At 41.3% G+C, this 49246-nt stretch carries 54 protein-coding genes and 2 riboswitches; of the genes, 35 read left to right on the forward strand and 19 right to left on the reverse strand.

Translation table 11 applies throughout. From position 1 onward, the window contains the following. Positions 1-61 precede the first annotated feature (61 nt). Positions 62-982 carry a DMT family transporter gene (locus P4V41_RS19970; protein ID WP_328086895.1) on the reverse strand — a complete coding sequence of 307 codons (921 nt, stop codon included), beginning with the start codon at positions 980-982 and terminating at the stop codon, positions 62-64. Between the two features lie 373 nt (positions 983-1355). Between P4V41_RS19970 and P4V41_RS19975 the strand changes: the two genes are divergently transcribed. The 3 genes from P4V41_RS19975 (at position 1356) to P4V41_RS19985 (ending at position 4257) form a co-directional block, all read left to right on the forward strand. Beyond that, on the forward strand, positions 1356-2288 hold the full coding sequence (locus tag P4V41_RS19975; protein WP_328086896.1) for a DMT family transporter: 933 nt from the start codon (positions 1356-1358) through the stop codon (positions 2286-2288). 87 nt (positions 2289-2375) lie between these two features. Next, positions 2376-3326: an ABC transporter ATP-binding protein gene (locus tag P4V41_RS19980; protein WP_328086897.1), complete on the forward strand. Its 951-nt coding sequence runs from the start codon at positions 2376-2378 to the stop codon at positions 3324-3326. Then, entirely contained in the window at positions 3298-4257 is a 960-nt protein-coding gene (locus P4V41_RS19985; RefSeq protein WP_328086898.1) for an ABC transporter permease, read from the forward strand. The genes P4V41_RS19980 and P4V41_RS19985 overlap by 29 nt, the downstream gene beginning before the upstream one ends. A gap of 42 nt (positions 4258-4299) precedes the next feature. On the opposite strand, the gene P4V41_RS19990 is transcribed toward P4V41_RS19985, so the two are convergent. Next, a complete protein-coding gene (locus P4V41_RS19990; RefSeq protein ID WP_328086900.1) occupies positions 4300-4770 on the reverse strand; it encodes a GNAT family N-acetyltransferase in 471 nt (156 codons plus the stop codon). Between the two features lie 112 nt (positions 4771-4882). Here P4V41_RS19990 and P4V41_RS19995 point away from each other — a divergent pair, with 112 nt between their 5' ends. Continuing rightward, on the forward strand, positions 4883-5329 hold the full coding sequence (locus P4V41_RS19995; protein ID WP_328086901.1) for a DUF2569 family protein: 447 nt from the start codon (positions 4883-4885) through the stop codon (positions 5327-5329). A 70-nt stretch (positions 5330-5399) separates the two neighbouring features. Here the strand turns inward: P4V41_RS19995 and aceA are convergent, their stop codons facing one another. The 3 genes from aceA to yhfH form a co-directional block, all read right to left on the reverse strand. Then, positions 5400-6686 carry an isocitrate lyase gene (gene aceA, locus P4V41_RS20000; RefSeq protein ID WP_328086903.1) on the reverse strand — a complete coding sequence of 429 codons (1287 nt, stop codon included), beginning with the start codon at positions 6684-6686 and terminating at the stop codon, positions 5400-5402. Between the two features lie 305 nt (positions 6687-6991). Continuing rightward, a complete protein-coding gene (aceB, locus tag P4V41_RS20005) occupies positions 6992-8581 on the reverse strand; it encodes a malate synthase A (protein WP_328086905.1) in 1590 nt (529 codons plus the stop codon). An 83-nt stretch (positions 8582-8664) separates the two neighbouring features. Continuing rightward, on the reverse strand, positions 8665-8796 hold the full coding sequence (yhfH, locus tag P4V41_RS20010; RefSeq protein ID WP_137791063.1) for a protein YhfH: 132 nt from the start codon (positions 8794-8796) through the stop codon (positions 8665-8667). Between the two features lie 278 nt (positions 8797-9074). Between yhfH and P4V41_RS20015 the strand changes: the two genes are divergently transcribed. The 13 genes from P4V41_RS20015 to P4V41_RS20075 all read left to right on the forward strand — a co-directional run bounded on the left by P4V41_RS20015 (position 9075) and on the right by P4V41_RS20075 (position 21912). Next, entirely contained in the window at positions 9075-9524 is a 450-nt protein-coding gene (locus P4V41_RS20015) for an Lrp/AsnC family transcriptional regulator (protein WP_191754264.1), read from the forward strand. Between the two features lie 537 nt (positions 9525-10061). Further along, entirely contained in the window at positions 10062-11003 is a 942-nt protein-coding gene (gene nikB, locus P4V41_RS20020) for a nickel ABC transporter permease (protein WP_328086907.1), read from the forward strand. A 63-nt stretch (positions 11004-11066) separates the two neighbouring features. Continuing rightward, the gene (locus P4V41_RS20025; RefSeq protein WP_328086953.1) at positions 11067-11918 is read left to right on the forward strand and encodes an ABC transporter permease; all 852 of its coding nucleotides are present in this window, start codon (positions 11067-11069) and stop codon (positions 11916-11918) included. 16 nt (positions 11919-11934) lie between these two features. Then, the gene (locus tag P4V41_RS20030; RefSeq protein ID WP_328086908.1) at positions 11935-13467 is read left to right on the forward strand and encodes a glutathione ABC transporter substrate-binding protein; all 1533 of its coding nucleotides are present in this window, start codon (positions 11935-11937) and stop codon (positions 13465-13467) included. Between the two features lie 9 nt (positions 13468-13476). Further along, positions 13477-14484, forward strand: coding sequence for an ABC transporter ATP-binding protein (locus tag P4V41_RS20035; RefSeq protein ID WP_328086955.1), 1008 nt, complete (start codon positions 13477-13479; stop codon positions 14482-14484). Continuing rightward, positions 14456-15430: a dipeptide ABC transporter ATP-binding protein gene (locus P4V41_RS20040; protein WP_328086909.1), complete on the forward strand. Its 975-nt coding sequence runs from the start codon at positions 14456-14458 to the stop codon at positions 15428-15430. The genes P4V41_RS20035 and P4V41_RS20040 overlap by 29 nt, the downstream gene beginning before the upstream one ends. 5 nt (positions 15431-15435) lie before the next feature. Further along, positions 15436-17079 carry a gamma-glutamyltransferase family protein gene (locus tag P4V41_RS20045; protein ID WP_328086911.1) on the forward strand — a complete coding sequence of 548 codons (1644 nt, stop codon included), beginning with the start codon at positions 15436-15438 and terminating at the stop codon, positions 17077-17079. Positions 17080-17115: 36 nt separating this feature from the next. Further along, positions 17116-17697 (forward strand): chromate transporter, encoded by a 582-nt coding sequence (locus P4V41_RS20050; protein ID WP_328086912.1) that lies wholly within the window; start codon positions 17116-17118, stop codon positions 17695-17697. Then, complete coding sequence (locus tag P4V41_RS20055) at positions 17694-18224, forward strand: chromate transporter (protein ID WP_328086913.1); 531 nt, start codon at positions 17694-17696, stop codon at positions 18222-18224. The genes P4V41_RS20050 and P4V41_RS20055 overlap by 4 nt, the downstream gene beginning before the upstream one ends. Before the next feature lie 294 nt (positions 18225-18518). Further along, positions 18519-19481: a multidrug resistance efflux transporter family protein gene (locus P4V41_RS20060; RefSeq protein WP_328086914.1), complete on the forward strand. Its 963-nt coding sequence runs from the start codon at positions 18519-18521 to the stop codon at positions 19479-19481. 204 nt (positions 19482-19685) lie between these two features. After that, positions 19686-20555, forward strand: coding sequence for an AraC family transcriptional regulator (locus tag P4V41_RS20065; protein WP_328086915.1), 870 nt, complete (start codon positions 19686-19688; stop codon positions 20553-20555). A gap of 144 nt (positions 20556-20699) precedes the next feature. Then, on the forward strand, positions 20700-21035 hold the full coding sequence (locus P4V41_RS20070) for a PadR family transcriptional regulator (RefSeq protein WP_328086916.1): 336 nt from the start codon (positions 20700-20702) through the stop codon (positions 21033-21035). Position 21036: 1 nt separating this feature from the next. Next, positions 21037-21912, forward strand: coding sequence for a permease prefix domain 1-containing protein (locus P4V41_RS20075; RefSeq protein ID WP_328086917.1), 876 nt, complete (start codon positions 21037-21039; stop codon positions 21910-21912). A gap of 46 nt (positions 21913-21958) precedes the next feature. On the opposite strand, the gene P4V41_RS20080 is transcribed toward P4V41_RS20075, so the two are convergent. Genes P4V41_RS20080 through P4V41_RS20100 form a run of 5 tightly spaced genes read right to left on the reverse strand, consistent with a single transcriptional unit; the run spans position 21959 to position 26543 of the window. Beyond that, positions 21959-23089 carry a hypothetical protein gene (locus tag P4V41_RS20080; RefSeq protein WP_328086918.1) on the reverse strand — a complete coding sequence of 377 codons (1131 nt, stop codon included), beginning with the start codon at positions 23087-23089 and terminating at the stop codon, positions 21959-21961. Between the two features lie 15 nt (positions 23090-23104). Then, positions 23105-24373, reverse strand: coding sequence for a hypothetical protein (locus tag P4V41_RS20085; RefSeq protein ID WP_328086919.1), 1269 nt, complete (start codon positions 24371-24373; stop codon positions 23105-23107). After that, the gene (locus P4V41_RS20090; protein WP_328086920.1) at positions 24357-25241 is read right to left on the reverse strand and encodes an ABC transporter ATP-binding protein; all 885 of its coding nucleotides are present in this window, start codon (positions 25239-25241) and stop codon (positions 24357-24359) included. Before P4V41_RS20090 ends, P4V41_RS20085 begins: the two co-directional genes overlap by 17 nt. Further along, positions 25242-25997: a hypothetical protein gene (locus P4V41_RS20095; protein ID WP_328086922.1), complete on the reverse strand. Its 756-nt coding sequence runs from the start codon at positions 25995-25997 to the stop codon at positions 25242-25244. Then, complete coding sequence (locus P4V41_RS20100; RefSeq protein ID WP_328086923.1) at positions 25998-26543, reverse strand: sigma-70 family RNA polymerase sigma factor; 546 nt, start codon at positions 26541-26543, stop codon at positions 25998-26000. 230 nt (positions 26544-26773) lie between these two features. Between P4V41_RS20100 and P4V41_RS20105 the strand changes: the two genes are divergently transcribed. Beyond that, positions 26774-27259, forward strand: coding sequence for a hypothetical protein (locus P4V41_RS20105; RefSeq protein ID WP_328086925.1), 486 nt, complete (start codon positions 26774-26776; stop codon positions 27257-27259). Between the two features lie 45 nt (positions 27260-27304). Here the strand turns inward: P4V41_RS20105 and P4V41_RS20110 are convergent, their stop codons facing one another. The 3 genes from P4V41_RS20110 to P4V41_RS20120 form a co-directional block, all read right to left on the reverse strand. Further along, complete coding sequence (locus P4V41_RS20110; RefSeq protein WP_328086927.1) at positions 27305-28000, reverse strand: OmpA family protein; 696 nt, start codon at positions 27998-28000, stop codon at positions 27305-27307. 5 nt (positions 28001-28005) lie between these two features. Continuing rightward, positions 28006-29628: a hypothetical protein gene (locus P4V41_RS20115; RefSeq protein ID WP_328086928.1), complete on the reverse strand. Its 1623-nt coding sequence runs from the start codon at positions 29626-29628 to the stop codon at positions 28006-28008. 201 nt (positions 29629-29829) lie between these two features. Further along, positions 29830-30492, reverse strand: coding sequence for a DUF975 family protein (locus P4V41_RS20120; RefSeq protein ID WP_328086929.1), 663 nt, complete (start codon positions 30490-30492; stop codon positions 29830-29832). Positions 30493-30612: 120 nt separating this feature from the next. On the opposite strand from P4V41_RS20120, the gene P4V41_RS20125 reads away from it, so the two are divergent. Then, positions 30613-31023, forward strand: a complete 411-nt coding sequence (locus tag P4V41_RS20125) for a thiol-disulfide oxidoreductase DCC family protein (RefSeq protein WP_328086930.1) — start codon at positions 30613-30615, stop codon at positions 31021-31023. A gap of 77 nt (positions 31024-31100) precedes the next feature. Then, complete coding sequence (locus tag P4V41_RS20130) at positions 31101-32048, forward strand: nucleoside hydrolase (protein WP_328086932.1); 948 nt, start codon at positions 31101-31103, stop codon at positions 32046-32048. A gap of 143 nt (positions 32049-32191) precedes the next feature. On the opposite strand, the gene P4V41_RS20135 is transcribed toward P4V41_RS20130, so the two are convergent. Continuing rightward, complete coding sequence (locus P4V41_RS20135) at positions 32192-32362, reverse strand: aspartyl-phosphate phosphatase Spo0E family protein (protein ID WP_082861519.1); 171 nt, start codon at positions 32360-32362, stop codon at positions 32192-32194. A gap of 256 nt (positions 32363-32618) precedes the next feature. Between P4V41_RS20135 and P4V41_RS20140 the strand changes: the two genes are divergently transcribed. Next, the gene (locus P4V41_RS20140; protein ID WP_328086933.1) at positions 32619-34592 is read left to right on the forward strand and encodes a methyl-accepting chemotaxis protein; all 1974 of its coding nucleotides are present in this window, start codon (positions 32619-32621) and stop codon (positions 34590-34592) included. 129 nt (positions 34593-34721) lie between these two features. Here the strand turns inward: P4V41_RS20140 and P4V41_RS20145 are convergent, their stop codons facing one another. Next, positions 34722-35282 (reverse strand): transposase, encoded by a 561-nt coding sequence (locus P4V41_RS20145; protein WP_328086934.1) that lies wholly within the window; start codon positions 35280-35282, stop codon positions 34722-34724. 338 nt (positions 35283-35620) lie between these two features. On the opposite strand from P4V41_RS20145, the gene P4V41_RS20150 reads away from it, so the two are divergent. The 11 genes from P4V41_RS20150 to P4V41_RS20200 all read left to right on the forward strand — a co-directional run bounded on the left by P4V41_RS20150 (position 35621) and on the right by P4V41_RS20200 (position 44967). Then, positions 35621-36259, forward strand: coding sequence for a spore coat protein (locus tag P4V41_RS20150; RefSeq protein WP_328086956.1), 639 nt, complete (start codon positions 35621-35623; stop codon positions 36257-36259). Between the two features lie 185 nt (positions 36260-36444). Then, entirely contained in the window at positions 36445-36738 is a 294-nt protein-coding gene (locus P4V41_RS20155) for a YhdT family protein (RefSeq protein WP_328086935.1), read from the forward strand. Continuing rightward, the gene (panF, locus tag P4V41_RS20160) at positions 36735-38111 is read left to right on the forward strand and encodes a sodium/pantothenate symporter (protein ID WP_328086936.1); all 1377 of its coding nucleotides are present in this window, start codon (positions 36735-36737) and stop codon (positions 38109-38111) included. The genes P4V41_RS20155 and panF overlap by 4 nt, the downstream gene beginning before the upstream one ends. A 168-nt stretch (positions 38112-38279) precedes the next feature. Next, positions 38280-38362: riboswitch (cyclic di-GMP riboswitch) on the forward strand. A gap of 34 nt (positions 38363-38396) precedes the next feature. Continuing rightward, a complete protein-coding gene (locus P4V41_RS20165) occupies positions 38397-38885 on the forward strand; it encodes a hypothetical protein (RefSeq protein WP_328086937.1) in 489 nt (162 codons plus the stop codon). A 95-nt stretch (positions 38886-38980) separates the two neighbouring features. After that, positions 38981-39715: a YdcF family protein gene (locus P4V41_RS20170; protein ID WP_328086938.1), complete on the forward strand. Its 735-nt coding sequence runs from the start codon at positions 38981-38983 to the stop codon at positions 39713-39715. 15 nt (positions 39716-39730) lie between these two features. Next, positions 39731-39907, forward strand: coding sequence for a hypothetical protein (locus P4V41_RS20175; RefSeq protein ID WP_328086939.1), 177 nt, complete (start codon positions 39731-39733; stop codon positions 39905-39907). A 136-nt stretch (positions 39908-40043) separates the two neighbouring features. Then, complete coding sequence (locus tag P4V41_RS20180; RefSeq protein ID WP_328086940.1) at positions 40044-40376, forward strand: PadR family transcriptional regulator; 333 nt, start codon at positions 40044-40046, stop codon at positions 40374-40376. Continuing rightward, positions 40373-41137, forward strand: coding sequence for an HAAS domain-containing protein (locus P4V41_RS20185; protein WP_328086941.1), 765 nt, complete (start codon positions 40373-40375; stop codon positions 41135-41137). Before P4V41_RS20180 ends, P4V41_RS20185 begins: the two co-directional genes overlap by 4 nt. Positions 41138-41167: 30 nt before the next feature. After that, positions 41168-41839: a permease gene (locus P4V41_RS20190; RefSeq protein WP_328086942.1), complete on the forward strand. Its 672-nt coding sequence runs from the start codon at positions 41168-41170 to the stop codon at positions 41837-41839. A gap of 246 nt (positions 41840-42085) precedes the next feature. Continuing rightward, a complete protein-coding gene (locus tag P4V41_RS20195) occupies positions 42086-42970 on the forward strand; it encodes a MoxR family ATPase (RefSeq protein WP_328086957.1) in 885 nt (294 codons plus the stop codon). A gap of 65 nt (positions 42971-43035) precedes the next feature. Beyond that, a complete protein-coding gene (locus tag P4V41_RS20200) occupies positions 43036-44967 on the forward strand; it encodes a hypothetical protein (protein WP_328086943.1) in 1932 nt (643 codons plus the stop codon). Between the two features lie 52 nt (positions 44968-45019). Here the strand turns inward: P4V41_RS20200 and P4V41_RS20205 are convergent, their stop codons facing one another. Further along, on the reverse strand, positions 45020-45211 hold the full coding sequence (locus tag P4V41_RS20205; protein ID WP_328086944.1) for a hypothetical protein: 192 nt from the start codon (positions 45209-45211) through the stop codon (positions 45020-45022). 176 nt (positions 45212-45387) lie between these two features. On the opposite strand from P4V41_RS20205, the gene P4V41_RS20210 reads away from it, so the two are divergent. Further along, positions 45388-45678 (forward strand): hypothetical protein, encoded by a 291-nt coding sequence (locus tag P4V41_RS20210; RefSeq protein ID WP_328086945.1) that lies wholly within the window; start codon positions 45388-45390, stop codon positions 45676-45678. Positions 45679-45710: 32 nt separating this feature from the next. Here P4V41_RS20210 and P4V41_RS20215 read toward each other — a convergent pair whose 3' ends face one another. The 3 genes from P4V41_RS20215 to P4V41_RS20225 all read right to left on the reverse strand — a co-directional run bounded on the left by P4V41_RS20215 (position 45711) and on the right by P4V41_RS20225 (position 48435). Further along, complete coding sequence (locus P4V41_RS20215; protein WP_328086947.1) at positions 45711-46379, reverse strand: sulfite oxidase-like oxidoreductase; 669 nt, start codon at positions 46377-46379, stop codon at positions 45711-45713. 160 nt (positions 46380-46539) lie between these two features. Further along, positions 46540-46645, reverse strand: a riboswitch (SAM riboswitch). A gap of 64 nt (positions 46646-46709) precedes the next feature. Continuing rightward, positions 46710-46919, reverse strand: coding sequence for a hypothetical protein (locus P4V41_RS20220; RefSeq protein WP_328086949.1), 210 nt, complete (start codon positions 46917-46919; stop codon positions 46710-46712). Between the two features lie 337 nt (positions 46920-47256). Further along, a complete protein-coding gene (locus tag P4V41_RS20225; protein WP_328086950.1) occupies positions 47257-48435 on the reverse strand; it encodes a S8 family peptidase in 1179 nt (392 codons plus the stop codon). Positions 48436-48757: 322 nt separating this feature from the next. Here P4V41_RS20225 and P4V41_RS20230 point away from each other — a divergent pair, with 322 nt between their 5' ends. Both P4V41_RS20230 and P4V41_RS20235 read left to right on the forward strand, forming a co-directional pair. Next, a complete protein-coding gene (locus tag P4V41_RS20230; protein WP_328086951.1) occupies positions 48758-48937 on the forward strand; it encodes a hypothetical protein in 180 nt (59 codons plus the stop codon). Between the two features lie 6 nt (positions 48938-48943). Beyond that, positions 48944-49204, forward strand: a complete 261-nt coding sequence (locus P4V41_RS20235; protein ID WP_328086952.1) for a hypothetical protein — start codon at positions 48944-48946, stop codon at positions 49202-49204. Positions 49205-49246 lie beyond the last annotated feature (42 nt).

Raw genomic sequence — 49246 nt, forward strand, 5'->3', positions numbered from 1 at the left:
CTTTTTGGGTTCAGATCATTAAAGATCTGGTCGTTTTTTATGTTCATGTTCATTGATTATTTTAAGCTGCATGTTTTTTGCGCAATCTTCTGTTCCGTATCTCCTCAACAGCACCAGATCCTAAGAGGACACCTGTGATAATGAGCAGGAATCCGAAGATGTGCTGAAACAAAATCTGTTCACCTAAAAAGATATACGCACCAACAAGAGCGAAAAATGGATTCAAATTTATAAAGATTGAAGCTTCTGATGCTCCGATTTTACCGATCGCCTCATTATAGAGCATATGGCCGACTGCTGTAGCAATACAAGCTGAAGCGAAATAGATCAGCCATAGAGAAACGGTCGAATTCTCAACAACACCAGCAAATCCTTGTGGCTCTTCAATCAATCCGATCACGATCAGGAACAGTGAACCAATCACCATCATATAGCCGGTCATGAGTCGCGGATCTAACGTGTGCGCTACACGCTTGATGAGGATAAAGCTTACAGCTTGCGTAAGGACGGATAAAAGAATGTATCCATCACCGAATGAGATCCCTGCTACTTGACTGTTTCCTTCCAAAACGATGAACGCAACGCCTGAGAACCCAAGAAGAAGTCCGACTGATTTTAAGAGCGTAAGAGGTGTTCCTAAAAACGAAATGGCAAGAATGGTCGTTAGAAGCGGCGACATTCCCATGATCAACCCGCCGTTTGTGGCTGTTGTTTCGGTTAAGCCGATAGAAAGAAAGTAGTGGTGCGCAACAACGTTAAAGATCGATGCGAGAAATACATACCAAAACTCTTTTTTCGTAAGCCACCGAACTTTTTTTATTATAGAGAGAAGCAGAAATACGGTTAAGCCCGCCGTTAGAACACGAATTCCAGTGATGGTAACTGGCAAAAAGTTCGTAACCAAAATTTTTGTCGCGGTTACGTTTAACCCCCACACCACCATTACCAGGAATAAAATCACATACGTCCGATACGCTTTCATTATGTCATCTTCTTTCTTCTGCTTTTTACTTCATAAAGTAAAGTATTTCAATGATTTTAATTTCCATTGTACAACATTCGAAGTGGATTTACAGGAAAAAAGCTTACAAATTTTAGATTGAGGCAAAATGACCATATCTACTTTAAAAGGTAGTCTGCTATAGTGGGAGAAAATGATTTTGAAGCTGTCGATTAGGGGGTCTGGCAGGCGACGTTTTATGGGCAGGTTTGTCGAATCGCCTTTATTTTTTATTTTAGACTTAATTGGTAGCTGTTTAGACTTAATGCTTGGCTGATTAGACTTAATCTACTCTAAAAACGACCTTATTGAAGCGCAAATCGACTTAATATCATAAAAAGAGGTGAACCTCACCATGCAAAAAGTTAACCCGTATGTACTTTTAGTGATCGCGAACTTAATTTGGGGCGGGAATTTTGTGATTGGACGTGCCATTACGAGCAGTTTACCGCCAGTAACACTCTCTTTTTTACGATGGTGCACGGCATTTCTCATTTTTCTTCCGTTTGCCGTACCATTTTTACGAAAAGAGTGGCAGATGCTAAAAAAGCACTGGCAAGTCGTCCTTATCTTATCGATCACTGGAATCACGGGCTTTAATACGCTTTTGTACATCGCTTTGCACTATACGACGTCTATTAATGCATCCATCGTTAACACATCAACGCCGATTCTGCTTTTCTTATTGTCGTTTGTTTTTCTCAAAGAGAAGCTTAACACGATACAGATTGCAGGAGCCCTGCTTTCACTCACTGGACTTCTATTTATTATCTCAAAAGGGTCAATCACAGTGTTACTCCATTTGTCGTTTAATAAAGGTGACTTAATCGTCATAGGAGCTGTGATCTGCTGGAGCATCTATTCGCTACTGATTCGAAGATATGCCGGAATTCTCCTGACATACAGCACGTTCATTGTAACGGCATTTCTTGGCATCATCATCTTGCTGCCGTTTTCATTAGTAGAGATGCAAACTAAAGAAATTGTATGGTCATTTGCTACTGTTGCAACCATCCTTTATACCGGAATCTTTGCATCAATCGTTGCTTTCATGTCCTGGAATATAGCGGTTGAGCGGGTCGGGCCGAGTAAAGCAGGAGTCTTTTTGAACTTGATTCCTGTGTTTGCTGCGATCTTTGCCGTTCTTTTTATCCATGAAACGCTCGCATGGTACCAAGGAGCTGGAGGAGTACTTGTAATACTCGGTGTTTTTATCTCAACACGCGTTAATAAAAGTGAAAAGCAAGAACAAAAAGCAAATAGAAGCGTCAAAGCCATAAGTAAATAATTTACAAAATTTACGAAACTTTTCTTTATTCTCACTCGTATTACAGTGTGAAAAGAGAGAGTTATGATAGGAGGAATTGGGGAGCGCATGACAACACATACGTTAGAACTTAAAAACTTAACGAAAAAGATCAAAGGCAAGACCATTGTGGATGATCTCTCGTTTTCGGTAAGAGAAGGTGAGATTTTCGGTCTTCTTGGTCCGAACGGGGCGGGTAAGACGACAACGATTCGAATGATTGTTGGGCTGATCTCTATCACGGACGGAGACGTTTTGATCAACGGTGACAACGTTCGCGGTAACTTTGAAAAAGCGATGGAACGCGTTGGTGCGATCGTTGAAAATCCGCAGCTGTACGATTATATGACAGGCTACAAAAACCTCATGCAATATGCGAGGATCATGCCGGATGTGACGAAGGAAAGAATTGACGAAGTGATCGAACTCGTTGATCTGAAGTACGCGATTCACGATAAAGTGAAAACATACTCGCTTGGTATGAGACAGCGACTGGGTGTAGCTCAGGCACTTTTACATAAGCCGAACGTGTTAATTTTGGATGAGCCGACAAACGGACTTGATCCACAAGGGATTTATGATCTGCGTAACTATTTACGCTTACTTGCGAACAACGGAACTTCTGTTGTCGTTTCTTCACACATGCTTGCTGAGATGCAGATGATGTGCGACCGTGTAGCCATCATTCAAAACGGAAAACTGGTGCGTATCGATGAGATTCTAAACCAGGATGACGAAGCAGATGTGAAGGTTCACTTCCAAATTGAAGGAGACGTTTCGCAGGCAAAACAAGTTCTTCTTAATTTAAACGAAGAGCTGGATGTAACAGAGGCAGGACAGGAACTTATTGTCCAAACTGCAGACGTACGATTTATTGCTGAAATGAACAAACAACTTGTTCTCGCGGGCGTTCTAGTCGTAGGCATTCAACGCAAAACGAAGACGCTTGAAGAGCGATTCTTAGAAATGACAAAGAAAGGGGGAGATCTAAATGAAGTGGCTGTCCCTGTTAACGAATGAATGGATTAAAATCTTTAGCCGTACACGCACATGGATCTTCCTTGCCATTCCAATTGTTATTATTATCGGTATAGCTGTTTATGACAAAGTAACAACAGATGTTGAAGTTAACGAAAATTGGAAGCAAGAATTGACGCAAACGGTTAAGGATGACCAAAAAGCGCTGGATGAAGCAAAAAAGAATGATGACAACGCCATATATATTGATTCGCTTGAGTCAGCTATTAAACAAAATGAGTATGCCATTGCTAACGACATTTCACCATATGAAACAACAGCATGGCAGTTTATGAAAGATATGGCATTTATCTCGTCACTCATTGGGCTCTTTGTTATCGTTGTGGCTAGTGACATCGTATCTAATGAATTTGCAAAAGGAACGATCAAGATGCTCTTAATTCGTCCTTACAGCAGGTGGAAGATTCTCTTATCTAAATTCGTTGCAACATTGGCTTTTGCGTTTGTTATGTGGCTTGTTGTTATTGTAGCAACGTGGCTTGTCGGTGGCCTTGCCTATGGATTCGGGGGCATGGATCAATCCTACTTAATAACAGCAGATGATGGGCAAGTAAAAGAAAGGCTGATCGTTGAGTATGTATTTGCCAACATCGGTGTAGAATTTATTGAACTAACAGCGCTCGTAGCTATGTCATTCATGATTTCAACGCTGTTCATGAGTAACTCTGTGGCGATTGGTGTTGCAATGTTTACGTTGTTTGCAGGTAACACGATCGTTATGTTACTCGCAACAAAAGACTGGGTGATCTATACGTTGTTCGCTAACATGGATCTCAGTGTACTGATTGATGGACAGAACCAGCTAGTAAAGGACTTAACGCTGCCGTTCTCCATTAGTGTGCTCGCGGTATATACGGTGATCATGCTCGCGATTACGTTTACAGTTTTCCAAAAGCGCGATGTGAAAGCTTAATAGAAGAAGAAAGAGGCTGAATTTTTTATCAGCCTCTTTTCTTTATTTTTTTAACAAAGCAGTTTGCTTCTCCATAAAAACAAAGATAGTTTCTTCAAAATCTAATTTTTGTGTTTTAAACGCTTTGTATCCTAGCTTTTCATAAAAAGAGATATTCTTAAAGCTCTTGCTGCCGGTGTATAATTCGTAACGATATCCAGCGAACAATTGCTCAATTTCCTTTACTAACTTTCTTCCAATGCCTCTGTTCTGAAAATCAGGATGGACCATGAGCTTACCTATATAACACGTTCCTCCGGCTTCATGGGCTTTGACAGAGCCAATAATGTTACCGTTGTATACATATTTTAAAACGTGGTTGAGTCGTATGCTTTCTTCCACATCAGCAACTGATTGTTTAAGAGGTTCGATATTAAAGTTATCGTATAATTCAGCCTCACTCACATACGCCATTTTTTGTAACGCAAGTATTTCAGCAGCATCAAAAACAGTAGCTTTTTTAATCATTTCCATAACATGACTCCTGACATGATTAATTTTAGATATAATATTCCGTATAGAGTCACTTTATCCTTCATGGAAAATATGAGTGCATAAAAGACATACATCAAAAGGGAGACGGACATTGGAAACACAACCAAAACAAAAAGAAGATTTGAAAGGTTTAGGAGGATGGCTGCTATTAGTAGGAGCGGGACTACTTTTAGCTTTGCCGTTTAAACTAAATGCTGTACAAGTGGGATTTGATGCGATCGAAGGTTATAAATTTAATTCGTTATTGTTAAAGTACGTTGTATATGGAGAATTAATCTTTAATATGGGATTGATCGGATTGAATATATATCTTCTCTATTTATTTTTTACGAAGAAGAAAGCTTTCGTAAAGACATGGGTGTTTTTGCTTCAGATCACCTTAATCTTTGCGGTTCTAACGGATATTCTGCTTCTGTTTGTAGATGAAGTAAGTACAGGAACGCCGTTTGTAAACTCAGCTTCTGCGTTATTGGCGTTTTTCATCTGGTCAACGTATGCAAAGAAATCGTGGCGCGTTCACAATACATTTGTAAATTAAATGCTAAAAAAGGACAAGGGCATCGGCTCCTGTCCTTTCTCTATATATCTCCTATCCAATAACTCTATCTCTACGCTTTCTGTGATTGAAATTGGTCTTCTTCAGTAGATCCTTTTAGAGCCGTTGTTGAAGCTGTGCCACCCGAAACAAGCTGTGTTACTTCATCAAAATACCCTGTTCCTACTTCACGCTGGTGGCGAGTTGCTGTATAGCCATCGATCTCACTATCAAACTCTCTTTGCTGAAGCTCAGAATAAGCACCCATGCCTCTCGCTTTATAGCCTTTTGCTAGTTCGAACATGCTATGGTTCAGTGCGTGGAAACCAGCCAATGTTACGAACTGGAACTTATAGCCCATAGCTGCAAGCTGCTGCTGGAACGTTTCAATCGTTGCATCGTCCAGCTTCTTTTTCCAGTTAAAAGAAGGAGAACAGTTGTAAGCTAATAGTTTACCAGGGAACTGCTCGTGAATCGCATTGGCAAAACGCTGCGCTTGCTCTAGGTTCGGCTCACTCGTTTCACACCAGATCAGATCCGCATAAGGAGCATACGCAAGACCGCGTGCGATCGCTTGGTCGAGACCGGCATTCGTACGGTAAAAGCCTTCAGCTGTTCGCTCACCTGTAATAAAAGCGCGGTCGACTGGATCGATGTCACTCGTGATCAAATCTGCAGCATCAGCATCTGTACGTGCGATTAGAATCGTTGGCGTGCCCATCACATCTGCCGCCAGACGAGCAGAGATTAAGTTACGTACAGCCGTCATGGTAGGCAATAGTACTTTTCCACCTAGATGTCCGCACTTTTTCTCAGAAGATAACTGATCTTCAAAGTGAACAGCCGACGCTCCAGACTCAATCATGCCCTTCATCAGTTCGAAAACGTTCAGTTGTCCGCCAAAACCAGCTTCTGCATCAGCAACGATCGGAAGGAAGTAATCGACTTCGTTTCCGCCTTCCATGTGCTGAATCTGATCAGCGCGCTGAAGAGCAGAGTTGATGCGTTTTACCACGTGTGGCACAGAGTTTGCTGGATATAAACTTTGGTCAGGATACATGTTTCCAGAAAGGTTGGCATCTGCTGCGACCTGCCAACCGCTTAAGTATACAGCTTTCAGACCTGCCTTTGCTTGCTGAACAGCCTGATTGCCCGTTAGTGCTCCTAAAGCGTTTACATATGTTTCGTTCTGAAGCAGATCCCAAAATTTTTCGGAACCCTTTTTTGCAAGTGTATGCTCGATATCGATGGATCCGCGTAAGCGAATAACCTCTTCTGCTGTATAAGGACGCTGAACTCCTGACCAGCGCTCTTCGTTTTGCCACATATCCTGTAATTTTTCCACACGTGATTGATTCATTAATCTCTCTCCTTAAGTTTTATAATTTAGGTTTTTAAAATTGTTGTTAAAAAGTGGGTTAGGTAAAGTTAATTCACGTTGCTCTTGTGGGTGGTTAATCTCCGTTTCAGGTGCTCGCTTTCCGGGGGGCGTGCGGTGAACCACCTCAACGCTATGCGTCCTTAGGTGTTTCACCTGTCCCGCTGATCCCCCAGGAGTCTCCCACCTTACACTCCGATTAACTATTCAGTGATGCCTATTAAGCTTTATTCTTTTAGAAAAAATGATTGATTAGAGCTGAAATTAACTACTTTCAAAGACAATAACTACAAAACCTCATAACCTCGATTGGTCAAGAAATCTTGAAACTCATCATCGCGAATCAGCTCATCAAACAACGCAACAGCTTCCATAAAACGACCAGAATTGAATGATGCCTCATTCATTCCTTGTCTCAACTTTTGAACTTCCTGTAATTTTAGTTCCTCTACCAGCTCGAACGTCACTTTGCGGCCGTCACGTAAAATGCCTTTCGGGTGTCGGATCCATTGCCACACTTGGGCTCGTGAGATTTCTGCAGTAGCAGCATCTTCCATGAGATGATTGATCGGTGCAGCTCCTTTTCCTCTCAGCCAAGAAGCGATGTATTGGATGCCGACACTAATGTTGACGCGCAAACCTTCCTCTGTGATTTCGCCTTCTGGTACAGCCACTAAATCATCAGCCGTTACGACTACATCTTCACGTTTTCGATCGATCTGATTAGGTGTTGGCATGATTCGGTCAAATACTTCCATAGCAACAGGCACGAGTCCCGGATGGGCAACCCATGTCCCGTCATGACCGTCAGAAGCCTCGCGCTCTTTGTCAGCACGCACTTTTTCAAAAGCAGCAGCATTCGCGGCTTCATTGTTTTTAATTGGAATCTGTGCAGCCATTCCACCAATTGCAGGAGCGTTTCGTTTATGACACGTTTTTATTGCCAAAAGAGAGTAAGATCTCATGAACGGAACAGTCATTGTAACGAGCGAGCGATCAGGAAGAATGACGTGTGGCTGATTACGAAACTTCTTAATATAGCTGAAAATATAATCCCATCTGCCACAGTTTACGCCCGCGGAATGTTCACGAAGTTCGTATAAAATTTCGTCCATTTCAAAAGCGGCAACGATCGTCTCGATTAGTACAGTTGCTTTAATCGTACCTCTTGGAATCCCAAGTTGTTCTTGGGCGTAAATAAACACATCGTTCCAAAGGCGAGCTTCTTTATGACTTTCCATTTTAGGAAGATAGAAATACGGTCCAGATTTTTTTTCAATCAGTGTCTTTGCATTGTGATAAAAATAAAGGCCAAAATCTACTAAGCTACCAGACATCGGTTCGTTGTCGACAACGATATGTTTTTCTTCAAGATGCCAGCCGCGAGGACGTACGATGAGCGTGGCAATCTTTTCATTCAATGTATACGTTCTTCCGTTTCCATTATCAAAAGAAATGGAACGGTTAACGGCATCCTTTAAGTTGATCTGACCATCAATCGTGTTCGCCCAAGTAGGAGAGTTAGAATCTTCAAGATCTGCCATGAACAGCTTAGCTCCTGAGTTAAGCGCGTTGATCACCATCTTGCGGTCAACAGGACCTGTAATTTCTACTCGTCGATCTTGAAGATCTTGGGGAAGCGGTGAGATGGTCCAATCACTGTTACGGATATGTTCGGTTTCCGGTAAAAAGGTGGGCATGATCCTTGCATCAATTTCACTTTGCCTAGCTTTACGTTGTTTCAGAAGTTCTTTGCGGGTGTTGTTAAAGTGAAGGTGCAATGATTTTAAGAAAAGAATAGCACCTGGTGTTAATATTTTTTCGTACGCCGGGGTAACGCCGCCTAATACTTGAAGATTAGTAGTTTCAATCGTCACTTATTACACAGTCCTTTCTGAACATGTTATTAAACAGATGTAGTCAAAATATTATTGTTATATAACAGAAGAGGTAAAAAAATTTACCTCTCGTGTTTTCCCATGCAGCGCTCGCACTCATAAAGATAAGATTCATGTTGTTCCTCGATTACACAACCACACTCCGAACACGTCTTCTTAGGGATATTACGGTGAAGCTCCAAGTAATTTTTCATTTTAAATTCCTCCTGTTTTGTTTTTGATTTGATTATAATGCATTGTATTATAACAGTTTATTTTTTGCAACACCTGTTTTATAACATTTTCTTATTTTTAGTAAAATTGAGTCATCTGTCCAACTATTTATCCTTGATATGACTGGGTTTTTGGGAGTGTGTAAAATATTTTAAAACTGTTGTAATACAGTATGGATCCATTGTTTTTTAGCCCTTATTTGAATTTTGAGAAAATAACGCTTACAATGAATTCGTTCAAAGTAAGTGTGGTGATTGATTTGAAAATAGATGATACAGATCGAAAAATATTAGAGCTGCTAACACAAGACGGCAGAATGTCTTATGCAGAGATTGGTAAGGAATTAAGCCTTTCACGTGTATCTGTTCGCGAACGTGTTAATCAGATGAGAAAAGCGGGAGTTATAGAAAAATTCAGTGTGGTGATTGACTCAGAGGCAGCAGGAAAGACCGTTTCAGCTTTCTTTGAAGTGGACTGTGAACCAGCCTATTTAGTAAAAGTAGCAGAGAAACTCGTGAATAACCCAAGTGTCGCAAGCTGCTACCAGATGACAGGGCCAAGTACATTACATATGCACGTATTGGTAGAAGATTTTCCTTCGTTAGAGAAGTTTATCAATAATGAACTGTATGGCATCAAAGGAATTTCCAGAGTAGAATCCCATATTCTACTCAGAAGATTCAAGAGCCGTTCAGGGCTAAAACTATAAAGCTGTTTTGGCAAACTTTGTTGCTTTTGAAAGTGTTGATTTCCGTTCCAGGCTGCTCGCTTTCCACGGGGCAGACGCTGAGCCACATTCGTACGTTTCACTCTTAAGTGTCTCAGCTGACCGCCTGTCCCGTAGAGTCTCTCACCTTCCACTCCAATCAGTTTTCAAAGGTGACAATTAGTTTAAAGCATCAATCTTTTTAGAACAGAACGAACTATAAAGAATACAAAGAGGATTCGAATGGACAGCTATCCATACTGAATCCTCTTTTTTTGTTCCGGTGAAACAATTATATCAACTAGGCTCATCCTCCTATCCCAAAAACGTTTAGTAGTGCATTAGTTTATGTCTACTTACATAGGTACGGGAATAAAGAACCAAATTATGATTTTATATAGAAAATATTCTGAATATATTTTATAATCAGAAACAACATAAAACGTTTGTTAGTTAATATTTTAATTTTGGTTAACAAACGGAGGTCATTTCTACTTAATTGTACCGAAAAAGTGAAAAAAGGGGAGAGGTGAAGAGAAAATGGCAGGTTTGATTGTAAGGCGTGTTTTTCAGTTAGTGCTCTTGTTAATTGGTATTTCATTCATTGTTTTTATGAGTATGCATATTGCGCCTGGTGATCCGGCAAGTATTATCGGCGGCCCAACAGCGACTAAAGAAGACGTTGAAGCGATCAGAGAAAATCTTGGGCTAAATGAGCCGTTGCTCGCTCAATATTTCGATTACTTAAAAGGCATTTTTGCAGGTGACTTAGGGTTCTCTTATCAAACAAAACAAGCGGTATCAGAAGCGATTATCGATCGTTTTCCAAACACACTGAACCTGGCGATCGCAAGTATTATTGTTGCGATTGTAATCGGTGTAACTGCAGGAATCATATCAGCATTAAAGCATAACACCTGGTTTGACGGACTGAGCACCATTATTGCTCTTGGGGGAATCTCCATTCCTAACTTTTGGTTAGGTGCCATATTAATCCTTATTTTCGCTGTTAACCTGCAATGGTTTCCCGTTGGAGGATTAACCGAACCATTCTGGACCATCGAAGGAATGAAACAACTCGCACTTCCTGCTATTACTCTTGGGACAGGCTCAGCCGCCATGATCGCTAGAATGAGTCGATCGGCCATGTTAGAAGTGATCCGAGCAGATTATGTAAGAACGGCAAGAGCGAAAGGTGTCCGTGAAAAAACAGTCATCATGATGCATTGTCTTCGAAACGCAATGATCCCAGTCATTACAGTGATCGGCTTAAATTTCGGGTTCTTACTTGGAGGTACCATCATTACAGAATCTGTTTTTGCCATCAATGGGGTTGGCAGGCTAATGATTGAGTCTATTGCAGCTCGTGATTTCCCGATGGTTCAAGGATCTGTTCTTCTTGTAGCCACACTGTTCGTCTTAGTGAACTTGATTGTCGATATCGTATATGCCTTTATTGATCCAAGAATCAGTTACGAATAAACGCGAAGGGGGGATAACATGTCAACGGAAGTAGTAACACAGCAGTTACCGTCACATAAGAAAATGAAAGAGTTTGCGCTTTTCAAAACGTGGAAGCGGCTCATTAAAAATAAGATGGCTATCGTCGGTCTTGTCATCATTGCTCTTCAGCTGTTTATGGCTCTTGCAGCTCCAGTCATTGTAGGAGTGGATCCGAACAAACAGAACTTGGAACTGAGTGAACTGCCAATTGGAACAGAAGGACATTGGCTAGGAACAGATAATTATGGACGAGATATATGGAGCAGAATCGTATATGGTGCAAGAATCTCGTTGTTAGTAGGGATCGGTGCTGTAAGTCTTGGTTTAGTGGGCGGAGTCGTACTAGGTTTGCTATCTGGTTACTATAGAAGACTCGACGGCATCATTATGAGGTTCGTAGACTTAATGTTTGCTTTTCCTGGAATTCTGCTAGCTATGCTGATCATCGCAATCTTAGGGACAAGCCTTGTGAACGTCGTAATTGCCATCAGTATCTGGTCGATTCCAACATGTGCGCGTATCGTCCGCGGAAGTGTTCTCTCCATTAAGAAGCAAGAGTACATTATCGCGATGCGATCACTTGGAGCAAGTGATCTACGTATCATGGTCAGGCATGTTCTGCCAAATTGTATGGCACCTATTATCGTCTTTGCGACTATGAGGATGGCAACTGCAATCCTATCAACAGCATCATTAAGCTTCCTAGGCTTAGGGGCACAGCCACCAACGCCTGAATGGGGTGCAATGATTGCTGCAGGACAGGAGTATATGTGGACATCGCCTCATATGATCGTGATTCCAGGTATCGCCATCATGCTAGTTGTGTTTGCGTTTAATGTTGTCGGTGATGCGCTTCGTGACGCGTTAGATCAAGGAATGAGTTTAGACAAATAAGAGGGGGATATGACAAATGGGAAAAAAGTGGTTTGCTAGTTTGCTAACGGTTCTTTTTGTATTGTCATTGGCTTTAGTAGGTTGCAGCAGCAATTCTTCATCAGGCGGAAGTACAGGGAAAGCTGAACAAGAGCTAACCTATGCCACGACTTCCAAAGTGGTTGGTCTATCACCAATCCTAACAAATGATTCTGTTTCATCTACAGTGATCGAACAGATCTATGAAACGTTATTTGTTCGAGATAATAAAGGCGCAATCGTTCCACACCTTGCAGAATCTTACGAGAACCCAGACGAAAATACGTGGGTGATCAAGTTAAAGAAGGATATAAAATTTCACGATGGGACTCCATTCAACGCAGAATCTGTTAAATACACATTTGATAAATTAAAAGATCCGAAGACGGCAGCACCACGTGCATCCCTTTTAGCACCTGTATCATCCATCGAAGTTCAGGACGAACATACGGTTGTTTTAAAAACAGAGAAACCATATGGACCGATGCTTGCGGCTTTAACGCACTCAAATGCGGCCATCGTATCTCCAACAGCTGATCAAAAGCAGGATCTAATGAAAGATCCAGTGGGGACAGGGCCATTTACGTTCTCTGAAAAAGTAAACGGCGATGACATCGTACTCGTGAAGAACAAGGACTATTGGCAGAAGCCGGCCAAACTCGAAAAGCTAACGTTTACAGTCGTTCCTGAAGTATCAACCGCGATCTCTATGCTGCAGACCGGAAAAGTTCAGTTGATCGATGGACTGGCACCTGAACTGATGCCGCGTCTAGAGAAAATTAAGAACGTTGATATCCAGAAGAAAGATGGAACACCTGTTTACTACTTGGCTTTTAACATGGAAAAAGCACCGATGAACGACTTGAAGTTCAGACAAGCTGTTTCTCAAGCGATTAATCGTGAAGGATACTTGAAAAAGTTAAATGGTCTCGGAGTTTACTCGAACAGCTTTATCGGACCAGAAGTTTTTGGGCATAACGAAAGCAGTGATAAGGGACCAAAATTTGATCAGGCAGAAGCGAAGAAACTTGTGAAAGATAACGGGTTTGATAAAAAAGAGATTAAAATTCTAGCTGCTAATACGAGTCAGTACATGAACATGGCTGAAGTCATTCAGTCACAGTTAAAAGAAGCTGGGATAAACGCAAACATCGAGACGATCGAGTGGGGTACTTACCTGGATGTTTCGAAAAAAGGCGACTTTGATATTACGATTGCCGGCTGGTCGAACGTTACAGGAGATGGAAGTGAATTATTGTTTCCACGACTTCATTCTGCAAACATTGATGCGACAAACTTAAGCCGTTATAAAGATGCTGAGCTCGATAAGCTGATCGATCAATCTCGTTCTGTTGTAGATCAAGAACAGCGTAAGGAAATCTTAACAAAAGCAGATGAATATGTGATGACACAGCTGCCGGTTCTGCCGATCTACCATGGCATCGCGTCAGCCGCTTACGATAAATCTGTTAAAGGCTTTGAGATGGAACCTACAGGACAGTGGTCATTATACGGCGTTTATAGAGAGTAGGGATGGATGATGAAAGAGACTGTTTTAGAGGTAAAAGATCTAGTGACAACGTTTAAATCAGCGGACGGTCCATTGCCGGCTGTCCGTGGCGCTTCTTTTTCGGTGAAAAAAGGAGAAACACTCTGTATCGTTGGAGAATCGGGCTGTGGTAAAAGTATCACAGCTCTTTCCATCATGGGACTTCTGCCATCAAATGGAATGATAGCAGACGGTTCGATCTTCTTTAATCAAAGAAATCTTGCCGAGATGTCACCAAAACAGATGCAGAAGGTGCGCGGAAACGAAGTATCTATGATTTTTCAGGAACCGATGACAGCTTTAAATCCAGTATTTACGGTAGGTTTTCAGATTCGTGAACCATTGATGATCCATTTGAAGCTATCAAAAAAACAAGCACATATGAGAGGAATTGAGCTCTTAAAGATGGTTGGGATTCCTTCGCCTGTCGAACGGATGAATCAATTTCCGCATGAGTTGAGCGGAGGGATGAGACAGCGCGTCATGATCGCGATCGCACTATCATGCAACCCGTCTCTGTTGATCGCTGACGAACCGACAACAGCACTTGATGTGACCATTCAGGCTCAAATCATCGACCTTCTGAACGATTTAAAAGAACAACTCGACATGAGCATGATTATGATCACGCATGATATGGGAGTTGTCGCTGAGATTGCTGATCGAGTGATCGTGATGTATGCAGGAGAAATAATTGAAGAAGGCCGTGTGGAAGAAATATTTGAAAATCCTCAGCATCCTTATACAAAAGGCTTGTTAGCTTCTGTACCAAATGTTGATGATCCTGAATTTGATCTGAAGCCGATCGCGGGATCGATGCCGATGCTAAATGAGCAGATCTCGGGATGCCGTTTTCATCCACGCTGTCCGTATGCTTTTGATAGATGTATGGAACAATCTCCAAAAACGTTTCACGTTACAGATAAACAGAGTGTAAGATGCTGGCTGCAAGAAGAGGGGGTCGAACAGAATGGCGGTAGACGAGCAAGTTCTTTATAGCGTAAAAAATGTAAAAAAGCACTTTCCTGTGAGAGGCGGTATCCTGCAGCGGGTAAAGAACCATGTTAAGGCAGTTGACGGAATCACGCTTGATATTTTTAAAGGAGAGACACTGGGTGTTGTTGGTGAATCTGGCTGTGGGAAATCGACGCTCGGAAGAACGATCCTTGGACTTGAATCGCTGACAGAAGGAGAACTCGTCTTTAACGGGAATAACATTAGTAACTATTCATCGAGACAGTTAAAACCTTATAAAAAAGAGATGCAGATGATTTTTCAAGATCCGTATGCCTCACTTAACCCAAAACAGCGGATTGGTGATGCTCTAGAAGAAGCGCTCATCATCCATACAAATCTATCCTCATTAGAACGAAGAGAAAGAGTCCTTCAACTTTTAAACGAGGTTGGTTTAAAAGAAGAACACTATGAGCGCTATCCGCACGAATTTAGCGGAGGTCAGCGTCAAAGAATCGGGATTGCCCGTGCGATCTCGATCAATCCATCCTTTATCGTGTGCGATGAACCTGTGTCCGCATTAGATGTTTCCGTTCAAGCACAAGTGATAAAACTTTTACGCGATCTCCAAGAAAAGCATGGCCTAACCTATCTATTCGTGTCGCATGACCTTGGTGTAGTACGTCACCTCTGCAATCGGGTACTCGTTATGTACCTCGGTCAGATGGTGGAACTCGCGCCTGTTCATAAGCTGTACGAAAATCCGACACATCCATACACGGAAGCCTTGTTGTCTGCCATACCAAGACCGACTGTTGGGAGAAAGAGAGAACGTACCCGGTTAAAAGGCGATCTGCCTAGTCCTTCTAATCCACCAACCGGATGTCCGTTCCATACGCGTTGTCCTATCGCACAAAGCAAATGTTCAACAGAAAAACCCGCATGGCGCGAAATTGATGAAGGTCATTTTATCGCCTGCCACGAAAGGTGAGAATCATGAATCAAACGATACAGGATACGAATCAGAAACTTCAGTACAATGCCCTTCATAACCCTTATCATTCGGATCGGATGAGCGTTTTTTCGAAAAAAGGGATGGTTGCGACGAGTCAGCCGCTCGCTGCACAAGCTGGGCTTGATATGTTAAAAAAGGGTGGAAATGCAGTTGATGCAGCCATTGCCACCGCAGCTTGTCTAACGGTCGTTGAGCCAACATCAAACGGAATCGGTGGGGATGCGTTCGCTCTCGTCTGGATGAATGGTGAACTGCATGGCTTGAACTCGAGTGGTCCCGCACCGAGGAGCATCTCGATCGAAGAAGTGAAGAAAATGGGACATGATTTCATGCCGAAGTTCGGCTGGCTGCCTGTCACGGTTCCAGGTGCGCCCGCTGCTTGGGCGGAATTATCCAACCGATTTGGAAAGCTTCCGTTTAAAGAAGTGCTGCAACCCGCGATCTCTTACGCAGAAGAAGGTTATCCACTGACGCCTATTCTCGGTAAGTACTGGCGAAAAGCGTATGAAACGTACAAGCGTGAATTAAAAGGTGAGGAGTTCGAAAGCTGGTTCCAAACCTTTGCACCAGACGGACGTGCGCCAGAAGTAGGTGAAATTTGGCGCTCACATCACCATGCTAGTACATTAAGAGATATCGCAGAAACGAAATCAGAATCCTTTTATAGAGGAGCACTCGCACAAAAAATAAGCGAGGCGTCAGAAGCGCACGGCGGATTTCTCCGAAGTGAGGATCTTGCTACCTTTTATCCCGAGTGGGTGAAACCGATCAACGTGAACTATAGAGGATACGACGTTTGGGAAATTCCGCCGAACGGTCAAGGAATTGTTGCACTCATGGCACTTAACACGCTAAAAGGGTATGATTTTACCGAAAAAGAATCGGCGGAAAGTTATCATAAACAGATCGAAGCTATTAAACTAGCATTTGTTGATGCGAAAAAATATGTAACAGACCCTCTAAGGATGAATGTATCTGTTGAAGGAATATTGTCGGAGAGCTATGCTACAAAACGAAGAGACCTGATCGATAATGAAGCTCTTCAGCCAGAACCCGGCACACCGCCAAGTGGTGGAACGGTATACCTTGCAACGGCAGACGAAGAAGGCAATATGGTCTCGTTCATTCAGAGCAACTACATGGGATTCGGTTCTGGGGTGGTCGTTCCTGAAACGGGAATCGGGCTGCAGAATAGAGGACATGATTTCTCGCTAGATCCAGATCACGATAACGCACTCGCCCCAGGTAAAAAGACGTATCACACGATCATTCCTGGCTTTTTAACGAAGAATGGAAAAGCGGTTGGTCCTTTTGGTGTAATGGGAGGCTACATGCAGCCTCAAGGTCACGTTCAAGTTGTAATGAACACGGTTGATTTTCATCTGAACCCGCAAGCCGCGCTAGATGCGCCACGCTGGCAGTGGATGGAGGATAAGAAAGTGCTGGTTGAACGTTCACTTCCGTCGCATATTGTTGATGAGCTAGCAAGAAGAGGTCATGACGTTCAAGTGGCGGCAGACTCAGGAAACTTTGGTCGAGGACAGATCATTTGGAGAGACCCAGAGACTGGTGTTTTAGCAGGTGGAACGGAAGGAAGAACAGATGGCTCAATCGCTGCATGGTAACATACTAAACTCAACTAAGAATAAAGGACTGATCACATGACGTATCTCAACTTGTTTCTTGCCTTCTTTCGGTCAGGCATGCTGGGGTATGGGGGAGGTCCTTCTTCCATCCCTTTGGTTCATAAAGAAGTAGTCGGAAAATACAAATGGATGAACGACGAAGAATTTGGAGATGTGTTGGCGCTAGGAAACACACTGCCGGGGCCAATCGCGACAAAAATGGCAGGTTACATCGGATATCGAGTCGCAGGCATTATTGGTCTCTTCGTTGCCCTATTAGCAACAATACTACCGACTATTATTCTCATGATACTTTTATTAACCTCACTCCGAGAATTTAAGGATCAGCCATGGGTACAAGGCATGACAAAAGGAGTCATTCCCGTTGTCGCAGTGATGCTCGCTGTCCTAACGTGGCAGTTCTTTAATAGTTCCAAAAAAGGCTTAGGTTTAAAGCTAAGCCTTCTTCACATCTTTGCAGGTGTGGTCCTTCTTCAATTTCTCGGTGTTCACCCTGGAATCATTATTGGTGCATTATTGGCTTTTGCTCTCTTTGGACCTTTAAAGGAAAAAAATAAACAGAAAGTAAACGTGCGGGAAGGAGAGAAGACAGGATGACTTTTTGGCATATCTTTCTCGCCTTTTTCATACCTGGTATTTTAGGATACGGAGGTGGTCCGGCTTCCATTCCTTTGATTGAAAACGAAGTCGTTGACCGCTATGAATGGCTATCTGTTAATGAATTTACAGAAGTGTTAGCGCTCGGTAATGCACTTCCTGGCCCGATCGCGACAAAGATGGCAGGCTATATCGGATTTCAAGAAGGAGGTTGGTTTGGAGCGTTTGTTGGTGTGTTCGCAACCGTTGCTCCTTCCCTTTTATTGATGGTCGCGTTTCTAGGTCTTGTTTATAAATTTAAAGATTCACCGAGAGTAAAGAACATGAGCACATATGTAAAGCCTACGATCGCTGTCCTTCTTGGCATTATGGCGTATCAGTTCTTTGCCGAATCGTATCTAAGCGTTGGATGGATACACACGGTGTTTCTAGCGGCTGTCAGTTTTTTATTGATGGAGAAAGTGAAAGTGTCCCCAGTGTTTGTGATTATAGGATCACTCGGGTATGGAGCGGTGTTTTTGGCTTAGGTTAGGGGAAAGCGGAACTTCATTGAGGTTTCGCTTTTTTCATGTGTTGCAGAGTTGTCGGTTATTGTCGAAAATCGGATAAATGTTGGATTACCTCGTATAAATCGTAAGTTACCTCGTATAAAATACGGATTACCTCGTAAAAAAAGTGAATTACTTCGGAATTATTGAATCTACTCTTCATCGAAAAGAGTCTTCCCAAATTCATACAACCATATGGTAAGATAATAAAAAAAGATAAGCATGTTGGACAAGACAGATGAATACTTTTTAAAGGGAAACGGAGGACTTAACATGAGACCGATATGGCTTGGCATTGCGGCAGCCTTTTTCTTTGGCGTCACCTTCATTTTGAATCGTTCGATGGACTTATCAGGCGGAAGCTGGCATTGGAGTGCAGCCCTTCGCTTTTTTTACATGGTTCCGCTATTGTGGATCATCGTTTGGATGCGTGGCAACGTGCGACCAGTGTTCCAAGAACTAAGAGCACGATTTGGCACGTGGTTTTTATGGAGTTCCGTTGGATTTGTGCTCTTTTATGCTCCAATCACGTACGCAGCTGGTTTTGGAGAAGCGTGGTTAGTCGCAGCGACATGGCAGATTACGATCGTAGCGGGTTCTCTTCTTGTGCCCTTTTTTTATGAAGGAGACAGAGGCAATGGAGCGACACGCCAAAAGATTCCTTTTAAAGGGTTAGGTTTTTCTTTCATCATATTGGCGGGTGTCGCACTCGTTCAAGTGCAAGAAGCAAGTGGTGTAAACGGATCCGCTTGGTTGAACGTTGTGTTGCCTGTTCTGATCGCAGCGATCGCCTATCCACTTGGCAACCGAAAAATGATGGTTGTAACAAACAAACGCCTCGATGCTTTTCAGCGAGCACTCGGTATGACAATCGCATCACTTCCTTGGTGGATTGTTCTCGCGGTAATCGGATGGGTGGAGAGCGGACCTCCAACGAACGATCAGTTGTGGCAGACGTTTTTAGTAGCTATTTCATCAGGGGTTATTGCAACCGTCCTCTTTTTCCAAGCGACAGACCTTTGTGCGAACAACCCTGTAAAACTAGCAGGTGTAGAAGCGACGCAATCGGCAGAAATTATTTTTGTATTAGCAGGGGAGATGTGGCTGTTATCGATCGCAAGCCCAACGTTCCTTTCTATGATGGGCGTTCTCATCATCATGCTGGGCATGTTTTTACACAGTTATTTCGGAAAAACGGAAGTCGTACAAAAAAAATCTATGAAACTTGCAAAATGATGAATAAAAATATGTGAGCTGGGAATAGTAGTACTACCCCCCCTTTTTAATAGTAATTTGGAACAGCCGTTGCCCGTAGCAGCGGTTGTTTTTTTGTGCCATAGTGTGTGATAAGAAACGTCTAATCCGTTAAACTGAATACATAGATTATCGGGTGTCATCTTTTTCCTCTTGTTATTCTTTATTTGAAAGGAGGCGATCTGGATGGATTCGCTTAAGAGTATGAACGACGCGTTAGAGTATTTGGAGGAGCATCTTCAGGTTGAAATCGACTTTGCGGAAGTAGCGAGACGTGCGTATTGTTCAGAGTATCATTTTAAAAGGATGTTTTCCTTTTTGGCAGGTATTCCACTGTCAGAATACGTTCGGCGCAGACGGCTGACTCTGGCGGCTTTTGAGTTGCAGAACAGCGACATAAAAGTAATTGACGTGGCAGTGAAATATGGCTACTCTTCACCTGATTCTTTTACAAAAGCATTTCAGCAGATGCACGGCATTACACCTTCAGAAGCACGTAAAAACGGTCAATCACTCAAAGCCTTTCCGCGCATGTCCTTTCAATTATCGATAAAAGGAGGAAGTGAGATGAACTATCGTATCGTTGAAAAAGAGGCATTTTCCATTGTAGGTCTCAAAAAAAGAGTTCCGCTTGTTTTTGAAGGGGTAAATCCTGAGATTGCCGCAATGTGGCAGAGCCTCACACCAGAAACGATTAGTGAGCTAAAGAAGTTATCGAATATTGAGCCAACTGGATTAATCAGCGCGTCAACGAACTTTTCAGAGAGGACGACTGAAAACAGCGAGCTTGATCATTATATTGGGGCAGCAACAACCAAAGAATGTCCTGAGAATCTGGCGGAACTGAGGGTGGAGGCATCCACATGGGCAGTCTTTGAAGCGATCGGTCCGTTTCCCGAAACACTGCAGAACGTGTGGGGACGCATCTATTCAGAGTGGTTTCCATCATCGTCGTACGAACAAACAGAAGGACCTGAAATTCTTTGGAACGCGGACAAAGATACGACGTCACCTACATTTAAAAGTGAGATTTGGGTGCCGGTTAAGAAGAAGTGAAATAGGAAATTGTGAAGCATCGGCTGAAAGTGGCCGGTGTTTTTTTGTGGTGAAAAAAGTTTTCTCTAGCATAATATATTGGTTTTAATAATACCTTGCATTATTAGGTATTATATTTTATATTGATACTGGAGGTGGTTATAAATGGAAGTTAACAAAGAGGTTCTGAAAGGCCACATTGACACGTTGATTTTATCGTTATTGGTTAAGAGAGATATGTACGGATATGAATTGGCAAAGCTCGTTCGAGAAAAAAGCGAGGACCAGTTTGAACTTAAAGAAGGAACGCTTTATTTATCACTAAAACGATTAGAGAAAAACGAATGGATTGAATCCTACTGGGGAGATGAGCACGGGCCAGGAGGAAGGCGGAAGTATTATAGATTGACTCAGCAAGGTAAGGATGGTTTTGAGCAAAAGCGAAGAGAATGGCAGTTTGTGAAACGGATCATTGATCAGTTCATTGAAGGGGGAGAATAGTTTGAAGCAGATCGATAAATACATTCAATCCATCTATAAAGATGTTGTAGGTTCTAGAAACGAAGTGGAAGATTTAAAAAGAGAGATGCGTTCACACCTCATTGAAGCTGTTGAAGAATTAAAAGCAGAAGGGAAAACGGAAGAAGAAGCTATCCGTATTGCGATTAACAACTTTGGCGGAGAAAGTCAAATGATCAAAGGGCTTTCTGAATTTTTTACAGTTCAGAAAAAGTTTACGACCTATATGCTGATATTCTCAGTCGTCTTTCTCGTACTAAGCGCGATCTTCTTCATCACGTCTTATTCAAAAGCAGACGACTATAAAGAAGAATTAGATCAGCTTAAACTAGTAGAGGAAGAAAAGGAAATCATCATGAACGATGTGTTTGATGTACTCGATGCAACTAATGAAGTGGGAGACAAGGAAAAATACGATCTGCTAGATATCTTCAACAAGTATGATGACAAGTTGAATCTAGTTGCTGTTTTCTCTGCTAAGGACGTAGAGGGCTGGTTGCAAGACAAAATTAACGCAGCTGTGAAGGAAGGACCTAAAACTCATTTTCCGATCGACTATACAAAGGCCACCATTGTCATCGGAAACGATAAAGTCATAGAGGATAAGGCTCAAATCGTGCCGAGTAACTATGATAAAGGAACGGTCATCATGGCGAATGACAACTGGGTCGTTCAGTACGAATACAGAACTTCTTATGAAAAGACGGTTGAAAAACATCTGCAGTATACCAACTATGGACCGAGTATCTGGAGTTTCTATCAGTTTCCTATTCTGTTTTTTGTACTATTTATTGTGCTAGGCGGGGTATGGTTGTTTTTGAATAGACAGAATAAGAGATTGAGAGCTGTAATGGATTAAGTTATATAAAAGCAGCATCTGCTAAACTAGCGAATGCTGCTCCTCCTTATATATTCTTCACTTTTTCTTTTCGATAACGCCACATAAACAATAGCGAACTAAGAACTAGAACTATAACGAAAGAAATAGGTACGAGGTAAGGGTTTAAGTAGATTGTAGTCAGGTTCTGAACAAGATATGTAGTACCTGTACCAAATAGCAAGAATGCTAGCGGAACATGCAGACCCACACTCGTCATATAATTGGGAGAAATGCTAGATATCCAAGCTCCTACCAATACCAAAACTATTCCTAACAGATAGACACATAGAACAGTAAGAACCATGTATTGAAAAAAGGTTAAATCATACCAGGAAACAAAGAAGTTAAAAATAGAGTTAACTGACAGCGGAAAGAACATACTTGTGTCATTGCCTCTATACATGAAAAAGAAAAAAGCGAGCTGAGCAGTAATAACGATCATTGCTGCAGATATTCCTGTAACGAGCTTTTGAGAAAAAAGGTTGCGTCCCGTTTTTGATGTATACTGCAGAAGCTGTACGCGATTTCGCTTGTCCCGAATGTATAGTGGCATAAGAATAATCATGATATTTAGGAAAATGAGAATGGCTACATATCTTATTAAGGCATTGTAGTTGTCAAACACCATATCCGTAAATATCGCCTTTGTAGATCCATTTTCAACCAATTCATCCATGCGTGCATTTTGTTTATGAGTTAGTTCATGCTGATTAAAACGCTCAGGGTGTTCATATCTATCAATTATCCCTTCACGTGCCTGAATCTCCCAAAATACATCAACATAGTCTTCAAAAATAATTTTGCTGTGCAGTGCGGCTAGCTTTTCGTTTTCTAGATCCATGTTTCTAAACTCTTCATACGTATCAATGCCTGCAGCAACCACTTCTTCCTGTGACTTAAGATACTTTGACGCTTCTGCTATTCGTTGTTCCTTAATCTCTTTAAAATCTTGGAATTCCTTACTATCCATAGATTCGCCATAATCAACTAGCATTTTTTGGGTAGCGCGGAAATCATCTAACAGTGGCCTGCCGTTAGGAAAATGCTTAAATTCAAACATAATAAACTGTTGGTAAACGAAAAAGCTGACTAACAAAAGAAGGAGGATTACTTTTACTGAAAACAGCTTTCTTATCTCATTCACTACTATTCTCATAAGTTCGCTTCCAATCTATATATTTTCTCTCGCAAAACGTTTGATAAAAAACCACGCAGTGAGCAGCAAAGCGACTAACCATCCTGTAACCGTCATGACTTCATAATATTTGAACGTAGTAAAAACTCCACTTTCCATCCACCATTTCTTCACATTCATCACAAGAATAAACGGAGAGAAGTGCGTATACAGAAGCATAATGCTGTCCTTGGGCATGATGCTCGGAATATAAAGACCCGCCAAAAAGATAACACCAAAAAGAGTGAAAACGATGTAACTGTTCCGTATCAGCATGGAGAGACAAAACGTAATCAGGACAAATAGTATTTGGCAGATTACGACTAAACCACATGTCATAAATAGATATTGGATGAACGTGACGTTCCACCAGCTAATAAAAGGTATATTGTTTAGTTCTATTAAGAACCCAGAACTAATGGGGACGTTCCAAAGGCCAGAATAATCAAACACCATGAAATAAATAAACAGTGTTATAGCGAGGAGAGTGACAGTTACTAGTGTTCCAGCGAAAATGGACACAAGAAGCTTATCCCACACCAAATTTCTACCACGCTTTGTTGAATAAGCGACTAAGGATGTTTTATGTTCAAATTCATAATTCACGATAAAAGCAGTAAACAAAACGATCAAGATCATCGCCTGAAAAAGCATAAATCCAAATAATGTTTTAAAAAGAAAAGAATGCGTACCAAACATTTTTCCATGAAAGAAAAGATGAAGATGTTCTTTGTTTTGGACGAGCTCCTCTACCCGTGGCTTTAATACAGTGTAATGCTCACGAACTGTTTCAGCAGCTGCACCTTTCAATCCGAAAAGCCGAATGCCTTCTTCTGCATTTTCCATTACATTTAAGTTGCTGTACAACGTCTCAATTTCTTGTATAGAGCTTACATACGTTTCTTTTATCGCTAGTTTATTGATGTTCTGCAGTTCTTTTTCTGAATAGATGTTTGATTCAATCAAACTATAGTAGAGCTCTGGTTTATAAAAGTCGACCGCTCTTTGGTAAGTATCCCCTGTCTTGCTTTTTGAAAGCTGATTCCAGTTAGTTAAATCTTTTTCATAAGAGGTTTGCAGCTTATTACGTCCCTCTTCATCCATTAACGTTCCAGTTTCTTTCACGATTGGTTGAAGTGATTTCATATCATTCCGAATGGATGATTGCTGATAGATGAGAAAGCAATTGAACAAAAGAAACAGTACGAACAATCCTAGAATAACTGGTGACGAGATAATTTTTTTAAATTCAAGCTGTTTGATCATCGGATAGTACTCCATCTTGATAAATATACAAAAAGACATCTTCTAAGTTCGGGTGAACCATTTTCCATTCTGGTTTAGACGTATCTTCTGTTAAAAAGCGCATATACATGCTTCCGTTTTCTTGTTTTTCAGAGAAGATAAGATAAGTAGAACGAAATTGTTCTGTTTGTTCATAACTCACTTCCGTCTCATAAACGCGGCCATCAATTTTACGGCAGATGTTAGAAACGGTATCTTTGTATAACACTTCTTGATTTTTAATCATGATGATTTCGTTTGCAATCGATTCTACATCTGACACGATATGCGTGGATAATATGACAATACGATCTCGAGCAAGATTCGTTAGCAGATTACGAAAACGAACTCTTTCTTTTGGATCTAAGCCAGCTGTAGGCTCATCTAGAATAAGAATCTTTGGGTCGTTTAACATGGCCTGAGCGATTCCAACTCTCTGAATCATCCCACCAGAAAACTTCTTCATCTTTTTATTGGCCACATGATCAAGTGCTACGGTTTTAAGCAGTTCTTCAACACGAGCAACCGCCGTTTTTCGGTGTATTCCTTTTAACGCCGCCAGGTAAAGCAGATAGGAGGTAGGCGAATAATTTTTGTAATAACCAAATTCCTGCGGAAGGTAACCAATAATCTCCCGGTACTTCTCATCCATCTTAATGATATCTTCTCCGTCATAACGAATGCTTCCACTCGTCGGAAACAAGAGAGTTGTGAGCATCTTAATCAAAGTTGTCTTGCCCGCTCCGTTCGGCGCCAATAAACCATATACGCCGTTATTAAACTCGAGGTTAATATTTTTCAGTGCATTGAACTGACCAAAATTCTTTGTAACGTCTTCAACGATTAACATTTATAAAACTCCTTCTGCACCACGAAATGCGATTAGTTTTTTTAACGTTTTTACATAGAGAACGATGCTGATGATGAGCACAATTGCATACACATACGCAGGTATATGACTTAAAAACATAGCGTATATATTCTTACTTAAAAGAGCAGGAACAATATTTATTAAAAGCCAACTTGCCATCAGGATATAAGTGGAATAAGGTCCTCTTGCATGACGCAAAACGTAAAGGTAAAGAACAGAAAATATACTTAAAGAGCTGCATGATAACAGCAGTGCTTCTATTACTTGTAATGATTGAAACAGGAACGATAGTACGATGATAAGTACGATATTTAAGACCATGGCGAGCAAACTAAAAATCAACATTCGAAAAGCGGCTAGCTGGAAAACATGGTACTTACAAGTCATCTCAACGGAAAAGGTATCCTTCATTAAGGCGCGCACCAAAAATAGAGATGATATTGTAAAGTAAAAAATAGGTGAAAGCGTAAAGATGAAAGAGTACAAATCTTGTGTGTCGAAGGAAGATTTCAGTGAAAATATGCCGTATAGCATTACAGCTACCGCTAAAAAGAGCGTGAACACAATTTCAGTGGCATCTCGAAATAAATAGCGAAAGCCAAGCTGCTGATACATTTCGAGAAGATAGGACAGGAAAGACTTTGGTTTTGTTAGACCAACAGAAACAATGTATGAAATCTGGTTCTCTCTTTCGGGATCAGTTGGGTGATCTATGATGAATTTTTGCTTCTCCATTTATTCATCCTCCATTCGCTGCTTCACTTTTTTTATCGCAGCATAATACTTTGTTTTAATAGATGACTCAGGCATATCTAGAGAGCCGGCGATTTCGATAAATGTGTGCTCGCCGAACAATTTAAGCCTTAGTACCTGTTGATCAATGATAGAGAACGTGTTTATTAGCTGTGCCACCTTTTCAATATCTTCTCGCCATTCCAATTCGAGCGTAAAATCTGAAGGTGTAGCTAGATCAACACCTTCCATCGAGTCTGTGGAACGATCATATGTATAGTTTTTAGATCTAAAATAGTCAACGAGCTTGTAAGTCGCGATTCGGTATAGCCACGTTTTGAAAGATGATTTTTTATCATCAAACTGTTGGATAGATTGAAGCATGCTAATAAAAATGTCCTGTGTTAGATCAAGTGATAGTTCTTTGTTCAACGTCTGTTTATAAACATAGGTATAAATAGATTGATAGTAATGAGAGATCAGCTCGTTTGCTGCATGTTGATCGCCTCTTTTTTGAACAGAGCTAATCCATCTTTTCTGCTTCATCATGATTTTCTCTTCACTTCCAGACTAAAAAGGTTGTCTTATTCATATATTCGTAAAGGAAAGATAAATAGTTTTACTTTTTATAAAAATATTTCCATTTTATTATAGAACCATATTAGAAGTTAAAGGAGAATTATATCGTAATAGCAAATAATAGAAGAATGAAAGAAGAGTAGCTCTGTGGATAAAGAACCTCTGTATTACTGAATTTTAATAGAAAGCTAGGTGAATATATGTTTAATTTTGATCTGGATTACTTGGTGTACTTTGCAGTGGTCGTATTATTGTTATTTGTCGGAGTTGCGATTGCAGGTGTGAAGTCAAAAACAGCTTATGATGAGAAGGAGGAAGAGAAGATGTTTAGACATTTGTATATTTATTTGGTGTTGTTTACAACCCTTTCGCTAACGATAGGAGGAAGTATCAGCGTATTTATGAGCGTGGCTGATATCGTGAGCCCGGATACGTATCAAGCTAGTTTTGCAGAATACAAATTGGGTTTAGCGGAGACTGTATATGATGAGAACGGAAAGCCGTTGCCTAATAAGAAAACGGATGAAGAGATGCGGAAAGACTATGAGATGATGATTGAAAACGAGAAGTTGCAGGAGAAAAGGAATGAGATAAATAAGATTGTGAAAAGTTCTGGGTTTATACTCATTCCACTTCCGGTCTTTTTATATTTCAAGCGTCAGTTGCGTAAAAAAGAAGCTCAATAGCAAGAGAAAAACGAGCGAAGTGTTCCGCTCGTTTTTCTTTTGCTTTTATTGCTCTACAATTTCCTTAAGTTTGCTCTGCCATTTGTCATCGTCCAAAATGATCTGAAACGAGATGCGACGGTTTTTTTGTAAGGCGTCAGTAGAGTTCCCTTTTGCGATCGGCTTATATTCACTGTATCCTGTTGCGGCGAGGTATTGAGCATACTCTTTTTTAGCAAGCTTCGGATTTGCTTTTCCAAGATAATCAACAACCGCGACCGCACGTTGAGTGGAGAGCGACCAGTTGTCGTACGGAACGGAATCTGTATGGCCTTCGATCAGAATGATGTATAGATATTGACTCATGTCTTTTTCCTCGATGATTGCGGCGAGTGCGTCAGCGAGTGGATCGAGCACTTGCTTTCCTTTTGCTGAAATATCCGCACTTCCGGTATCAAAAAGGATGTTTCCTTCTACAGAAATCGTATTATTCGGTCCTCGAATGATCTTATCTTTTCCAACGTTTTCTTCCAGCTGTTTTTGAATGAGGTCAGAAATGTGCTTCTTTACCTCAGCCACCTGTCCGAGCTCACGCTTAATCTGAGCCTGATCATACGCGTTATAGATGCTCTGCACATAAGCAAGAATGGCGATAAAGACCATAACGAGCACCATCATCGCCATCATATCGGTAAAACTTGGCCAGAAGATTTCTTTCGTTTCTTGGCTGTCGTCGTTGTAGTAAGATTTACGCGCCTTCATCCTGGTCACCGTCTCCTAAAATTTTGCGGCGAGACTTCTGGCATGCGTTCATCTTCTACGTATTCGGGTGCGCGAGGACTGCGCGTTTCATAAATTACTTGGTTGGATGATTGGTTCATGGCCGCTTGATAAATGCGCTGCATGAGGTGGTACATGTCAGATAGTGTACGATTGTTGTCCGTGATGCTTCGTGTTAAGCCGTGGTGCAGGTTTTCGAGCGCTCGTGCTAGCTCACGCATATCGTAATCGCGGCTGTTTTGATTTTGCGCGTTGTTTAGAGTAGAAGCGATCTGTCGGCTCTGACTGTCCATCATGTTACGAACCCCATCAGTAAAATCTCTTTTAATATGTTCGACCGCAGCGTAAAATCCTTTTTCGAGCTGACCGACGCTTGAAGCGAAGTCAGCTGCAGCCCGACCGTATTCACCTTGTTTTTCTGAATAGCGATAATGCCATTCATCCTGCTTTTGGGTGAGTCGATTCTCAAGGGCATCATGCTGATTTTGGTAGTGCTGAAGCTGTTCCTGCATGCCGCGGAGCATCGATTGTGCATGTTCTTCAGACCGCCGCTGTGCTTCTTGCAGCATTTTATCAGAGCGTTGGATAAGCTGTTCAAACTTTTGTTGACCTTGTGTGTGACGGTCGTTGCTCGTTTTTAGCTGTTGCTCGAAAGAAGAAATGTTCTTAGCGAGTGCGTTAATACTCGTGTCGACCGTTTTTTGAATGGTTCCGAGTTCTTTTGTTGTCTCGTTGAACCGCTGTCCGAACTGATCGAGCTGTGTAGCAGACGCGCCGAACTTCTCTGCGTGCTCGCGCTGTGCTTCAAATATGCCATTCACGTCTTCCATTGCTTTTTGAAGACCTGCCGTAAAATTAACCATCTGTGATGCGAACTCACCGAGTGTTTTATCGAAGGACGACTCGACGCGTGAGGCTAGGCGATCGAGAAGACGCTCAACCGAATCTTGCGGCTTGTCGTTGATCAGGTCGCTGTTGATGTTGTGATCCAGATACACTTCACAATCAGCTAAAAGTTTATTCTGCATATAAGAAAGTGATGTTCCTTGAGAGAAGAAGCCGGATTGGATGAGATTGAGCAGAAGAGCGGCTCCGATTCCGGCAATACTTGTATAAAAGGCGACACTCATCCCTTCAAACGGCGCAGTGAGGGAGGAGATAATTGAATTAAGGGTAAGGTTTGAATCAGCAGGCTGCGTACCGAGCGTCATGAGCGTATCTTGCATGGATAAAAGGGAAAGTGTGAGTCCGACAAACGTTCCGAGCACGCCGAGAATGATCGTGAAAGATGGCAGCTGATTGAGTAGCTTTTGGATATTGCCGACCGGTACACGTAAGATGCCAAGAAGCGGAATGCGTTCGTTGTAAAGGTGTTTTTCGATTAGTGCTTGTGTGTTGAGCTGTGGCACACCTGCTAGATGAAACTGTTTGTAATCGGCTGTAACGCGTTGCAGCCAATGCGAATAAGCCTGCTGCTCTTTATTGGTTTCGAGCTGCTGAAGCTCTTTGTTCCATTTGCGAAAGTGATAAGCGGTTTGTGTGTGACCGACAATCCCCATAAACACGAGAAACCCAATGACTCCGACGACGATTAAAGTAAGTTGATCCATCATGCCACCCCTTAGATGTCTTGTCTGACTGTCCTATACTGATAGATATGTCCTACTGTCGGGAAATATTTTAGGAAATGGGGTCTGACCCCAAACAAATACAAAACCCCCTAAACTGTCCATTTAAGATGGACAGTTTAGGGGAAAACTTTTGGGGTCATTTATAAGTTCAAATCCAAGTAGCAAAAGGTTATAAAAAACTTAATCTATTTGATAATTATTCACGCGATCGTTGTAAAATGCAGCATATGAAGCGGTCATGTATGGAGCGAGCCAAAAGAAGCCGATGCCGAGAGATAAAACACAGAGAATGCCCCACCCTAGAAAGCTTAGCTGCAGAACAAAAAATTTCCACTTATAGCCGTCCATCAGCTTGCGGCTTTTCTTGATTGCAGCGTTAATGCCGATGTCAGGATGATCTTTTAGAACAAAGTACGTTTGCGAATACGAAAATGCTTTAATGATTCCAGGGATTATTAAAAGAAGAGACCACAGAATCAAGTACACCATCATCACGAGATAAGCACCAAGTATTTTTACATACGTACTGATCTCAGAAAATGCTTGAAATAGGCTTGAAACGTTAATTTTTTCACCCGTACGAATCACTGATAAAAAAGTCCACAAATATCCAATATATAAAGGCAGTAAAACGAGTGTAATGATGAACGTGCTCGCTGAGGGACCGTCCATTTCGTCGCTAGGCTTGTTCAACCAAGCGCTCCAACCACCACTCAAATTCACTTCAATGATTAGTGGGATAAGGTAGTAGATGCTCGAGAACAACAACGTAAAAAATGCGGCAGTGCCCCATTGTCCTTTAAGTTGATGACGAGCTTGCTGTTTTATGTCTTTATTTTTCATGATGTATCACCTTTCTGAAGTTGTCCTATCCTTATACTACGGTTTAAAAGGCGGAAAGATGCGTTTTCTTGAAAAATAATAGTAGACTAAAGAAAAGCGAATGTTAGAGGAGGTCTGAACGTGAAAAATGATTTGACTTCTGCTGTGCTTCTATTTGATGGTGTTTGTAATCTTTGTAATGGAAGTGTGCAATTTATCCTGAAACACGAAAAAAGTGCTGAGTTAAAGTTCTCAGCTATACAATCACAAGCGGGTCAAAGGTTGCTTGCACAGAACAACGTAGACCCCGAGCAAACCAATTCCGTTATTTTAGTTCAAGAAGGCAAGATCTATACAAAATCAGATGCGGTAGTGGCAACCTCTGCGTATTTAAAATTCCCATACAGCCTCGGGCGATATCTAAAGGTCGTTCCGCGCCAGACTCGTGATGCAATATATATAAAGGTCGCGAATAATCGGTATAAATGGTTTGGGAAAAAAGAGAGTTGTATGATCTCGACACCGGACCTTCGAAATAGGTTTCTGCAATAGTTTCGACCGCCAAACTTCATAAGTCTGCAGTTCTGCTAATAAGATAGAGTAAATGCCGAAAAAAGGGGAACTGGCCGATGGGACAAAAAGTTCTGTTCTTTGGTGACGCTGGAATTGACGATACGATTGCATTAGCTTATGCATTCCTTACCGACGAGATAGATATAGTTGGTGTTGTTGCGGATTACGGAAACGTCTCAAGAGAACAAACGGTAGCGAATGTAAAATATATTGCTAAAATATTTAACTTTCCAAGTGATGTTAAGGTTATCGGCGGGGCAGAAGTTCCTATGACAGGGGAGCAACCTACCTTTTATCCAGACGTGCACGGCGTTTATGGATTAGGTCCGATTGAACCCGGTGTGTCTGAGGGATTCATTGAGAATTTTTTTGAAATCGTGAACATAATTGAACAGTATCAAGATGATCTGATCATCGTGAATGCAGGTCGGTTGACGTCTCTTGCTACGATGTTTATTTTGTTTCAGTCACTTATGAAAAAAGTGAAAGCGTACTATATTATGGGCGGAGCGTTCTGGGTGCCAGGAAATGTGACGGCAGTGTCAGAGGCGAACTTTTATGGTGATCCAATCGCAGTCAGAATTGTGTTAACGTATGCCAAAAACGTAACGATCATCCCGTTGAATGTGACAGATAGGGCTGTAGTTACTCCTGAAATGGTGAATTATATTGATTACAAAGGCAAGGTTCCAATCCTAAAACCGATGCTCGACTTTTATTACAACTTTTACAAAAGCAGAAATCCGGATATACTCGGGAGTCCTGTTCATGATGCGATTACCTTGATGGCATGTATAAGAGAGGATATGTTTACGTATAAGTCGCTGCCGGTACATATTGTGATTCAAAATGGCAATACGGCAAGAGGACAAAGTATTGCAGATGTTCGACCATATGCGCAGTTTGCGGAAGAAGAAAAAAGACACCGAATCGCGTTTGATTTTGACTATAGTTATTTTTTTAGAGATTTTATGAGCATTATGACGGGTGAGACATTTTCATAGTGATTTGATAGAGTTGTTGAACGGGTGTAGCATTTGTTACTAGTAGAAGGATGTTTGAGAAAATCGTTTTGCTATAATAAAAAACCGGCAGTCCTGTAAGACAGAAGGACACCGGTTTAACGTTTATTTGTTAGTATATTTGATTAAGCACAGTTTTTAATTTGGTCGAGTTTGTTTAACTTTTCGTCTAGTATTTGGCTCAACTGAACAAGAAGCGGATCTGCAAGACTATTAACTTTTTTACTTACCTCATACATTGTCGTGCGAATGGCGTCTATCTCTGTAGTTAAGACAAGAGCATTGCTTCGGCTCATGGTCCATTCCCCCTCTATTAAAATAACCACTTCTGCACCTTTAATATCGGTAAATCTTGTAAATATTATATACCATATTTTGTGTCAAGTCTATTAATTTTTTACACATATAGGGGGACAGACCCCCTACAATTACATTTTTGCACAATTTGTACTACTCCAGTAGACAAAATGTGCTTTTTTTCCTGTAAAACTTTGTTGCTTTCTGTCGATATACTTTTTGCTGCTTAGTAAAAAGTAACTGCAGGAGGATGAAATGATTAAAAAGAGTCTACAAAGACAAATTCTTGTGCCTTTTATATTACTTATTGTGATGACTGGTTTCGTAGTAAGCGGAGTTAGTTATTTGTTTAGTAAACAAACAACTGTTGATAATTCATCGGAGAATACATCAGAACGCATGCATGATCTAGATGAGACGCTCAACGGATTTTTAAAAGACAATGCCAACTTCGTTTCTGCTTATGCAGATTCGGCAACGATCAAGCTTCATGCAAAAGGAGATAGCCCGGACTATATTATTTCTAAGTTCGAAGACTATCATCTAGCAAATGAAGCAATTATGAACAGCTATTTTATTTCGGAAAGCAAAGAAGTGGTCATGTATCCGATACCTGCTTCCCCGGTTGACGATATGACATTAACGCCGTGGTATCAACAAGCAACTAAGAATCCTACTAAAGTTTTCTGGACAGATCCTTTTATTGACGAAGCGACAGACCGCCCGGTTGTAAAAGCTGTAAAAGCGGTGGAGTACAGCGGGAAAATTGTGGGTGTGACAGCAATTGATATCGCCGTTAATGATATTTTAACGCTTATGCAAAATGTGAAAATTGGAGACACTGGCTATGCTCTTCTCATTGATAATTCGGGGAACTACATGGTTCATCCTGATGAAAAGATGCTGGGGAAAAGCGCAACAAAAGAATCGTTTTATAAAAATATTACTAAAAAAGAAGGAACGATCACGACCGATATCAACGGTGAAGAACGAGTGGTCAGCTACACTAAGAACGACACAACTGGCTGGAAACTAGCAGGAACTGTAGCACTCAGCGAGTTTGAACAAAAGGCCTATGTTATTCTTTTACCTATTGGAATTGCTCTACTAATCACTCTTTTAGTAGCGGCAGTCATTTCTCTATTCGTTTCAAGAAGAATTACGGTGCCGGTGAACCAACTAAAGAAAGCGATGCATGAGATCAAGAACGGAAATCTGCAGGCAAGCGTCTCTATACAAAGAAAAGATGAGATCGGTGAACTAGCCTCAAGCTTTGATGAGATGTCTAATCAGATGAGGACGTTAATCGCTGAGATGGCACAGATTACAGATCATGTGACAGATGCGTCTCAGACGGTCGTTGCGAGTGCGGAAGAAAATTCAGCATCCGCACAAGAAGTTTCAACGACGATGCAGCAGATCGCAGCGGGGTCTTCTCATCAAGCAGAGTTAATGGATGAGAATGCAAAGGCTGCTAACGTGCTGGCTGAGCGTATCAGTCAAGTTCAATCGCATGGAGAGACAATCGAAAAAGCGACACAGCAAATGAATAACGAATCGTTGACCGGTGTTAAAAAGGTGAGCGTGCTAAAAGAAAAATCTCTGATGACAACAGAAATGACGAAAGAGATGATCTCTTCTATTAAAAAACTTGATGAAACATCTGGCAGCGTTCAACAGATCGTTCTGACGATAAGCGATATAGCAAACCAAACGAATTTATTGGCACTAAACGCAGCAATCGAGGCGGCTAGAGCAGGAGAATCTGGAAGAGGCTTTGCCGTCGTAGCGGATGAAGTAAGAAAGCTTGCAGAGCAGACCGAGTTATCTTTAAAAGATATTAGCGCATTGATCACGGAAATGCAGCAAGTAACGGAAAACACCGTCGGACAAGTTCAAGAAGCTGCAGCTCTCATCCTTTCACAAAGCGAAGCGGTTGAAGAGACAGAACAAAGCTTTACCGCGATCTCTAGTGCAGTTAAAGGAAATGCAGAAGCATTAAAAGACGTGATTCAGTCCGTGGATGAAATGACGAAGCAAAAAGATGTACTGCTTGAAAATGCGTCACATATCTTGGCGATCACACAAGAAACAGCTGCTGGAACAGAAGAGGTTTCAGCATCGGCAGAACAGCAGTCAGCGTCGATGGAGCAGTTGAACCATCTAGCTGATCAGCTTGAGCAATATGCTGAACAAATGCGTAACCACGTCCAGCGGTTCACATTCTAGGGGTCTGACCCCACACAATTACATTAGTGCCGTTTTTGTCTTTTTCAAAAAGACAAAAACGGCTTTTTCTTTGATATGACTGACTTTTTGAAAAAGGTTGAGTGTAATTTTACAACTCTAATATAAGGGTTAAAGCTCTACTACAGGGGTAATCTTGCTTTCAACAAAATCTCGGTATTGAGATTTCGAATGGTTAAACTGTTCAAGAAGGGTTGTGGTGTGTACAAAAGGGCACACCGATGGGGTTACATAATAGCGGTAACTGCTCCATTGATATTCTAAGGGGTACATGACCAGATCTGCAGAAACAGGATTCAAATGGATGTAGCGACTTGTGTCTAACAAATGTGACCGGTCTTCTATCAATTCTGCTCCATAACGACCTTGAAACACATGACCAGTAAGTTCATATTTTTTGTTGAAATACATAGCATACGTTTCATTTAATTCTTTCATGAAATCTCCAGGTGGGGATTTGCTGCACAAAATTTGCAAGTGAGTGTGGTTTGTCATGAGGCAATACGAGAAGAGCTCAACAGCATGCTTTTTAACACAGTGACTCAAGATCTTTAAGTAGCGGTGGAAATCTAAGTGGGAGTAAAAAAGAGGTTCCCTGCGATTTCCACGGGTAGTCACATGATAAACAGCATCAGGATACCAAATGCGAGGGGATCTAGGAATGTTTTTCACCTCCTTTCAATCGTATCTTTATTATAAGTCTTGCAAGTGAATCTGGGAAATGGGGACTGACCCCAAAATATTTATTTCCCTCGTTGTTTTCAAGCAAAACCGCTATAGCAGTCTTGGAATGCAATCGGTTCGAAACTGTTCTTTTCAGAATGTTGTCTGTTTTTAGCGAATATCTACTCATAAGAATGTCGAACTTCGTCTCTTCTTCATATTTTCTATCATATTTCCTCGGAAATTATAAAAAAATAGAATAGAGTTTTTCTTATTACATAAAATAACCCCGTATTTTTTATTTAACGGAGGTATGTCATATGAATCAGAACCCAAATCAATCCAACATGAATCCACAAAGCGCGAACAACAATCCAGAATTCAACCATGTAAACATGCAGACTGGACAAGTGCCTGCTCAATTGAATCATGGCGGACATGAGATGTTCGATGTTCATGAGATGCTTAGTGGAATAGTTGGGACATTGAACTTATATACACTATGTAAAGGACATGTTCAAGATCCAGAACTACAATCGATGCTAAGCCATCATTATCAGCACATTACAAAGGAATACAATGCGTGTGTTCAGGCTTTTCAAACGGGCAAAGATCCAGCTATGCGTACGGAAACATACAAAATGAACCAAGATAATGATTTTGTATATGGTTTGAAACCAGCACAACCAGTCAAACCTATTCAAAGCGTTACAGAATTAAACGATCAATCCGTTTCTACCCTAATACTAGGAACGTTAAAATCTAATGCTTCATTAAGAGGAATGGCGACACTCGAAGTTACAAACCCTGTTCTTAGACGAGTATTAGCAGATGGGATCCCGAACTGGATTGAGATGGCATATGAATTGTCAATCTGGCAGAATAAGAACCATTATTATCAGATTCCTCAACTGAACCAACAAGATATGACGAAAATGCTCGGTGCATACGCTCCGTCCACCGAAACGCAACCACCTCTTCAATAAAAAACATTCAAACGAGTATCCGATAATGGAGCTCGTTTTCATTTTTTAACCATAATAAAACAGGGATATTATGAGCAGAAATAGAAAATCTCATAAAAGTCGAAAGGACTCGACAACGAGAAATGAATTTGCCATAGTAATGAGTGGACTTATATTTTGTACTGAAATTCCAGGGGGTTAAGTTAATGAAGAAGGGAACAGATTGGCGATACCGAGTATCGAACAGAGAAGCCATCATGGGTACCGTGCTTGCCATTTTGAACTTTATCTGGTGGTATGCGTTTGCTTATGGCTTAGGTGGACGGCCCATAAAAGAATACACATACATACTCGGATTTCCAGCATGGTTTTTTTATAGCTGTATCGTGGGATTTGTTGTTTTCACCATTTTAGTTTGGATCATGGTAAAGTTTTTCTTTAAAGAGGTTCCATTCGATCTAGATGATACGGGCGAGAAAGAGGAGGGAGATGCTCGATGAATTGGGATGTGATTCTTCCTTTAGCTTTCTTTTTAATCTCCGTTTTTTTAGTAGGTATCTATACATCTCGACACATTAAAAGTGGACAATCGTTTTTACAAGATTACTTTTTAGCAGGCAGAGAACTTGGGGGATTTGTTCTTGCGATGACGATGGTCGCGACATACGGAAGTGCTTCGAGTTTTATCGGCGGACCTGGTGCGGCTTATCAATTGGGCCTAGGTTGGGTTCTACTCGCGATGGCGCAGCTTGTGACAGGATATTTCACCCTTTCTGTCCTTGGTAAAAAGTTTGCTATTGTTGCACGAAAGATCAACGCAGTCACATTGATAGATTTTCTAAAAGCTCGTTATGAGAGCAAATGGGTCGGTGGTGGACGGCTGATTGAGTCGTTTACTGGTGTTTCGTATACGACAGCATTATTCATCTTTTCAGCTTCTGTCCTCGTGTATGTCATTGCTGGCGGCTTTAGAGCTGTTGTCATCACAGATGCGATACAAGGAGTCGTTATGTTGATCGGAACAGTCATTATCCTGGTTGGTACGATAATGGCAGGTGGAGGCATCGAGAACATCATGAGTGAGTTAAGAGCGGAGAACCCGAACCTTATCTCGCCTTATGGTTCTGATCAATCGTTGACACCTCTTTACGTATCATCATTTTGGATTTTGGTTGGTGTTGGGGTCGTAGGGTTGCCACAAATATCCGTAAGAGCGATGAGCTACAGAAATGCAAAAGCGATGCATCGAGCAATGATCATCGGAACATTCGTTGTAGGGTTCATCATGTTAGGTATGCATCTCGCTGGGGTATTCGGAAGAGTCGTCCTTCCTGGAATCGAAGTGCCGGATAAAGTGATGCCGCTTTTAGCACTCGAAGTATTGCCAGGGTGGTTAGCCGGTATCGTTTTGGCAGCGCCTTTAGCTGCGGTCATGTCAACAGTCGACTCGGTGCTATTACTCGTAAGTTCTGCGATTATTAAGGATGTGTACATCAACTACATCAAACCTGATGCCGAAGAGCAATTTGTAAAAAAATTAAGCTTTGGGATAACAGCAGTAGTCGGACTAAGCGTATTCGCCATGGCGATCAACCCACCTGATTTATTGATCTGGCTAAATCTATTCGCGTTCGGAGGACTAGAAGCTGCTTTCATATGGCCAATCGTATTGGGGCTGTATTGGAAAAGAGGAAACGCAAACGGAGCGATTGCCTCTCTGATCGTTGGGGTAGGATCCTATATGTTCCTACATCTTAACTATCCTAACCTATGGGGCATGCACACAGTTGTGCTTCCGATAGGACTTTCCTTGATTGCCTACATTGTGGGGAGTTTCACAAAGGGGGTCAGACCCCATACAAATACATTTTAGAAGACAATGTCCACACTCGGTGGACATTGTCTTCTTTCATTTCTCCCCCTTCACCACCATCTTCTTTTCTACGATAAAATACTAAAAAAACAATTTATAGTAATATCTTACTAATTACCCATTTACAGTGAATAAGACCGGTGGTAATTTTATATCAGAATATAATTAGATAAGTGTGGGGCTGTGAAGGTTGTTCTGTATGTGGGCGCTTGGAATAACTGAAGCTAGTAGCGCAACCGACCGCTTTCTTTATTCGTTCTCTAAATAAAGGAAGGGGTATTTATTATGGAAATTTCACGAAAAGAGAAATTCAGGACGAAGAAAAAGGCAGCTACGAAATGGCCAAAGATTGTTTTAGCGACTACATTCGCACTTGGTGTAGGTACTACATCTGCGTATGCGGCGAATCCAAATCTAGCAAACGACTTATATAATAAGATTATGGAATACACGTACCAATCGGAAATCGAGAGTGAGTTGAACAAAGAGAAGAATGACTTACTGAAAAATGTGAATGTAGCAGTAAAAGGAATCGTTGCTGAGGCAAAGAAAGATCTAGATAATAACAAAGAAAAAATCATTCAAGACAAGAAAAAAGAACTTGAAACGCACTATAAACAAGAGCTGGCAGAAATAACGAAAAGAAAGAATGAAGCTGTAAATAAAAAAACCGAGAACATGAGCACAGATGCGACACGTTCTTCCGAGCAAAAGAAAGCAGATATTTCTTCAGCAATTCAGAAAGAAATTCAAGAGTCTGATATAAATAAATAATAATCACTTTTTAAAAGAGCGGAATCTTCATTCTCCGCTCTTTTCCATTTTCTGATATCCTAGAATATAGAAAATTTATGAAAGGAGACGACTTTATGAAAAGACTATTTTTAGTGCTTGGGATACTTTTTGCTGTATATGCAACGGCCATGCTCATTCAAACGACCAACATGGATATGGGACTTGCTGTTTTTTTCTTGTTAGCTGCTCTTTTTCTCGTTCTCTTCTTCCGCTACAAAACAGCTATGAAACTATTTAAAACCTACAAAAAAACAACGCTAACTGTATTAATCACAACCATCCTCTTTGCAGCATCACTAGAAACTCTCATTCTTACATCAGCCAACACCAATCCAGAGAAGGTTTCTTCCAAGATAGATTCAATCCTAGTACTTGGTGGGGGAACAAAGAACAATCGACCAGGTGCTGTGCTAAAAGGTCGGTTGGATCAAGCGCTTGCGTATGCGAAAGAACATCCAAACGTTAAATTTATCGTCAGCGGAGGTCTTGGCTTCGGTAAAACGACGAGTGAAGGCCTTATCATGAAAAATTATCTCGTTGAAAATGGAATTGAAGCGGACCGCATTCAAATTGAGGAAAAAGCAACGAGTACATACGAAAATCTTTTATATACAAAAAAGATGATTCAACCAGACGATCAGCTGCTTATTGTAACGAGTGATTTTCATCTTTTTCGAACAAAGATGATTGCAAAAAGAGTTGGTATTGAAGCGGAGGGACTTGGTTCACCGTTGCGAATTTCTTCTATTCCACAAGCTCACGTTAGGGAGTATATGGCGATTATCAAAAGTTACTTTACCGACAGATAGAGGATGGAGGCTTCCATGAACAAAAACAAGTACCATTGCTGTGCGACGTGTATAAATTTCAAGCCTGAAAAAACGGATCAAGGGATGCGCTATCACTGTGTGCGTCTAGGGTATGAGACGAAACCAGACTATCAGTTCAATTGTTGGGAGCCGAAGCCTCATGTGGTGGAGCTCATGAACAAGGAAAAGTAATTTTTGGAATAAATTAACACAAATACCTTGCATTACAAGTTAGTGTTACATATACTAATGATATATCTTGTTATGCAAGGCATTATTTTTTATCTATAACTCTTGTAATACAAGATAGTGAAATGAGGTGTAGCACATGTCGAACACTCAAATGTTAAAAGGAATTCTCGACGGCTGCCTTTTAGCCATCATTAACGAAGGAGAAGTCTATGGCTATGAATTAGCTGAAAAGCTTGAATCGTACGGATTTCAACAGACGAGTGAAGGAACGATCTATCCACTATTAATACGCATGCAAAAAGAGGAAATGGTTACGACAACGTTAAAAAAATCAACGGCTGGGCCAAGGCGGAAATATTACTCACTTACCCCAAAAGGCAAGAACGAGCTCCAAGCTTTTATTGAAAGGTGGAACCAATTAAGCCATTCAGTCGACCAAATTTTACAAAAGAGAGGAAGCGTAAAATGAATGCGCCTAAACATACGTTAACAGCGGCAAGTCAGGATTTTTTAGATAATCTTAGCCTTTATTTGTTCTCAAGTGGAAAAAAAGACAAAGAGGTGAAAGAGATCGTAGAAGAGTTGGAAGATCATCTGATAGAAGCAGAAAAGCGTGGGAAATCAGTCTCTCACATCATCGGCCATTCGCCAAAAGCTTATATGGAGCAGCTTTCCAACGAAATGTCATTTGATTTTAAATGGCTCTCTTATCTGCCGATTATTGTTCTCGGTGTTTTCGCCTATGTTTTGCTGGGCGATACGATAAGAGAGGGTGTGCAATTCACGTTACTTCAAGTGGTTGGTTATCCAGCGGTTTGTATCATACTCGTACTTTTTTATTTAAAGATGTTCAAATTTTTAGCAAGCACGAAGATTTCTAAAACAAAGTCGATAACCACCACTTTTATCTTAGGAACACTGCCGATTTTGTTCTTTTTAGGTCTTATGTATGCAAACGATGCGTATAAAACTCCGGTCGTCATCAAGCTAGGGACAACAGGAAACATTATCGCGGCACTCGTCGCCATCGCCATTTTTATAGGGATATCCTTATGGAGCAAAACGTGGTTTACAATCGTAATTCCAACCATTCTTTTCCTACCAGAATTTTTAATTAGTCTAACCTCATTTGAAAAAGAAACGAAAGCTATTTTAACAATAAGCGTGTTGTTTGTAACGCTCATTATCTACAACGTGTATACATTTAAAAAAGCGAAAAAAGAGACCTGAGAGCATTAGTGATAAAAGGGTGATAAATCGATGATCGGAATAAGTATAGCAACAAAATGGGAATATGAAGCGACATTGGAGTATTTCAGCATAAAAGATGATGAATGTTTCGCTTATCCTTATGGCGAGTATTTCATAAGAACAATTAATAATACTGAACTTGTTTTTTATAGTACAGGGGTAAGAAAAGTAAATGGTGTTGGCGGTAATCAGTATATGATTTCAAAATTTAATTTAACTAAAGTAATCGTTACTGGAACGTGTGCAGGAATAGATGAAAAGTTTAGTAATTTGGATATTTTTGTGCCCCATAGAGCCGTTCAATATGATTGCACAGTAAAAGAAATTGAGCCTCTTATTAAACAATCCTTTATAGTCAATATTGATTTATCAAAATATGGGAATGATTTTTATTCTGGAACAATTGCCACCGCTGATAAAGCAGTAGTTATGTGGAAGGATTATTTAGAACTTAAAGAAAACAAAGTAACAATAGCCGATACAGAAGCGGGTGCAATTGCTTATATCTGTAAGAAGAATCATGTTGACTGTATTATTATTAAAGGAATATCTGATTTTCCAACGGATGAAACAAACACTGATAAATTTGAATCAAACATGGAACAAATTAATGTTTATTTAGAAAATACACCTAAAGTGATGAACAAAATTTTTAGCGAATATTTAACAAGATTCATATAAAGTGCTCTAGTTGAAGAGCGAGTCATTAGATTAAAAAACGCAGCGGATGCTAAAACCTCTGCGTTTTTCTGTGTGTTTATAAGGTAATCTTCAAGTAACGAGTTAACCAAACAACCTACTTGCACTGAAAAAGCTTACAATGTTACATTGTGTAAGGCTTTACACAGCAAATAAGTGGAAATACTGTTGATAGATGAAGTGATTTTGAACAAAAGTGAGATCACTGATAGAGAAAGGAAATTTGATATGAATCTCCAACTTCCGATTGAAATAAAAGAAAAGCTGCAGCAAGATGCAGCGAAACGATTAGAAAATCTACCAAATGAATATAAAGAATTAATTGGGAAGCAAGGATATACGGCACCCAACGCAGCATTGATTGAGGATGCGGTGATCGCACTTGCCCTTGGAAAAAATGTATTGTTAAAAGGTCCGACGGGGTCAGGTAAAACAAAGCTTGCAGAGCTTCTTTCAAACGTGTTCGGGCAACCTCTTCACCAAGTCAACGCCTCTGTCGATCTTGATGCAGAAGCGCTTCTTGGTCATAAAACATTAAGCTATAGCGAGGGGCAGCAAGAGATTGAGTTCATTCCAGGACCAGTCACAAGAGCTGCAGCAAACGGACATTTTCTATATATAGATGAGATCAACATTGCAAAACCAGAAACCTTACCGATTCTAAACGGAATGCTAGATTATCGCCGTACGATTGCCAACCCGTTCACAGGCGAAGTGGTAAAAGCGCAGCCTGGTTTCAATGTTATCGCAGCGATCAACGAAGGATATATCGGAACGGTACCTTTAAACGAAGCGCTGAAAAACCGTTTTGTTGTGATTGAAGTGCCTTACATTCAAGGTGATACGTTAAAAGAAATGCTGAAGAACCAATCTCAGCAAAAAGACGAAGATGTACTATTGAAGTTTGTTCAGTTGTCGTCTGACCTGATCAGTCAAGCAAAAGCGGGCCATCTGTCTGAGGATGCAGCATCCATCCGTGCGTTACTAGATGCTGCCGATCTTTCTGTTTATCTGCCGGCAAAGCGTGCTATTCAGCGCGCCATCGCTGACAAGCTCGAAGATGCCCGCGAGCGCGCCCTCGTTGCCAACGTGGCCGCAACCCTGTTCGCGTAAGCTGGGAAATGGGGTCAGACCCCATACAATTTATTTCCCACGACAATTTTGGAGGTTTTCCCTAGATGAAATTCCTAGTTTTTGCGGATACGAAGATCGATTCTTTTATTCACATGCAACTGATTGATCTTTCCCGCTCACTCTCAAAAGTGGATAAAATGGACGTTTCGTTCTCGTATCACTCGTACCTTGAACGAAACAGCGGCGTCACACACGTCAGCCAGTTCTGGAACCCATACCCGCGCGAAATTCAGCTTGAAGGCTGGAAATCGGACGTTTATTTGCGCAGCTATGGTACTCAATTTCACACGGACGACCACGTGATCTGGGATACCTTAAAGCAGTTAAAAGGTCATCCGCACCGTGAATTTCTCAAGCAAGTCCTTCTTTTTGCAGAAGACTATCGATTAGAAGAAATCTGCGTGAAGAACCGACCCGGGATGACGCATGCTTTTAAGCTTCGAAAAGAAACGTTCCAAGTTCACTACAACCGTGAGTACCGAAAGCATATTCAGCAAAAGCGTACCCTTGATGCGCTTTTTTGCCATATTATCCTTTTGGCCAATAAGCGGTTTGTTGCAGTGCCACAAGAAACGCAAGCACTCTATCAAGAATTGCGATCACTTTTAACAAAACTTACAACTGCAAAATCGACTGAAGATATCGCTTCAAGCATCACCGAGATGGCTGCTATCACACTTGAACATACAAACGTAACCGACATGAAAACCGCATACCGCAGTTTTAGCGATCCGTCGAAAGAAAGCCAAACAAACGGCGAGACCGATCAAAATTTTGACGACCTCACACGCAACAACGAAACAAAAACGAAGAAAACGATCACCAAGGATGAAGATTCAGATAAGGACAAAGACGATAAAGAAAAAGAGTCTCATTCCTCTTGGCATGATGAAACATCTGACCCGCAGGATTCGTTTTTACAAATGGACCTTAATCAAGGGACAAACACGGATCTGTTAGGAGAAGGTGCGAGGGAGGCGGAGAGTGGTGACGCGGTCTTCGGCTCGGTTCAAACGAGCGCTAAAAGTACAGACAACAACGACTTCAACACCCAAAACGAGCATGAAGCAGAAACAGACAACAACCAAAATGGTTCTGACTCTGCAAACCACTTCCCATATGGAGAGGTGAACAAAAACGTCACAGAGCATTTTGTGCCAGCAAAACCGGCAACGATTGAAGAGGTCGCTCAATACGACGAATATAACCAAGAGATCGCGCCATTCGTTTCGCAGCTGAAACAAAACTTTTTAAAAACGATGGAGCACAAACGAACAGCACCGAGAGAAGATCTGCACTTTGGAAGACTTGGTAAGAAGCTTACGAGACTTGTAACCGATAAGAATCCAAGACTTTTCCGGAAAAAGCAGGAATCTCCACAAGAACTCGATACGACGTTCACGCTCCTCGTCGACTGTTCAGCGTCCATGTTCAACAAGATGGAAGAAACGCAAAAAGGGATCGTACTTTTTCATGAAACGTTAAAAGCGCTTCGGATTCCGCATTCTGTAGTTGGATTCTGGGAAGATGCAGCAGATGCTTCAAGTAACGATCAGCCGAACTATTTTCATGAAGTGATCTCCTATCGTAACTCTCTGCATCAATCAGGAGCACCGATCATACAGCTCGAGCCGCAAGAAGATAACCGTGACGGGTATGCGATCAGACGTATGGGAGAAGAGCTCGCCAAACGCCCAGAACAACAGAAAGTCTTACTTGTTTTCTCAGATGGTGAACCAGCGGCTTTCGATTATGAATCGCATGGTGTACTTGATACGCATGAAGCCGTCACCCGAACACGCAAACTTGGGATCGAGACGATCGGTATGTTTATCGCGAACGGAGAGATCACAGAGGAAGAAGAGAAGTTGATGCAGAACATTTATGGGCCGCAAAACGTAGTTGTGCCAAGTGCTTCAGAGCTTGTCGACTATCTGATGCCCGTACTTCGTAAGCTGCTTTTTAAATCTTTATAAAACGCCAAAACGCCTGGGGCAGTTTACCCCGAGGCGTTTTTTTATGTATGTATCAATACTCCAAAAGCTTCAGCCAAGCAAAGATTACTCCAACAAACCCCGTATAGCTAAAAATCTTGACAGACCATTCTGGTAAGGTTGTTCGAAGCAGACTTGAGCATATGCCGACCACAATGATCGCGGCAAGTAAGATGTAAATGGAAATGATATCGAACGGAATACGAAAAGACAGCCATTGTTCCATCGCCAAACCTCCCTAGTAAGGATAATATCGGTCAAAATGCCTATACATTAAGAATAATTAATGAAAAATGCCGAATTTATAAGTTCGAAAATCAGATGATGAGAAGAGGAACATCGGGCACCGCAAACAGGGCAAACGCATATAATATTTCAAATCTAGGTGTAGGAGTGAATGATGTGAATCAACGTGTAGTAGACGTCATTTTAGCAGAAGCAGAAGAAGAATATTTATCAAATAATAAAGATGGTACCACGTTTGCTGCAGAACTCGCCTTACTCGCCTCAACGCTTGTGACCGCTGGGGATTTTTTAGCTACGTTCAGTGCAGCGATCGCTCTCAGACAAGTGTACCTCGATCAAGCACAGGAATTAAAAGAACAACAAGAACAAGAAGCTCAGATGAAAGACATCCAAGATCAGATTACAGCGCTAAAAAATGAGATTAAAATGCTGAGGGGAAGAAAGTAATTGTCTTCCCCCATAATGTTTTTAGAATGGGATTAATCATACTCTTTCTTTTTCCACTCATCTTCAGGCATCTCAAACTCATCGCTCGAAAATCGTTCTTCTTTAAAAGGGTCGCCATACATATGAAAGCCATTCTGCTCCCAAAAGCCTGGCTGATCCTCTTCTAAGAACTCGAACTTTCGAATCCACTTTGCGCTTTTCCAAAAATAAAGATGCGGAACAATGAGACGAAGCGGAAATCCATGCTTTTCCGTTAAAGGCTTGCCGTCAAACGAGTGCGCAAGAATGACATCATCACGTAATAGATCTTGAAGAGGAACATTCGTCGTATAATCGTAATCAGCGTGAACCATGACATATTTTGCTTTTGGATCTACATCAAAGTGCTTTAAAAAGTCCGTAAATTTAACACCTTGAAACGCATTGTCGAACCGTGACCATCTCGTTACACAATGAATATCACGGACTACTGTCGTTTGAGGCATCTTCATGATGTCTTCAAAACTAAATTCGACACGTTTTCCTACGAGTCCTTCTACAGATAACGACCATTTTTTCATATCATAAAGGGGAACGTCTCCTTCATGAAGGATGGGGAACTTTGTGGTTGCGACCTGCCCAGGAGGCAAGCGGTTCTCTAGCTTTTTATCGACTTCGGGGACACGCATCTTTTTAATGCGATCCGCTTTGTTTAAATCCATAGTTGAACATCCTTTCACTTGTAAAAAAGTTTTTGTTGATTCCTTAGATGTTTATGGATGCGGTTGATTTCCGCCAATGTTGCTCTCGCTCGGCGGGACATGACATCCAACAAAAAACGCCCTCTACTATAAATAGAGGACGAATGGTTCTGTTCACATCCTCTTATCTTTCAGTCTGCAAAACTGTTAGATGTAGCACCGTGCCTAAAAATAGGTGGTTGCCGGGCTTCATAGGGCTAATTCCCTCCGCCTGCTCGAAATAAGAGACCGATAAATCGGCTTAAAACGATATTAAAAGTTACAACTATTATACAATCGGCACATGAAAAATCAACTCAGAAAAAAATCAGGACTTAAAGACATCTCACGAGATATACCAAGATACAGGACAACAACGCCAAAAATCACTGTACTGATCAAGAAAAAGTACACGATTTTTTCTTCTGCTTCCTTTTCACTCTGCATTTTTTCCGTTTCCGTCGCCTCACTTTTGCCAGAGCCTTGAGACGTCTTTTTCTTTTGCTTACCAAAACCAAACATCAAAATAACCTCCGCTCTTAACACGTTACCTATTAACAGTTTTTCATGTTTAAGCGAATTTTAAACAGGTCTGTTTTTCGTAAACCTTTGTTGCTCTAAAAATTGTTGATTATTAATATCACGTACTCTCTTTTACTGGGGGCAATGAGTCATTTGTTTGTCTACAACCAAATGCAAATGCTATAGAAGTAAACTTTCCTCGTCGCATGCCTTGAAAGAAGTTTCTCAAGCAGTGGGCTAACAGGTTAACAGTAAATCTATCATCATAAAAAAATAAAAAACCTCTAAAAGTCTGATGAAAAAGACTTCTAGAGGGTATGAAACCAATTATCAAAACTTATTGCTTAACAGCTTTTGCTGCGTTCACACGCCCGTTTTGGAACAGCGTGCCAGTTCCAGTTACAGGATCAGCTGTGCTTTCAAGTTCTGCACGAATTTGTGAAGCATTTTTCCCTTGAGCAGCAAGTAGTCCTGCTACACCCGCAACAACTGGTGATGCCATAGACGTTCCTGAGAAACTCGCATACTGGTTATTTGGTGTTGTTGAATAGATTCCAACACCAGGAGCGGCGATATCAACCCATGTACCAAAGTTAGAGAAAGAAGCTTTCTGGTCGTTTTGATCTGTGGCCGCAACCGCAATGGCATTTGAATAGTATGCTGGATAGCTAGGTAGTGCAACACCGGAGTTTCCAGCTGCTGCGATGACAACAGAACCTTTATTCCACGCATAGTTTACCGCATCTTGAAGAGTTTTTGTTCCAATTGATCCTCCTAGACTTAAGTTGATAACCTGTGCCCCTTGGTCAGCTGCATATCGGATGCCTTGTGCTACATCATCCAATGATCCACTGCCTTCTGCATCTAGCACACGCACTGCTAGAATAGAAGCTTTTGGAGCAAGGCCTGCGATTCCCACACTGTTGTTCGTATTCGCAGCAGCGATTCCCGCAACGTGTGTACCATGTTCGTTTTCATCAATCGGATCGTTATCATCATCAACAAAATCAGCACCCTTAATTACTTTTCCAGCTAAATCTGGGTGGTTGTAGTCAACGCCAGTATCGATTACAGCAATTTTTACAGATGAGGAACTTTGCGTTGTGTCCCAAGCTTGCTCGGCACCAACTTTTTGAGGAGCGTATTGTTGTTTGTATGCAGGATCGTTCGGAACATAACTCGCATGAAATGTAGCGTTTGGCTCAGCGTATTCCACTGATGCTAAACTTTCATATTGCTTGACTGCATCTGCGACATTACCTTGGACTTTTACAACTGTAAAATCTTTCGTCACATCCACAACTTTACCACCAAACTGTGAAACATTATTTTCAACAGAGCTTGCAGCTGAAACAGAATCCTTAAAATGCACGATAATTTCCTGTGATGCAGCTTCCTGTTTAGCTGAAGGTGTAAAAGAAGCTTCCTTCACTCCTGACTCAGCAGCTGAAGCTGGAAGAGCCAAAGAGACGACTAGTGGTACAGATGCGGCAACTGCCACGAAACGCTTTAACATAAAAATCACTCCTCAGATGTATTTACCAAGCGAACTTGGCTTTGATTGGTATAATAATTCAACAACATTCTACATTCCCCTCTAATGTTATCTGAAAATAATGACAAATTACTACAATGTTGTTGAGAGTGAGACTTTTTATTCATGGTTAAAGCATAACATGTGTAACTATTTTATTATTTTAAGATAGAGTTAAGATAGTAAACATTACATAACCGCAATGTAAAGGTCATGCAAATATATATAATTGAACAGAATAATGTAAACTTTTGGAGAAGTGTTGTAAGCTAGAATGAAAAAGAACAAAAAGGAGGATAAAAAGTTGGCACGTTTACCAGAAGTAGATGTTGAAGGAACACCCTTTAAGAAAACCCTAGCGAACGCACCAGGAATTCTTGATGCTTTTCAGCAGATGGAAAAAGCGTTGAACAACATATTAGAGCCTGAACTCATGGAAATGCTCCGCTTACGATCGGCCTCAAACAATGGGTGCGACTACTGACAAAGCATGGACTACGGGACTCTGGATGAGTCCTCTCGACAAGCGGCTATGAAAAAAGCAAACGGCGCAGAGTTATCAGAACGCGAAAAGCTAGCTCTAGAACTTGCCGATCACATCATGGCGTATCACGGACAACTGCCAGATGAATTATACAACCGACTCAAGAAACATTTTTCAAAAGAAGAAATCATTGCGTTATTCTTCCAAATCGGCAGCAAAAACGGAGCCAACTGGTTCATCATCGCAATGGGAATATTAAACGAATAAAAAGCAAACGTCCAGATCAATGTGATCTGAACCCAAAAAGTT

The organism is Fictibacillus nanhaiensis (assembly GCF_036213205.1).
GTDB lineage: Bacteria > Bacillota > Bacilli > Bacillales > Fictibacillaceae > Fictibacillus > Fictibacillus nanhaiensis_E.

What these genes read in the sequence shown, in the direction of transcription:
- P4V41_RS20235 (WP_328086952.1), top strand. Translation starts at nt 48,944, where the DNA reads ATGGACTACGGGACTCTGGATGAGTCCTCTCGACAAGCGGCTATGAAA.
- P4V41_RS20050 (WP_328086912.1), top strand. Translation starts at nt 17,116, where the DNA reads ATGACGTATCTCAACTTGTTTCTTGCCTTCTTTCGGTCAGGCATGCTG.
- panF (WP_328086936.1), top strand. Translation starts at nt 36,735, where the DNA reads ATGAATTGGGATGTGATTCTTCCTTTAGCTTTCTTTTTAATCTCCGTT.
- P4V41_RS20150 (WP_328086956.1), top strand. Translation starts at nt 35,621, where the DNA reads ATGAATCCACAAAGCGCGAACAACAATCCAGAATTCAACCATGTAAAC.
- P4V41_RS20100 (WP_328086923.1), bottom strand. Translation starts at nt 26,543, where the DNA reads ATGATGAAGCAGAAAAGATGGATTAGCTCTGTTCAAAAAAGAGGCGAT.
- P4V41_RS20185 (WP_328086941.1), top strand. Translation starts at nt 40,373, where the DNA reads ATGAATGCGCCTAAACATACGTTAACAGCGGCAAGTCAGGATTTTTTA.
- P4V41_RS20195 (WP_328086957.1), top strand. Translation starts at nt 42,086, where the DNA reads ATGAATCTCCAACTTCCGATTGAAATAAAAGAAAAGCTGCAGCAAGAT.
- P4V41_RS20030 (WP_328086908.1), top strand. Translation starts at nt 11,935, where the DNA reads ATGGGAAAAAAGTGGTTTGCTAGTTTGCTAACGGTTCTTTTTGTATTG.
- P4V41_RS20130 (WP_328086932.1), top strand. Translation starts at nt 31,101, where the DNA reads ATGGGACAAAAAGTTCTGTTCTTTGGTGACGCTGGAATTGACGATACG.
- P4V41_RS20090 (WP_328086920.1), bottom strand. Translation starts at nt 25,241, where the DNA reads ATGTTAATCGTTGAAGACGTTACAAAGAATTTTGGTCAGTTCAATGCA.
- P4V41_RS19970 (WP_328086895.1), bottom strand. Translation starts at nt 982, where the DNA reads ATGAAAGCGTATCGGACGTATGTGATTTTATTCCTGGTAATGGTGGTG.
- P4V41_RS20025 (WP_328086953.1), top strand. Translation starts at nt 11,067, where the DNA reads ATGAAAGAGTTTGCGCTTTTCAAAACGTGGAAGCGGCTCATTAAAAAT.
- P4V41_RS20085 (WP_328086919.1), bottom strand. Translation starts at nt 24,373, where the DNA reads ATGATCAAACAGCTTGAATTTAAAAAAATTATCTCGTCACCAGTTATT.
- P4V41_RS20205 (WP_328086944.1), bottom strand. Translation starts at nt 45,211, where the DNA reads ATGGAACAATGGCTGTCTTTTCGTATTCCGTTCGATATCATTTCCATT.
- P4V41_RS20035 (WP_328086955.1), top strand. Translation starts at nt 13,477, where the DNA reads ATGAAAGAGACTGTTTTAGAGGTAAAAGATCTAGTGACAACGTTTAAA.
- P4V41_RS20115 (WP_328086928.1), bottom strand. Translation starts at nt 29,628, where the DNA reads ATGGATCAACTTACTTTAATCGTCGTCGGAGTCATTGGGTTTCTCGTG.
- P4V41_RS20105 (WP_328086925.1), top strand. Translation starts at nt 26,774, where the DNA reads ATGTTTAATTTTGATCTGGATTACTTGGTGTACTTTGCAGTGGTCGTA.
- P4V41_RS20220 (WP_328086949.1), bottom strand. Translation starts at nt 46,919, where the DNA reads ATGTTTGGTTTTGGTAAGCAAAAGAAAAAGACGTCTCAAGGCTCTGGC.
- P4V41_RS20165 (WP_328086937.1), top strand. Translation starts at nt 38,397, where the DNA reads ATGGAAATTTCACGAAAAGAGAAATTCAGGACGAAGAAAAAGGCAGCT.
- P4V41_RS20140 (WP_328086933.1), top strand. Translation starts at nt 32,619, where the DNA reads ATGATTAAAAAGAGTCTACAAAGACAAATTCTTGTGCCTTTTATATTA.
- P4V41_RS20055 (WP_328086913.1), top strand. Translation starts at nt 17,694, where the DNA reads ATGACTTTTTGGCATATCTTTCTCGCCTTTTTCATACCTGGTATTTTA.
- P4V41_RS20225 (WP_328086950.1), bottom strand. Translation starts at nt 48,435, where the DNA reads ATGTTAAAGCGTTTCGTGGCAGTTGCCGCATCTGTACCACTAGTCGTC.
- P4V41_RS20155 (WP_328086935.1), top strand. Translation starts at nt 36,445, where the DNA reads ATGAAGAAGGGAACAGATTGGCGATACCGAGTATCGAACAGAGAAGCC.
- P4V41_RS20215 (WP_328086947.1), bottom strand. Translation starts at nt 46,379, where the DNA reads ATGGATTTAAACAAAGCGGATCGCATTAAAAAGATGCGTGTCCCCGAA.
- yhfH (WP_137791063.1), bottom strand. Translation starts at nt 8,796, where the DNA reads ATGAAAAATTACTTGGAGCTTCACCGTAATATCCCTAAGAAGACGTGT.
- P4V41_RS20190 (WP_328086942.1), top strand. Translation starts at nt 41,168, where the DNA reads ATGATCGGAATAAGTATAGCAACAAAATGGGAATATGAAGCGACATTG.
- P4V41_RS20080 (WP_328086918.1), bottom strand. Translation starts at nt 23,089, where the DNA reads ATGAGAATAGTAGTGAATGAGATAAGAAAGCTGTTTTCAGTAAAAGTA.
- P4V41_RS20070 (WP_328086916.1), top strand. Translation starts at nt 20,700, where the DNA reads ATGGAAGTTAACAAAGAGGTTCTGAAAGGCCACATTGACACGTTGATT.
- P4V41_RS20045 (WP_328086911.1), top strand. Translation starts at nt 15,436, where the DNA reads ATGAATCAAACGATACAGGATACGAATCAGAAACTTCAGTACAATGCC.
- P4V41_RS20060 (WP_328086914.1), top strand. Translation starts at nt 18,519, where the DNA reads ATGAGACCGATATGGCTTGGCATTGCGGCAGCCTTTTTCTTTGGCGTC.
- P4V41_RS19985 (WP_328086898.1), top strand. Translation starts at nt 3,298, where the DNA reads ATGAAGTGGCTGTCCCTGTTAACGAATGAATGGATTAAAATCTTTAGC.
- P4V41_RS19990 (WP_328086900.1), bottom strand. Translation starts at nt 4,770, where the DNA reads ATGGAAATGATTAAAAAAGCTACTGTTTTTGATGCTGCTGAAATACTT.
- P4V41_RS20065 (WP_328086915.1), top strand. Translation starts at nt 19,686, where the DNA reads ATGGATTCGCTTAAGAGTATGAACGACGCGTTAGAGTATTTGGAGGAG.
- nikB (WP_328086907.1), top strand. Translation starts at nt 10,062, where the DNA reads ATGGCAGGTTTGATTGTAAGGCGTGTTTTTCAGTTAGTGCTCTTGTTA.
- P4V41_RS20180 (WP_328086940.1), top strand. Translation starts at nt 40,044, where the DNA reads ATGTCGAACACTCAAATGTTAAAAGGAATTCTCGACGGCTGCCTTTTA.
- P4V41_RS20175 (WP_328086939.1), top strand. Translation starts at nt 39,731, where the DNA reads ATGAACAAAAACAAGTACCATTGCTGTGCGACGTGTATAAATTTCAAG.
- P4V41_RS20200 (WP_328086943.1), top strand. Translation starts at nt 43,036, where the DNA reads ATGAAATTCCTAGTTTTTGCGGATACGAAGATCGATTCTTTTATTCAC.
- P4V41_RS19975 (WP_328086896.1), top strand. Translation starts at nt 1,356, where the DNA reads ATGCAAAAAGTTAACCCGTATGTACTTTTAGTGATCGCGAACTTAATT.
- aceA (WP_328086903.1), bottom strand. Translation starts at nt 6,686, where the DNA reads ATGAATCAATCACGTGTGGAAAAATTACAGGATATGTGGCAAAACGAA.
- P4V41_RS20170 (WP_328086938.1), top strand. Translation starts at nt 38,981, where the DNA reads ATGAAAAGACTATTTTTAGTGCTTGGGATACTTTTTGCTGTATATGCA.
- P4V41_RS20095 (WP_328086922.1), bottom strand. Translation starts at nt 25,997, where the DNA reads ATGGAGAAGCAAAAATTCATCATAGATCACCCAACTGATCCCGAAAGA.
- P4V41_RS20040 (WP_328086909.1), top strand. Translation starts at nt 14,456, where the DNA reads ATGGCGGTAGACGAGCAAGTTCTTTATAGCGTAAAAAATGTAAAAAAG.
- P4V41_RS20120 (WP_328086929.1), bottom strand. Translation starts at nt 30,492, where the DNA reads ATGAAAAATAAAGACATAAAACAGCAAGCTCGTCATCAACTTAAAGGA.
- P4V41_RS20110 (WP_328086927.1), bottom strand. Translation starts at nt 28,000, where the DNA reads ATGAAGGCGCGTAAATCTTACTACAACGACGACAGCCAAGAAACGAAA.
- P4V41_RS20135 (WP_082861519.1), bottom strand. Translation starts at nt 32,362, where the DNA reads ATGAGCCGAAGCAATGCTCTTGTCTTAACTACAGAGATAGACGCCATT.
- P4V41_RS19980 (WP_328086897.1), top strand. Translation starts at nt 2,376, where the DNA reads ATGACAACACATACGTTAGAACTTAAAAACTTAACGAAAAAGATCAAA.